47 protein-coding genes (1 of these 47 running past the window's edge) are annotated in these 57,671 nt (G+C 41.8%); 45 read left to right on the top strand and 2 right to left on the bottom strand.

Going from position 1 to position 57,671, the window contains the following annotated elements:
• Positions 1–251: 251 nt before the first annotated feature.
• The 11 genes from VEB00_06475 (at position 252) to VEB00_06525 (ending at position 10,728) form a co-directional block, all read left to right on the top strand.
• The gene (locus tag VEB00_06475) at positions 252–569 is read left to right on the top strand and encodes a hypothetical protein (GenBank protein ID HYF82655.1); all 318 of its coding nucleotides are present in this window, start codon (positions 252–254) and stop codon (positions 567–569) included.
• Between the two features lie 154 nt (positions 570–723).
• Positions 724–2,055: a hypothetical protein gene (locus VEB00_06480; GenBank protein HYF82656.1), complete on the top strand. Its 1,332-nt coding sequence runs from the start codon at positions 724–726 to the stop codon at positions 2,053–2,055.
• Positions 2,056–2,173: 118 nt separating this feature from the next.
• Positions 2,174–2,860, top strand: coding sequence for a cell division ATP-binding protein FtsE (ftsE, locus tag VEB00_06485; GenBank protein ID HYF82657.1), 687 nt, complete (start codon positions 2,174–2,176; stop codon positions 2,858–2,860).
• Positions 2,850–3,746, top strand: a complete 897-nt coding sequence (gene ftsX, locus VEB00_06490) for a permease-like cell division protein FtsX (GenBank protein HYF82658.1) — start codon at positions 2,850–2,852, stop codon at positions 3,744–3,746. The genes ftsE and ftsX overlap by 11 nt, the downstream gene beginning before the upstream one ends.
• Before the next feature lie 97 nt (positions 3,747–3,843).
• Positions 3,844–4,980: a peptidoglycan DD-metalloendopeptidase family protein gene (locus VEB00_06495; protein ID HYF82659.1), complete on the top strand. Its 1,137-nt coding sequence runs from the start codon at positions 3,844–3,846 to the stop codon at positions 4,978–4,980.
• Between the two features lie 150 nt (positions 4,981–5,130).
• Positions 5,131–6,099, top strand: coding sequence for a metal ABC transporter substrate-binding protein (locus tag VEB00_06500; protein ID HYF82660.1), 969 nt, complete (start codon positions 5,131–5,133; stop codon positions 6,097–6,099).
• On the top strand, positions 6,100–6,852 hold the full coding sequence (locus tag VEB00_06505; GenBank protein ID HYF82661.1) for an ABC transporter ATP-binding protein: 753 nt from the start codon (positions 6,100–6,102) through the stop codon (positions 6,850–6,852).
• A gap of 15 nt (positions 6,853–6,867) precedes the next feature.
• Positions 6,868–7,677 carry a metal ABC transporter permease gene (locus VEB00_06510; GenBank protein ID HYF82662.1) on the top strand — a complete coding sequence of 270 codons (810 nt, stop codon included), beginning with the start codon at positions 6,868–6,870 and terminating at the stop codon, positions 7,675–7,677.
• Between the two features lie 23 nt (positions 7,678–7,700).
• Complete coding sequence (locus VEB00_06515) at positions 7,701–8,132, top strand: Fur family transcriptional regulator (GenBank protein HYF82663.1); 432 nt, start codon at positions 7,701–7,703, stop codon at positions 8,130–8,132.
• 84 nt (positions 8,133–8,216) lie between these two features.
• On the top strand, positions 8,217–9,419 hold the full coding sequence (locus VEB00_06520) for a S41 family peptidase (GenBank protein HYF82664.1): 1,203 nt from the start codon (positions 8,217–8,219) through the stop codon (positions 9,417–9,419).
• A 13-nt stretch (positions 9,420–9,432) separates the two neighbouring features.
• Positions 9,433–10,728, top strand: coding sequence for a PDZ domain-containing protein (locus VEB00_06525; protein HYF82665.1), 1,296 nt, complete (start codon positions 9,433–9,435; stop codon positions 10,726–10,728).
• 154 nt (positions 10,729–10,882) lie between these two features.
• Here VEB00_06525 and VEB00_06530 read toward each other — a convergent pair whose 3' ends face one another.
• A complete protein-coding gene (locus VEB00_06530; GenBank protein ID HYF82666.1) occupies positions 10,883–11,065 on the bottom strand; it encodes a hypothetical protein in 183 nt (60 codons plus the stop codon).
• 224 nt (positions 11,066–11,289) lie between these two features.
• Between VEB00_06530 and ugpC the strand changes: the two genes are divergently transcribed.
• From ugpC to uvrA, 4 genes are all read left to right on the top strand, one after another.
• Complete coding sequence (gene ugpC / locus VEB00_06535) at positions 11,290–12,399, top strand: sn-glycerol-3-phosphate ABC transporter ATP-binding protein UgpC (GenBank protein ID HYF82667.1); 1,110 nt, start codon at positions 11,290–11,292, stop codon at positions 12,397–12,399.
• 73 nt (positions 12,400–12,472) lie between these two features.
• The gene (locus VEB00_06540) at positions 12,473–13,474 is read left to right on the top strand and encodes a helix-turn-helix domain-containing protein (GenBank protein ID HYF82668.1); all 1,002 of its coding nucleotides are present in this window, start codon (positions 12,473–12,475) and stop codon (positions 13,472–13,474) included.
• 290 nt (positions 13,475–13,764) lie between these two features.
• On the top strand, positions 13,765–15,747 hold the full coding sequence (gene uvrB / locus VEB00_06545; GenBank protein ID HYF82669.1) for an excinuclease ABC subunit UvrB: 1,983 nt from the start codon (positions 13,765–13,767) through the stop codon (positions 15,745–15,747).
• A 10-nt stretch (positions 15,748–15,757) separates the two neighbouring features.
• Entirely contained in the window at positions 15,758–18,598 is a 2,841-nt protein-coding gene (gene uvrA / locus VEB00_06550; protein ID HYF82670.1) for an excinuclease ABC subunit UvrA, read from the top strand.
• A gap of 34 nt (positions 18,599–18,632) precedes the next feature.
• Here the strand turns inward: uvrA and VEB00_06555 are convergent, their stop codons facing one another.
• Positions 18,633–19,208, bottom strand: a complete 576-nt coding sequence (locus VEB00_06555) for a hypothetical protein (GenBank protein HYF82671.1) — start codon at positions 19,206–19,208, stop codon at positions 18,633–18,635.
• A gap of 347 nt (positions 19,209–19,555) precedes the next feature.
• On the opposite strand from VEB00_06555, the gene uvrC reads away from it, so the two are divergent.
• The 30 genes from uvrC to preA form a co-directional block, all read left to right on the top strand.
• Positions 19,556–21,418, top strand: coding sequence for an excinuclease ABC subunit UvrC (gene uvrC / locus VEB00_06560; GenBank protein ID HYF82672.1), 1,863 nt, complete (start codon positions 19,556–19,558; stop codon positions 21,416–21,418).
• Between the two features lie 159 nt (positions 21,419–21,577).
• On the top strand, positions 21,578–21,835 hold the full coding sequence (locus VEB00_06565; GenBank protein ID HYF82673.1) for a PspC domain-containing protein: 258 nt from the start codon (positions 21,578–21,580) through the stop codon (positions 21,833–21,835).
• Positions 21,836–21,850: 15 nt separating this feature from the next.
• Entirely contained in the window at positions 21,851–22,576 is a 726-nt protein-coding gene (locus VEB00_06570) for a phosphatase (GenBank protein ID HYF82674.1), read from the top strand.
• Positions 22,577–22,715: 139 nt separating this feature from the next.
• Positions 22,716–24,047, top strand: coding sequence for a sugar ABC transporter substrate-binding protein (locus tag VEB00_06575; protein HYF82675.1), 1,332 nt, complete (start codon positions 22,716–22,718; stop codon positions 24,045–24,047).
• Positions 24,048–24,257: 210 nt separating this feature from the next.
• Positions 24,258–24,962, top strand: coding sequence for a coenzyme F420-0:L-glutamate ligase (locus tag VEB00_06580; protein HYF82676.1), 705 nt, complete (start codon positions 24,258–24,260; stop codon positions 24,960–24,962).
• 23 nt (positions 24,963–24,985) lie between these two features.
• Complete coding sequence (murB, locus tag VEB00_06585; GenBank protein ID HYF82677.1) at positions 24,986–25,897, top strand: UDP-N-acetylmuramate dehydrogenase; 912 nt, start codon at positions 24,986–24,988, stop codon at positions 25,895–25,897.
• A gap of 124 nt (positions 25,898–26,021) precedes the next feature.
• On the top strand, positions 26,022–27,095 hold the full coding sequence (locus VEB00_06590) for a metalloregulator ArsR/SmtB family transcription factor (protein HYF82678.1): 1,074 nt from the start codon (positions 26,022–26,024) through the stop codon (positions 27,093–27,095).
• 74 nt (positions 27,096–27,169) lie between these two features.
• A complete protein-coding gene (locus tag VEB00_06595) occupies positions 27,170–28,402 on the top strand; it encodes an MFS transporter (GenBank protein HYF82679.1) in 1,233 nt (410 codons plus the stop codon).
• A gap of 202 nt (positions 28,403–28,604) precedes the next feature.
• The gene (locus VEB00_06600) at positions 28,605–29,336 is read left to right on the top strand and encodes a PHP domain-containing protein (protein HYF82680.1); all 732 of its coding nucleotides are present in this window, start codon (positions 28,605–28,607) and stop codon (positions 29,334–29,336) included.
• Between the two features lie 14 nt (positions 29,337–29,350).
• A complete protein-coding gene (rapZ, locus tag VEB00_06605; GenBank protein ID HYF82681.1) occupies positions 29,351–30,217 on the top strand; it encodes an RNase adapter RapZ in 867 nt (288 codons plus the stop codon).
• Between the two features lie 25 nt (positions 30,218–30,242).
• On the top strand, positions 30,243–31,331 hold the full coding sequence (locus VEB00_06610) for a gluconeogenesis factor YvcK family protein (protein HYF82682.1): 1,089 nt from the start codon (positions 30,243–30,245) through the stop codon (positions 31,329–31,331).
• A gap of 13 nt (positions 31,332–31,344) precedes the next feature.
• Entirely contained in the window at positions 31,345–31,869 is a 525-nt protein-coding gene (gene lepB / locus VEB00_06615; GenBank protein HYF82683.1) for a signal peptidase I, read from the top strand.
• 12 nt (positions 31,870–31,881) lie between these two features.
• Positions 31,882–32,838: a DNA-binding protein WhiA gene (gene whiA, locus VEB00_06620; protein ID HYF82684.1), complete on the top strand. Its 957-nt coding sequence runs from the start codon at positions 31,882–31,884 to the stop codon at positions 32,836–32,838.
• Positions 32,839–33,192: 354 nt separating this feature from the next.
• Positions 33,193–34,260, top strand: a complete 1,068-nt coding sequence (locus VEB00_06625) for an HD-GYP domain-containing protein (GenBank protein ID HYF82685.1) — start codon at positions 33,193–33,195, stop codon at positions 34,258–34,260.
• Between the two features lie 83 nt (positions 34,261–34,343).
• Complete coding sequence (locus VEB00_06630) at positions 34,344–35,294, top strand: ROK family glucokinase (protein ID HYF82686.1); 951 nt, start codon at positions 34,344–34,346, stop codon at positions 35,292–35,294.
• A 157-nt stretch (positions 35,295–35,451) separates the two neighbouring features.
• Positions 35,452–36,795, top strand: coding sequence for a glucose-6-phosphate isomerase (locus tag VEB00_06635; protein HYF82687.1), 1,344 nt, complete (start codon positions 35,452–35,454; stop codon positions 36,793–36,795).
• Positions 36,796–36,891: 96 nt separating this feature from the next.
• On the top strand, positions 36,892–40,380 hold the full coding sequence (locus VEB00_06640; GenBank protein ID HYF82688.1) for a DNA polymerase III subunit alpha: 3,489 nt from the start codon (positions 36,892–36,894) through the stop codon (positions 40,378–40,380).
• Between the two features lie 328 nt (positions 40,381–40,708).
• Complete coding sequence (locus VEB00_06645) at positions 40,709–40,906, top strand: hypothetical protein (protein HYF82689.1); 198 nt, start codon at positions 40,709–40,711, stop codon at positions 40,904–40,906.
• A 93-nt stretch (positions 40,907–40,999) separates the two neighbouring features.
• Positions 41,000–41,968 (top strand): 6-phosphofructokinase, encoded by a 969-nt coding sequence (gene pfkA, locus VEB00_06650; GenBank protein ID HYF82690.1) that lies wholly within the window; start codon positions 41,000–41,002, stop codon positions 41,966–41,968.
• 126 nt (positions 41,969–42,094) lie between these two features.
• Positions 42,095–43,366: a 6-phosphofructokinase gene (locus tag VEB00_06655; protein ID HYF82691.1), complete on the top strand. Its 1,272-nt coding sequence runs from the start codon at positions 42,095–42,097 to the stop codon at positions 43,364–43,366.
• Position 43,367: 1 nt separating this feature from the next.
• Positions 43,368–45,119, top strand: coding sequence for a pyruvate kinase (gene pyk / locus VEB00_06660; protein HYF82692.1), 1,752 nt, complete (start codon positions 43,368–43,370; stop codon positions 45,117–45,119).
• Positions 45,120–45,201: 82 nt separating this feature from the next.
• Positions 45,202–45,663, top strand: a complete 462-nt coding sequence (locus tag VEB00_06665) for a thioesterase family protein (GenBank protein HYF82693.1) — start codon at positions 45,202–45,204, stop codon at positions 45,661–45,663.
• A gap of 146 nt (positions 45,664–45,809) precedes the next feature.
• On the top strand, positions 45,810–47,234 hold the full coding sequence (locus tag VEB00_06670; protein ID HYF82694.1) for a sigma 54-interacting transcriptional regulator: 1,425 nt from the start codon (positions 45,810–45,812) through the stop codon (positions 47,232–47,234).
• Positions 47,235–47,422: 188 nt separating this feature from the next.
• Positions 47,423–48,820 carry an aldehyde dehydrogenase family protein gene (locus tag VEB00_06675; GenBank protein ID HYF82695.1) on the top strand — a complete coding sequence of 466 codons (1,398 nt, stop codon included), beginning with the start codon at positions 47,423–47,425 and terminating at the stop codon, positions 48,818–48,820.
• Positions 48,821–48,884: 64 nt separating this feature from the next.
• On the top strand, positions 48,885–50,228 hold the full coding sequence (locus tag VEB00_06680; protein HYF82696.1) for an aminotransferase class III-fold pyridoxal phosphate-dependent enzyme: 1,344 nt from the start codon (positions 48,885–48,887) through the stop codon (positions 50,226–50,228).
• A 556-nt stretch (positions 50,229–50,784) separates the two neighbouring features.
• The gene (locus VEB00_06685; GenBank protein HYF82697.1) at positions 50,785–52,008 is read left to right on the top strand and encodes a Zn-dependent hydrolase; all 1,224 of its coding nucleotides are present in this window, start codon (positions 50,785–50,787) and stop codon (positions 52,006–52,008) included.
• A gap of 140 nt (positions 52,009–52,148) precedes the next feature.
• Complete coding sequence (locus VEB00_06690; GenBank protein ID HYF82698.1) at positions 52,149–53,654, top strand: NCS1 family nucleobase:cation symporter-1; 1,506 nt, start codon at positions 52,149–52,151, stop codon at positions 53,652–53,654.
• Between the two features lie 122 nt (positions 53,655–53,776).
• The gene (gene hydA, locus VEB00_06695; protein HYF82699.1) at positions 53,777–55,144 is read left to right on the top strand and encodes a dihydropyrimidinase; all 1,368 of its coding nucleotides are present in this window, start codon (positions 53,777–53,779) and stop codon (positions 55,142–55,144) included.
• 24 nt (positions 55,145–55,168) lie between these two features.
• Positions 55,169–56,515, top strand: a complete 1,347-nt coding sequence (locus VEB00_06700) for an FAD-dependent oxidoreductase (protein HYF82700.1) — start codon at positions 55,169–55,171, stop codon at positions 56,513–56,515.
• Position 56,516: 1 nt separating this feature from the next.
• Positions 56,517–57,671: the 5' portion of an NAD-dependent dihydropyrimidine dehydrogenase subunit PreA gene (preA, locus tag VEB00_06705; protein ID HYF82701.1), read on the top strand. 102 nt of this gene lie beyond the right edge of the window; 1,155 of the gene's 1,257 nt are visible here — the first part of the coding sequence; it begins with the start codon at positions 56,517–56,519; its stop codon lies off the right edge, out of view.

The raw sequence follows: 57,671 nt of genomic DNA on the forward strand, positions 1-57,671 counted from the left end.
CAGGAGCTACAGCTGGAGATGCTGGAACACCTGCTGGAACTAATGGATCTTACAGCTTTACAGTAACAATTGATAAAGGATTAGGAACCCAAGCAACATCAGTAGAAAAAACAATGACGATTACAGCAACAGCATTTTAGTTTATTGATAAAACGCACCTCCAGTGGTAAGATATGTGTAACGCATTTTTTATTACAAAGGGTGCGTTTTTTATGGTAAGAAATTAGAACGGAAAGGTGGGTGATTCTCTGATGAACTGTGAAAGAAGCAAATCCTGCTGCACGGGAGAGTGTGCAGGACATTGTCAAAATAACGATATTAGCGTGAATGAGATCAGTTTAAACACGATCGTTGAATTGGAAATACACTATAGCGAATCAAAAGAGAAAGACTATATATTTGAAAGCTTATACTCTATAACAAATATTCAAAGAAAAGAATTAAAGCTAACCGGTTTGGAAGGGAACAGATATGATAGTCTTGAATTAATGAAATTGCAGGTCGTTGATAATTCTTCTTGTGATTTATACGAAAATGTTGATGTTTTATATATTAGAGATGATGTTTAATAGAAATCATATTAAAACCCCTGATGAGAAAAATCGGGGGTTTTGTCATTTTTTGAGTTAATTTGTAATGACTAGAAAGCCTTTTAATATTATAATTAAAATATATCCGTTATTAAGGTGTAATTTGCAAAATGCATAGGGGGTGAGGCAGATAATGAAGCAGGTAGTCGACAATCTCAGGGAGCAGGAATTTGTTAATGCGGGTAACGTTGAGACTTTAAGAAAATATATAAGAGTCAAAAACCCCACCAGCTCGGGAGAAGAGATTTCTGCCGTATTTGCCGATGCGCTGCATAAGATCATTGATACACGGATATATCAGTTCGAAGAAAAGCATAGAAAAAAGATAAAAGATGATGTATTGAGAAAGGCCATAAATAAAAAGGAGTTCTCAATAAATGCAGCGGAGGTATTTAGCTCCTGCCTGTCTCTTAAGCTTCATGAGGACAGCTACATAGACAGCTTTACCCTCTGGATAAATCAGAATCAGACTATTCCTGTCTCTGCCCAAAAGGTGGACAAGCTGGTTTCGAGTGTAGAAAAGTTTGAAGAGGAATACATAGAAAATAACCTGGATGACATAGTTTATGAATTCGAAGCAACCTGGGCGGAGGACGAGACGCTGGCCAGCCTTGGGTTAGGAATAGATGAAGTTTTGGAAGGCGCCCTTGAGTTTGAATACCAAGAAACTGTGCCGGAAAATGAAGTCTTAGAATTTAAGGAACAGGAAGCTTCGAACACCAAAAGGTTTGATTTTGGAGTGCTTCTTGAGTTCACCCGCAACCTAGCTCTCTTGGTTTTGAACAATCTGAAATATGTAAGGCCTTCTGTGAAGCTGGCACTTTCTGCAGCGGTGCCCTTGGTAATCATTACCGCTTTTGTTCTCACAAGCCTGTTTGGTGACAACAGGATACATGCGCTGCAGCATCAGGATCAGGGCAAATATGCAGATATAACCGAAGACCAGGTGGACAGGTATATGTCTTTGGAATCAAGGGTGCTGAAAAAACTCGAGGGATTAAAGGTTCAAAAGGACTTGGTGCTGCTTGACGGTCTTCATCAGGGGTTCAAATATGTGAGGGTTGACGAGAGCAAGCTTAAGAAGTGGCTTGATAAAAAGAACTCGATGCTTACAGAGGAGCCATATTTTACAGCTATACTTGCCACCTCAAAAAAATACGATATAAATCCGCTGCTTATGTTTGCTATTGTAGGACAAGAGCAATCCTTTGTCCCCAAAACAGGAGCAGCTGCAAAAAAAATTGCAAATAATCCCTTCAATGTGTATGGCAGCTGGGAGAGCTATAATACGAATATCTATGATTCTTCCAGCCTTGCAGCCGATACAATAATAAAGTCCAGCAGCAATAGGCCGGTATATATGAACACCATCAGATGGATTAATAGAAAATATGCAGAAGACCCGAATTGGTGGAATGGTGTGTCAAAGCTTTTTGCTCAGATGGAAAAGGATATAGCCAATTAAAAATAAACTAGCATTTTAGAAGGATTTCTGGTTGTTTTTGTAGAAGTACAATATGTTCAGGTCGAATTTGCCCGGTATTTGTATTGCTATTTTTCCAAAAGGTAAGGGGTGTGATAGGTTGATACAGCTAAAAAATGTATTTATGGAATTCCAGGATGGGCATAAGGTATTGAACAATATCAATTTAACTATAAACAATGGCGAATTTGTTTTTCTTGTAGGCTCCAGCGGAGCAGGCAAGTCAACTATTATAAAACTGCTGCTCAAGGAGATCGAGCCTTCATCGGGCAGTATAATTGTAAATGACAAGGATATTACAAAGTACAGAAGAAAAGAGATTCCTTTTCACAGGAGAAATATTGGAGTGGTTTTTCAGGACTTTAAACTGCTGCTGGAAAAGAATGTGTATGAGAATGTGGCTTTTGCTATGGAAGTCATTGAAGCTCCTCCAAAAGAGATAAGACGTCAGGTGCCTATTGTCCTTAGCATGGTTGGCCTGAGCAGGAAGGCCGGGCTTTATCCTCACCAGCTTTCGGGGGGGGAACAGCAGAGAGTATCCTTGGCTAGAGCAATGGTTAATAGTCCATCAATTCTTATTGCAGATGAGCCTACTGGAAACCTGGATCCGGAAATGTCCTGGGATATTATGAAAACACTAAGTGAGATAAACCAACGAGGGACTACCATACTGATGGCTACCCACGCCAGTGATATAGTGAATGGGATGAAGAAACGAGTAGTCGCAGTAGAAAATGGTGCGATTATCAGGGATGAAAAGCGAGGTGGGTACGGCGGTGAAGCTTAGAACAGGTAAGTTTTTTATCAGAGAAGGGCTTTCAAGCCTTAAGAGAAACAGAACGATGAGTGCTGCGGCAATAACCTCAGTAGTAGCAGCGCTCTTAGTTATAGGAATATTCTTGGTTATAGTGCTCAATATAGATTTTGCAGCTACTAAGCTGGAATCACAGATTGAGATGATGGTATATCTGAACGACGGACTGAGTGAGAACATTATAGATACTATGAATACTGAGATTAAATCAATAAACGGAGTAAAATCTGCAGAGTTCATATCCAAAGCTGTAGCACTTAAGAATTTGGAGAAAAAATGGGGCGATAACTCCTATCTGCTGGAGGGCCTGGATGGTGACAATCCGCTTCCGGATGCTTTCCTCATTACCCTGTCAGATCCAAATAAGGCATCCAGCGTAGCAATGTCGGTATCAGCAATTTCAAATATTGAAAAAGTAGTATATGGCAAGGAGGAGCTTGCAAAGCTCTTGAGTACAACCTATGTGTTGAGAATGAGCAGTGTTGTGATAATACTCATACTCCTGTTCATTTCAATATTCATAATAGCGAACACCATAAAGCTCACCCTATATGCCAGAAGGCGTGAGATAGGGATAATGAAATACGTAGGTGCCACAGACTGGTTTGTAAGGATGCCATTTATCATTGAAGGGATAATGGTGGGCATAATTGGAGCCATAGCAGCCACTGCTATACTTGGAGGCGCCTACTTTTACTGTTCCAACCTTGTAAAAAACCAGATGATAGGCTTTATGTCCATATCCCTTATGCCTTTTAATCAGATTATAACAAGCATGATGGTGCTTTTGATAACTGTCGGTATAATAATCGGCGCAGCAGGAAGCCTTATTTCGGTAAGAAAGTTTATTAAAGTTTAGGCCCCTTCCAGGCGCAGCCTGTCAGCATTGAAGCTGCGCTTCAATGAATGGGCAAATTAAGGAATGTCTTAATAAATTAAAACTAGGAGGGGTAGAGTTGAAAAAAAGAATAGTTGCATTCTTACTAGCACTTATGCTTTCAATACCCTTTGCTAATGTTTATGCAAAGAGCCCTACTGAAGTTGACAAGCTTAAGCAGGAGCAGGATAAGCTGAATAGTCAGATACAGCAGACCCAAAAAACCATTAACGAGGTAAAGAAGGAGAAGAAAAATGTATCAAAGGCTATAGAAGACCTGGATCATAAGCTTAATCAAGCTGAGGATGAGCTTTCCAATGTCGAAAGCACGCTTTCCCAACTAGAGAATCAGATTGCAGTTACAACAAGGGAGCTTGAAAGAGCCTCTAGTGATGCCGGTAGTCAGAAGGAACTCTTGAAAAAGAGAGTAAGAGTCATGTATGAAAACGGAAACGTTGGATATATGTCGGTAATATTGAACTCCACGAGCTTCTCGGATTTTATATCCAGACTAGATTTTCTCAAAAAGATTATCAACTTTGATATGAATCTGTTAAGTAAAATGAAAAGTCACCGTGATTCGGTTGCAGATAAAAGAAATCAGCTGGGATCAGAGCTGAAGGAAAAAGAAAGGCTTAAGAATCAGATAGGCGAGAAAAAGGAGCAGGTTGCGACAGCTAAGGAGGATAGAGAGAAGACACTTAAGGACCTTACCAAAGACTTGAAAGAGCTGGAGCGACAAGAGGACAAGCTCTTGGCACAATCCGCCGAGATTGGGAAGAAGATAGTCTCACTGCAGTCCTCCAACAAATATATAGGAGGAAAGATAGGCTGGCCCGCACCGGGCTATTCCAGGATCACATCTCCTTATGGCTACAGGACTCACCCAATACTTAAGAAGAAAAAGCTGCACACGGGAATAGACATTGCAGTTCCAAGCGGCTCAACCATAGTTGCCGCAAACGCAGGAAAGGTCATATACTCAGGATATTATGGAGGCTATGGCAATACTGTAATCATAGACCATGGCGGTAAAATATCTACGCTGTATGCTCATAACAGCAAGCTTCTTGTAAAGGTTGGAGATGAGGTTGAAAAGGGCAAAGCGATAACAAAATCCGGCAGCACAGGCCTTTCAACAGGACCACACCTTCACTTTGAGGTAAGAGAAAACGGGCAGCATGTAGATCCAATGAAGTATTTGACAGGCAAGTAGGGGCGATTCACGAATCGCCCGTCCTATACAGGGTAGAGATTAAAAATACACCAATTTGGTGTATTTTTTTTATCCTTTGAATAATTGACATGACATAAGACAATATTATACAATGTAAATGCAAATTGTTTGCAAAAAGGGGAAGGATGAATGAAAAAGGTAAAAACAGCATTAATCGTTTTACTACTGCTTAGTATGGTGCTGTCGGGCTGTGCAGGAGCTAGTGAAAAGCCTATAGACCGAAGTAATCAGAACGAGACAGATAAAGGCCGGATGAAAATATATGCCAGCTTTTACCCCATGTATTTTCTCGCGAGTGAGATAGCCGGGGATAAGGCAGAGGTAATATCCATGGTGCCTGCGGGAGCGGAACCCCATGATTGGGAGCCTAGCCCCAGGATGGTAATAGAGCTCAGTAAGGCTGACATGCTTATATATAACGGTGTGGGAATGGAGCCTTGGATTGATAAAATACTGCCCAATATCAACAGCGGTAAAACGAAAATAGTTGATGCCAGCGTAGGTATTGAACTCCTTAAATCTGAGAAACACGAGGAAGAGGAAGTACAAAATGGGGAAGACCACGAACATGGTATCTACGACCCTCATATATGGGTGAGTCCAAAAAGAGCGATGCAGCAGGCTCAGACCATTTGTCAGGCAATTGTGGAGATTGACCCTGAAAACTCTGAATATTATAGGAAGAATATGGCTGAACTGGATTCGAAGCTCGCTAAGCTGGATAAAGATATCAGTGATGCCTCCAAGTCTTTTAAGAGTAATGTGATTGTTGTTTCCCATGAAGCCTTCGGATACTTTGCAAAGGACTATAGGCTGGAGCAGATTGCTATCACGGGAATCAATCCTCAGGCAGAGATCAGTTCTTCAAAGATGATAGAGCTCACCAGGGTTTGCAAGGAAAAGAATGTCGAATACATATTCTTTGAAAAGCTTACAAGCCCCAAGCTCTCTGAAACCTTAGCAGGGGAAGTGGGCGCAGGAACGCTGGTGCTCAATGATGCTGCAGGCTTGAACGAAGAAGATATTAAGTCTGGGAAGGACTATATTACAGTTATGTACGAGAATTTAGAAAACTTGAAAAAGGCGTTGGGTGATTAAATGGGAGCAGATATTATAAAAATTGAGAACATAAGCTTCGGGTATGGCAGAATTAATGTGCTGGATGGAGTAAGTACTACCATCAAAGACGGAGATTTTTTGGGAATAGTAGGCCCCAATGGTTCGGGTAAAAGTACGCTGCTTAAGATTTTTCTGGGATTGCTAAAACCTCAGAAAGGGACTATAAAGGTTTTTGATACTGATATCAATAAATTCAACCAATGGGGCAAGATTGGATATATACCACAGAAAGCCACTTCCTTCAACCAAGGCTTTCCGGCAACTGTAGAGGAAGTGGTCTCGGCTAATCTTTATCCTATGGTAGGTTTGGCAGGGCGTACGGGTAAAATCCACCGGGAGAAGGTGGATGAAGCACTTCGGACTGTGGATATGCTGGAGTTTAAGAAAAGGATTATAGGAAGGCTTTCCGGAGGCCAGCAGCAGAGGGTATTCATAGCTAAATCCCTGGTCAGCAATCCACGGGTAATATTTATGGATGAACCTACAGTCGGAATAGACCAGAAATCAGAGGAAAGCTTTTATGAGCTGATGGATTCTCTGAATAAAAACAGAGGAATTACGTTGGTAATTGTTACTCATGATATAGGCGCTATTGATAAGAGAGTCAACAGGGTATTGTGCTTATCCGAGGGAAAACTTCTTGAGCATGACTGTGCAATAAATCAAGGTGCAGATATATTCAAAGAAGCCTATGAAAATCACAACAGGGCTCAAATAACTCACAGACATTAGGCGGGGGTAAGATATATGTTAGAATTGCTTAGTTTTGAATTCATGCAGAGGGCTTTTGCAGCGGGGCTCTTGGTAGCAGTGATATGTCCGCTTATTGGAACCTTTGTTGTTATGAGAAGGTTGTCCATGATAGGCGATACACTTTCCCACGCATCTCTTGCCGGTATTGCCGCAGGTATGCTTGGAGGATTTTATCCTTTGTGGGGGGCACTGATTTTTTCTTTGGCTGCTGCTATAGGTGTTGAGCAATTGAGAAAACGCTTTTCGCAATATGCGGAGCTTTCAATATCCATAGTGCTTTCGGCGAGCATAGGTCTGGCTGTTGTGTTAATCAGTCTTGCCAAATCCTTTAATGCAGATTTGCTAAGCTATCTGTTCGGCAGCATAATTGCGGTCACTATGCTTGATATATACACAATACTAGGTTTAAGTATCATCATACTGGTTTCGGTATGGCTGCTTTATAAGGAATTTTTCTATATGGCCTTTGATGAGGAGGGGGCGGAGCTTGCAGGAATACCTGTATCAACGCTGAATATATATTTTACAGCACTCACAGCCATGACAATTGTGGTTTCCATGAGGGTTGTCGGAATACTTATGGTATCCTCACTTATGGTTGTCCCCGTAGCCTGCAGCTTATTGATATCCAAAAGCTTTAAAAATACGATTTTCTTATCGGTGGTTTTTGCATTAATATCTGTGGTCGTAGGACTTTTTACATCCTACTATTTTGACCTTGCACCTGGAGGCTCTATCGTATTAACCTCTGTATTTATACTGCTTATTGTTTTGACTGTTAAAAAAATATTCAGAATGCAGTGATCATGAAACAAGGAAGTGTAGAAATGAAAGATTTGAGCAGGATTGAAGAGATGCTTAGAGGTAAGGGTTATAAGCTAACTGAGCAGAGAAGGCTTATTATTGAGGTTTTTAATGAAAGTCAGAGACATTATACTGCACAGGAGATATTTGATCTTGTGAGGGAAAAATTGAAGGGGATTAATTTTTCCACCATTTACAGGAACCTTGAATTATTAAGCTCATTGGAGATAATAAGCAAGCTGCACCTGGAAAGCGGTATAAGCCATTATGAGCTTTGTGGACTGGCGCACCACCACCATATAATTTGCAAGGAATGCGGAGCGATGAAGGAAATTGATATTTGCCCTTATGCAAGCCTTGGGGAGGAGCAGCTAACGTCTATAGGCTTCAGAGCTACCGACCATAAATTCGAGATTTATGGCTACTGCAGCAAATGTAGTCTGACAAAGGAGTAAATTCAAATAGTGGTTTTGGATACTATATATAAGGTAATAGTAATATAATATACAGATTTAGATAAATTTTATGAGGTGAAATTGATGATAAGTAAAAGGACAGCATTTTTGTGGGCAATAATATTAGTAATTGTTACAGCTTTCAGCACCTTTATCGCTGCGAATACGGTCGCTATAAGTATGGGGAACAAAGTAGTAATAGCAAAGGAAGATTTTCAAACGGTTAAAAGCATGGATAAGCTTTTGGGGCTTAAGGAATATATCAAGGGCAACTATGTTGAAGGAGCAGATGATGATAAGCTTATAGAGGGCGCAATCAAAGGAATGTTCGAATCCCTGAGCGACCCATATTCTGTGTATATGACCAAAGATGAATTCAAGAATTTCAATGAGTCTACCAAAGGCTCCTATGGTGGCATCGGAGTTATTGTCACCAGAAGTGAGGATGGTTATGTGACGGTTGTTGCTCCGATAGAGGATACTCCCGGAGAAAGAGCCGGACTTAAAACCAATGATAAGATTATAAAGGTTGATGATAAGGATATAATCGGGATTGAGTTGGAGGCAGCAGTTACTCTGATGAAGGGTAAAAAAGGCTCTCCGGTCACTTTGACTGTAATGAGGGATGACATAAAAGAACCTCAGGTGTTTAAGATAACAAGAGAAGAAATCATACTGAAAACAGTAAAAAGCAATATGATGGATAATAATGTCGGTTACATAAGGATAAGCATGTTCGATGAGGATACCGGCGGCGAGTTCAAGAAGGCTTTAACTGCTCTTGAGGAAAAGAAGATGAAGAGCTTGGTAATAGATTTGAGGCAGAATCCGGGAGGCTTCATAAATCAATGCGTTGAGGTAGCTGATGAACTGCTGGATGAGGGTTTAATAGTTTATACAGAGGATAAGAGTAAGAAAAGGGAAGATTACAAGTCCAAGAGCGGTAAGATTGATGTGCCCTTTGTTATTCTAATAGATGAGGGGAGCGCCAGTGCATCTGAAATAGTGTCCGGAGCAGTAAAGGATAGGAAAGCAGGGCTTTTGATAGGTACAAAGAGCTTTGGCAAAGGTTTGGTCCAATCAATTGAACAGCTGAAGGACGGCTCAGGTATGAAGCTCACTACTCAGAAGTATTATACTCCCAACGGCATAAGCATCAATAAGATAGGAATACAGCCTGATATAGAGGTTAAAGCATTAGAGACAAGATCTGGTCAGAAGCCTGAGGAGGTAAAGGACGTACAGCTTGAAAGAGCTATAGAGGAGCTGCTCAAACAGACAAGGTGATTCGAGGTGCTTTATGGTTACAATTCTTAAGATTGCCGGATTGGTATTCGAACAATTCGGCAATCTCTTGTTAGATGAGTTTTTCTGGATAATAATACTGGTTTTGATAGCAATATACAGGAAAAATGCTGGGATTGAGACAAGAATGCTGGGTACCAGCTATCCTATATTTTATAAAGTGTCGAGTTCTGTGCTGGTTGGGTTGGCTGGAGGACTTTTAGGCAGTCTTATTGTGATTCTTCTAGGTATCAGTATAGTGGATTATACAAGTGCAGGAGAAGGTTCACTAACGGATGCTATCACATATATCTGGATAATTGCTATCCTGCTTGCTGTGATAAACCCAAGATATTTGTGCTTTTCCTATGCCGGAGGCTTGGTAGCACTCTCAAACCTGATATTCGGCTTTCCGTCAGTAAATGTTCCAGGGCTGCTGGCACTTATCGGCGTACTCCATCTGGTTGAGAGCTTCTTAATCTGGCTGGACGGTTATACCTATTCTGTGCCTTTGTTCCTGAAAAGGCAGAAAGGGGATACGGTCGGGGGTTATGTCATGAATAAGGTATGGCCGATTCCTCTGGTAGTGTTTGCAGTTATGTTTGGCGGTGAAGGAGGCAGAATAAGCCTTGCCGAAATTATTGACATGCCATCTTGGTGGCCTTTTCTGAAGCATTCTGCAGCAGGAGGAATAAGGGACTTGGTATATATACCCCTTGTGGTGCCTGTTGTGCTGGGATATGGAGATATGGCAATAACAAAAATGCCTGACAGAAAGTGCAGAAGCTCTGCTGTTAGGCTGGCAGGCTACAGTCTGATACTTATTATACTTTCTATAATTGCTTCAAAGGTTAGAATATTTGCTTATGCAGCTGCTGTATTTGCTCCTCTCGCTCATGAAATGCTCATTATATATGGAGCAAAGGAGGAAGAGGAGGGAGAACCTTATTTTGCAAGCAAGGAGAACGGTATAAAAGTACTTTATGTGCAGAAGGACTCTATTGCAGACAAAATGAACATAAGGCCGGGTGATACGATACTTAGAATCAACGGCATATCTGTATACAGCGAAAAGCATCTTACAGAGTTATTGAGCAGCTACCCCACTTTTATATGGCTTGATATTAAGAAGCCAGCAGGAAGTGTGATTACAGCAGAACATATGAATTATAGAACTGGAATCGGAAGCTTAGGGGCTCTTATAGTTCCTGGTAATACTGATTTCTATTATGAGATGAGCACAGGCAGTTCAGTAGCAAAGCGGCTGCTGCGGAGACTGAAAAGAAAACATAAAAGGGATATTGATGTATAATTACTGTTACGCGTTTCGAGTTACGCGTATTAGGACAGGGCTTTGCAGGAAAAAATGGTTACGGATAACACGGGATACACGGATGTTTCACGGAATGACACGGTATGGTTTATATTTTTTGCCGTGTGTTCAGTGGATTTCAGTGTCTTCGGTGTTACACGTGGTTTTTGGGATCTCTTCTGTTTTCAATTGAATAGTCCAGAAGCTCGCAGAAGGCATTTCGGTTTCTAATATTAGCTGTTTCAAAGCATTTGAAGACATCTATATACTCATTCTCTTTTTCACTTTCGCTTTTCTCAAGTGGATTCTTATCACCTTCAATGGGTTTTCCTTCCATAACTATACCTCGCTTTATATTTGTATATTTGGATAGCACATTTCCTGAATAGTGCATGTTAATATTTATCAATTGCTACAAAAATATAAATATACATTCATTATTTCTCCTAATGGAATTAGTATTCCCATTATTCTATACTTATATTAGCAATAACAACGGCAGGTTTTAAATTCTGTATTATTTGATATTATTAATTTTTGTTAGAGGGGAGCGGAATTCTAATGGCAAATCTATCCTTAAGACATGTAAAAAAGGTTTATCCTGGAAATGTGACAGCAGTTAAAGATTTCAGCGTGGAAATCGAGCATAAGGAGTTTATTGTTCTTGTTGGACCATCAGGCTGTGGAAAGACAACAACCTTGAGAATGATAGCGGGACTTGAGGAGATTTCTGAAGGTGAGCTGTATATTGGTGACAAGCTGGTAAATGATGTTGCACCTAAAGACAGGGACATAGCAATGGTTTTCCAGAACTATGCACTTTATCCGCATATGACTGTTTATGAGAACATGGCCTTTGGTCTGAAGCTTAAGAAGGTTCCCAAGGCTGAGATAGACGAGAGAGTTAAAAAGGCTGCAACACTCCTTGAAATAGAGTCTCTGCTTGACAGAAGACCTAAAGCATTGTCAGGCGGGCAGAGGCAAAGGGTTGCCCTTGGAAGAGCAATGGTTAGAGAACCTAAAGTATTTCTCATGGATGAACCTCTTTCAAACCTTGATGCAAAGCTGAGGGTTCAGATGAGAACAGAGATATCAAAGCTTCATAAGAGACTGAATACCACCTTCATATATGTAACCCATGACCAGACTGAAGCCATGACAATGGGAACAAGAATAGTAATAATGAAGGATGGTGACATCCAACAGATAGACAGCCCGCAGAATGCATATGACAAGCCGACCAATCTTTTCGTTGCAGGCTTCATAGGCAGCCCGCAGATGAATATTTTCCGCGGTACTGTTGTCGAAGAAGGCGGTAAAGTTGCAATAAAGCTTACTGATGGCACTGTACTGGGCTTGACTGCTGAAGTGGCAGCAAAGCTTAAGGATAATGGCTATGTAACCAAGGAAGTGTATGCTGGAATCAGACCTGAGCATTTGCATGAAGCAGAGATAGATCCTCTAACAAATGATTACTCTACTATTACTGGTAAGATTGAAGTTGCTGAGCTTATGGGTTCAGAGACATATCTGTATTTCACAAAGTGCGATAAGCAGGTTATTGCCAGAGTTGATGCAAAGACAAAAAAGAGATCCGGGGATACTGTAGAACTGCAGCTGCATTGGGATAAAATACACTTGTTTGATGTGGAGACTGAGAAAGCAATATAAAAAAACATTAAAATATGATAAAATGTAAGCGAATGGCAAAACCATTCGCTTATACTTTAATTGAGGTAAGAATATGGCTGACATGAGGATACTGCTTGAACAGGCGGCAGAAATAACAAATAAGAGAATAGCTGTTATAATGCAGAATGAGAGTATAGTTTATCCAGAGGGTTCTGCCCTGGGCATAACCTATGAAGAGGCATGCAAAGAAGCAGGAAAAAACTATAAAGGCTGCAATATATATAGGTTAGATGTTGGTGGAAACAAACATTTTGTATGTATCAGCTCGGACAAGTACTATGAATCAGAAACCACCAATTTGGTAATGCTGCTTTTGGGTGCAGCAACAGAAAGCGATGGTTCTACTGCGACATTCCTAAAGAAAGCGGTAGAAGGCAAATATGATGAAGCTGAGCTTGCAAAGCTGGAAGAGAATTTGAAGTCCTATTTGCCGGGATATATGCTGCTCGTTGATGATTTTGGGGATTATAAGAATGAGGTTCTTGAAATCCTGATAAACACAATGGATATTAGAGCAAGACTCGAATATGGCAATAGGATAATCGCTGTTGCTAATGAGGAAAATATTATTGAAGCGTGCAGCAGCTTCGTAAAGAACGTATTGAGCGAACTATTGATTGAATGTAAGGTAGTTTTAGGTGGAAGCGCAGTTTGTGCAAAAGAGCTGCAAGGGATGTACGGTAACTGCATAGAGGCATTATGCCTGAAGCAAATATACGGCTTGGGGGACAGCGTCCTGGATTACGAGGGCATGTATGGCTACAGGATAGCACACAATCTGGATCCAAAGCTTAAGGAATTCATAAGCAGGAGAGTATTCACACCTGAATTCAAGGAGATGCTGAACGGGGAGCTGGGAATTACTATAGAAGAGTTTTTTAAGAATAACCTGAATCTTACAGATACAGCTGCAAAGCTATATATTCACAGGAACACTCTGCTTTACAGACTTGACAAGATAAATAAAAGCACAGGCTTTGATATTAAGAAGTTTGAGGACAGCTGGCTTTTCAAGCTGGCATGGATGATACATAAGGAGAAAAGAAAAGAATAATAAGATTCTTCGTAAACTCAGAATGACATAGGTAAAGCATAAACCATGCCGTGTGATTCCGTGGAACATCCGTGTATTCAGTGTTATCCCGAACTCTGTTGTTAAGAGGCTTCACTAGAAGCCTTTTTTATATTCGCTGTTGACAGCAAAAGATATAAATTATAAAATAGTTACGAACAGGTGTTCTAATTATTTTACATAAATTAGTGAAAATATATAAATATTGCATTTATGTATACTAGAAACTAGTGTGGTATAATTCTAATGTATCCTTAAAAGAAGGTGTTAAAATGGATAGGTTTAAGCTTGTATCAGATTACGTGCCTACGGGGGACCAGCCAGAGGCAATTGAAAAGCTGACAAAAGGAATATTGGCAGGAGACAGGTATCAGACGCTGCTCGGGGTAACAGGCTCGGGAAAAACCTTTACTGTTGCCAATGTCATCGAGAAGGTTCAGAAACCCACTCTTGTGCTGGCACACAATAAAACTCTGGCAGCTCAATTATGCGAAGAGTTTAAAGAATTCTTCCCCGATAATTGTGTAGAATACTTTGTCAGCTACTACGATTATTACCAGCCGGAAGCTTATGTTGCTCGTTCTGATACTTATATAGAAAAAGAAGCGGATATAAATGATGAGATTGATAAGCTGAGACACTCAGCGACAGCTGCGTTGTTTGAAAGAAAAGATGTTATAATTGTTGCCAGCGTTTCCTGCATATACGGCCTTGGAGATCCTGAGGATTACAGGTCTCTTGTGCTTTCCTTGAGAAAGGGTATGGTCAAGGATAGGGACGAGGTACTTAGAAAGCTCATTGATATCCAATATGACAGAAACGATATAAATTTTGTGAGGGGTACCTTTAGGGTAAGAGGAGATATAGTAGATATTTTCCCAGCTGCATCCTCAGATAAAGCAATCAGGGTTGAGTATTTCGGAGACGAAATCGAAAGAATCCTTGAGATAGATTCATTAACGGGCAATATCATAGGCGAGAGGCAGCATGCTTACATATACCCAGCTTCCCACTTCGCCACCACCCAAGCCAAGCTGGAGGCTGCAATCAATACAATAGAGATAGAACTGGAGCAGCGGGTAAAGGAATTGAAGGAGCAGGACAAACTGGTGGAAGCCCAGAGACTTTTGCAAAGAACCAATTATGATATTGAGATGATGAAGGAAGTAGGCTACTGCTCCGGAATAGAGAACTATTCAAGACATATCAGCGGCAGACCACCGGGAAGTGCGCCCTTCACGCTATTGGACTTTTTCCCTGAGGATTACCTTCTGGTAGTTGATGAATCACATGTTTCAATACCTCAGGTCAGAGGCATGTACTTTGGAGACAGAGCGAGGAAAGAGTCCCTTGTTGATTATGGCTTCAGACTGCCTTCTGCTTTTGATAACAGGCCATTGAATTTTGAAGAGTTTGAGCAGCGGCTTAATCAAGTGCTCTATATAAGTGCCACACCGGCTAAGTATGAGCTTGAGCGAAGCGCTCGTGTGGCGGAACAGATTATAAGGCCTACCGGACTGGTGGACCCTGAGATAGAAGTGAAGCCTGTAAAGGGACAGATAGATCATCTCATAGGGGAAGTACATGAAAGGGTTCAGAAGAACCAAAGAATTCTTGTTACTACTCTTACGAAAAAGATGGCAGAGGATTTAACCGCATATATGAAGGAATTGGATATCAGAGTACGATACCTGCATTCGGATATTCTTACCATGGAGAGAATGAAGATACTCAGAAGTCTTAGGTTGGGTGAGTTTGATGTACTTGTTGGCATAAACCTCCTAAGGGAGGGATTGGACCTTCCGGAAGTATCGCTGGTTGCTATATTGGATGCAGATAAAGAAGGATTTTTAAGGTCGGAGACCTCTCTAATCCAGACAATCGGCAGAGCAGCGAGGAATGTGGATGGAAAGGTAATGATGTATGCTGATAAAATTACCGAATCCATGAAGAAGGCTATAAGTGAAACCAACAGAAGAAGAAGAATACAGATAGATTATAATGAAGAGCATGGAATCGAGCCTCAGACCATAAGAAAGGCGATACATGATGTCATCGAAGCCACTACTGTTGCAGAAGAGTCTGCAAAGTACGGTGTGAAGGATGATATAGAACATTTGAGGAAAGAGGATATAGTAAGACTTATATCTGCTTTAGAAGAAGAGATGAAGGACTGTGCAAGAGCTATGCAGTATGAACGGGCTGCTGAGCTTAGAGACAAAATAGTTGAGCTGAGACAGAAGGTTAAGAAATAAGGGGTGTATGATGGCTAAGGATAAAATCATTATTAAGGGTGCCAGAGAGCATAACCTTAAAAACATAGATATAGAAATACCAAGGGACAAGTTTGTCGTAGTGACAGGCTTAAGCGGCTCCGGTAAGTCTTCACTTGCTTTTGACACAATATATGCGGAGGGACAGAGGCGCTATGTGGAGTCTCTTTCCGCCTATGCAAGGCAGTTCCTGGGGCAGATGGAGAAGCCCGATGTGGATTATATAGAGGGTCTGTCTCCGGCCATATCCATAGATCAGAAGACTACCAACAGGAATCCTCGTTCCACGGTGGGTACTGTAACAGAAATATATGACTATCTTAGACTTCTTTTTGCAAGGATAGGGACACCTCACTGCCATGTGTGCGGCAAAGAAATAACTCAGCAGACAGTGGATCAGATGGTTGATTATATTAAAACTCTTGAGCCGGGAACGAAGGTACAGCTCATGGCCCCTGTTATCAGAGGGAAGAAGGGGGAGCACCAGAAGCTTCTGGAGGATATAAAAAAGAGCGGATATGTAAGGGCGAGAATTGACGGTGAGACTATGGATCTTAATGAGGAAGTCAAGCTGGAAAAGAATAAAAAGCATACTATTGAAGTAATTGTTGACAGAGTAGTAGTAAAGGAAGGCGCCAGTAAAAGGCTGACCGATTCTTTGGAGACAGTCCTGAAGCTTTCCGGAGGTACAGCACTTATTGATATAGTAGGTAAAGAGGAAAGACTGTTCAGCCAGAACTTCGCATGTGTAGAATGTGGAATAAGCATAGAGGATCCCGCCCCAAGGATGTTCTCCTTCAACAGTCCCTTCGGGAAATGCCCTGTATGTGACGGTTTGGGGGAGCTCCGCAGGATAGACCCCGATCTTGTAATACCTGACAGGACAAAATCAATAGCTGAGGGAGCCATAGAGCCTTGGAGGAATTTTGACGAAGATACCTGGTATTACAATATATTAGATGCAGCGTCCAGACACTATGGTTTTAGCATGGACTCTCCTGTCTGTGAATTGGATGAAAAGATTGTAGACATGTTGTTAAACGGCAACGGCGGAGAAAAGATAAAAGTAAGGTATGAGAGGGAGTACGGCAAGGGAGAAGTGATGGTGTCCATTGAGGGGGTCGTGAACAACCTTGATAGACGCTACAAGGAGACCAAGTCTGATTACATGAGGAATGAAATAGAAAAATACATGTCTTCCATACCTTGTCCCGATTGTAAGGGGACCAGGCTCAGGAAAGAAAGTCTTGCGATTAAGATAGGCGGTCTTTCAATTGCTGAGGTATGTGATATGTCTATTTATAAAATAAAGGACTTTTTTGATCAGGTTCAGCTCTCGGAAAAACACAAGTTAATATCCAAGTTGGTTTTAAAAGAAGTAAGGGATCGTCTGGAGTTCCTTCTAAATGTGGGCTTGGAGTATCTTACACTTTCCCGTACGGCAGGAACCTTGTCAGGGGGAGAGGCTCAGAGAATAAGGCTTGCAACACAAATAGGCTCAAGTCTTGTCGGAGTATTGTATATACTTGACGAACCCAGTATAGGGCTTCATCAGAGGGATAACGACAAGCTTCTGAAAACGCTCCGCAATCTTACGAACCTGGGAAATACTCTGCTGGTAGTAGAGCATGACGAGGATACAATGCATGCAGCAGATTATATTATAGATATGGGGCCGGGGGCTGGAGTCCACGGAGGCGAGGTTGTAGCAGCAGGATCTCTCGACACTATATTAGCCTGTGAAGAATCCATCACAGGACAGTATCTGAGTGGTAAAAAAGTAATCCCTGTACCTGAGAAGCGGAGAAAACCCAATGGCAAATGGCTTGAAATAAAAGGGGCTAATGAGAATAACCTTAAGAACCTGGATGTCAAAATACCCTTGGGAGTTTTTACCTGTGTAACGGGGGTATCCGGTTCTGGAAAAAGCACTCTGGTCAATGAGATACTGTATAAAGAGCTTGCACATAGGCTATACAGATCGAGGCAGAAGGCGGGAGAGCATAAAAGCATAAAAGGATTGGAGCATATTGACAAGGTTATCGACATAGACCAATCACCTATAGGAAGAACACCCAGGTCTAACCCTGCTACCTATACGGGGGTCTTTGATATTATAAGAGAAGTGTTCTCCTCAACTCCTGAGGCAAAAATGAGAGGCTACAAGAACGGCAGGTTCAGCTTCAATGTAAGAGGTGGAAGGTGTGAGGCCTGTAAGGGTGACGGAATCATTAAGATTGAGATGCAGTTCTTACCAGATGTGTATGTTCCATGCGAGGTATGCAAGGGCAAGAGATATAACAGGGAGACACTGGAGGTAAGGTATAAGGGAAAGAATATTTCTGATGTACTGGACATGACAGTGGAGGATGCCCTTGGATTCTTTGAGAATATACCAAGAGTGCAGAAAAAGATTCAGACCTTGTATGATGTAGGCTTAGGATATGTTAAGCTGGGGCAGCCTTCGACAGAGTTGTCCGGTGGAGAAGCTCAGAGGATAAAGCTGGCCTATGAGCTTTCAAAAAGAAGCACGGGTAAGACGGTGTATATTTTGGATGAGCCTACCACAGGCCTTCATATTGCGGATATACACAAGCTGCTTGGAATACTTGACAGACTTGTGGATGCAGGCAACAGCATCATTGTAATAGAACATAACCTGGATGTGATAAAAAGGTCAGATTATATTATAGACCTTGGCCCGGAAGGCGGAGACAGAGGTGGTACAATTATAGGACAAGGTACCCCTGAGGATATATGCAAAATTGATGCTTCATACACCGGACACTTCCTGACGAAGATACTTGACAGGGATAAAGGCAGGTTCGAGTAAAAGCTAAAAAAAGACCCTTATGGGTCTTTTCCTTTTAATATCTTCTTTCGGGTATCTTCTTTGAAACCAATAGTCCTTTTATCTGCTTAACTTCATCTTCACTGCATTCCAATGCAATGACTCCCATATCGTAAGTCTGGTATAAAAGCACCTTGCTGCTTAGGGCCAAGTAGTTCTCTATTCTTTCGAAGGGGTACCAGCCTACTGCATTGGAATAGCTGAAGGGGATGGAAAGCTCCAGCCTGAAGTCTATACCGTTTATTGCAAAGCCTTTATCAGTTACATAGGCTTTGAGAGTTCTGCTGTTAATCAGGAAAAGTACTTCAATAATGAGTGCGAAAACAGCCAAGTAAGCTATAGACCAAAGGTTTTCTGCGGTAACCTCGCGTTTCCTTACCATTGGCATGAAGATTGCGATAATGGGAAGAGCCAATATTATAAGTCTGTCACGCATTTCAAAGGACTTTGCAGGAAGGGCCTTTATAATATTCAAGGCTTTCATGCGGTTTTTTGTATACAAATACTTCATAAATGCCTGGGAATACATTGCTGTAATATAGGCTGCGATATAAAGCAGGGCTGCAAGCAGAGCGGCATTTGGAGAATCCAATATCACCTCCGGGGCGATTATTGTATTAATAAGGATAAAAAATAACAGGAAAGTAAAAAGGGATACTATAAAAATAATTGTTTTCATTGTATTGCTCATATATTTTCCTCACTTCTATATATTTTGCGGAATATTTTGGCTTTGATATGAATTTTATCCATATACAGTATAAATTATATCAAATCTTTATTAAAAAGCAATTTAATGTATAATATAAATAAGTGCTAAAGTACTTACTGGTTACGAGTTGCGTGTTACGAGAACCCGAGTGGGACTTCGAAGAATTTACTCAATTCGCGTAACCCGAAACACGAAACGCGAAACCAGATGTTTGGAGGAATAATCCCATGTTATCTTTGGACGATAAGCTTAAGAATCTCCCGGAGAACCCCGGGGTATATATAATGCTCGATGAATATAATGAAATAATATATGTCGGCAAGGCAATAAACCTGAAGAACAGAGTAAGACAGTACTTCCAATCCTCAAAGAACCAGCATCCCAAGGTTGCCGCCATGGTTGAGAGAATAACGGATCTGGAATACATTATAACCGACTCAGAGCTAGAGGCGCTTATACTGGAGTGTAATCTCATAAAAAAACATCGTCCTAAATACAATATCATGCTTAAAGATGATAAGCACTACCCGTATATAAAAATGACAATAAACGAGGAATACCCCAGATTGCTTATTGTGAGGGAGATTAAGAAGGACGGGGCAAAATATTTTGGGCCTTATACCGATGTCACTGCTGTAAACAGAACCATTGAACTTATGAAAAGCTTATTTCCTATAAGATACTGCAACAAAAACATCAGCAAGATAATGGGCAAGGAGAGACCTTGTCTCAATTACCACATAAAGAAATGCGTTGCTCCATGCCAGGGGAATGTCAGCAAAGAACAATACAGGGAACTGATTGACTCAATGATAATGATGCTGGAAGGTAAGCAGGAGGAGGTTTTGAAGCGGCTGGAAAAGAAAATGCACGAAGCGGCTGAGGACCTGGATTTTGAAAAGGCGGCTGAAATCAGGGATAATATGAACTCTCTGATAAAGATAGCTGAAAAGCAGAAAATCATATCCTCTGCACCGGTTGACCAAGATATTATAGCCTTTGCAGTGGATCAATCAGAGTCCTGCATACAGGTTTTCTTTGTTAGAGGTGGAAAGCTTATCGGAAGAGAGCATTTCATTATTGAGGATACCAAGCTGAGCGATTCCAAGGAGATATTGAGCAGCTTCATAAAACAGTTCTATGAATCGGATACCCTTATACCGAAGGAAATAATTCTCCAGGAAGAGATTGATGAATTAAGCATCATAGAACGTTGGCTGAGCGATAAAAGAGGAGGCCGCGTCAAGCTGATCGTACCGCAGAGGGGAGAAAAGCAGAAGCTTATTGAAATGGTAAGCAAGAATGCGGAGGACACCTTAAGACTCATTGTAGAAAAGCAGAAAAGCGATGAAGAGAGGACAATGGGGGCTTGCAAAGAACTGAAGGATATACTGGGACTCGCAGATATTCCGGTGCGGATTGAAGCTTTTGATATTTCGCACCTTCAGGGAGTCCTGAATGTCGGGTCCATGATAGTTTTTGAAAAGGGCAAACCCAACAACAGGAACTACAGACGATTCAGGATAAAATCCGTGGAAGGTGCAAATGATTATGAGAGCATGCGAGAAATAATGGAGAGAAGATTTATCCACGGCATCAAGGAGAGGGATGAGCTGACTGCAGAAGGCAAGGACTTGGAGCTAGGCAAATTTTCAGTATTCCCGGACCTTATTATGCTGGATGGAGGTTTAGGGCAGATAAATGCTGTATTGCCGGTGATTAAGGAGTATGCGTCCAGCATACCTGTGTGTGGAATGGTTAAGGATGACAAGCACAGAACCAGGGGGCTGATTTATGGTGGCGAAGAAATCGCAATACCCATTAATTCCAAGGCTTTCAGGCTTATAACCAATATTCAGGATGAAGCTCACAGATTTGCAATTAACTATCATAAGAGCTTAAGGAGCAAAACAATTGTAGAATCGGCATTGGATGGCATACCTGGAATAGGGCCTGCCAGAAGAACAGCGCTTCTGAAGCATTTTGGCAGTCTGAAAAATATTAAGAGGGCTGCTTTGGAAGAAATAAGTGAAGTTGAGGGCATGAACAAAAAAACAGCAGAAGTTGTATTTAATTTTTTTAAATCATAAGACTTTTTTAAAAATGTTCCGTATTATATATAGAACGCAACAAAATGAAGATAATATGTCCCTTCCAGGCAAAGTATTGCCTGTCAGCATTGAAGCTGCGCATAAATGAATGGACATATTAAGGAATGTTTTAACAAATTAAAACTAGGAGGTAAAAAGATGTATAAAAAATTATATAAATCCAGAACAGTCAAAACAATAGCAGGTGTATGCGGAGGTTTAGAGGAATATTTCAATATTGATGTTACTATAATAAGACTTGTTTGGGTTGCGCTTACAATTGCTACAGGTATATTTCCCGGGGTATTCGCTTATGTGGCTGCAGCACTTATAATCCCTGATGAGCCTGTCGGATATAGCAAGGACTATAGCTCAAGCCAGAACCCGGAATACAAGATTGATAAAGACGAGCAATAAGAAGAGGGTGTTTTGTTGAAGTTCTTAGTGGATACTCATTGTCATACCATATCAAGTGGTCATGCATACAGCACAATCTCAGAAGTTGCTGAAACGGCGGGAGAAAAAGGTTTGAAGCTTATAGCAATGACCGATCACGGACCTGCCATGCCGGGAGGTCCTTCAATATTACATATAGGCAACTTGAGGATTATACCTGATTATATCAAAGGTGTAAGAGTACTTAAGGGTGTAGAGGCCAATATTATGGATTTTGACGGCGGTCTTGATTTGCCTGAAAAATACTTGAAAAACCTGGAGATAGTCATTGCCTCCTTCCATGATGTGTGTATAGCTCCGGGAAGTGTGGAGGAGAATACAAGGGCACTTATCGGGGCAATGAAAAACCCCAATGTGAATATCATAGCGCATCCGGGTAACCCCTATTATCCCATTGACATAGACAGGCTTATACAGTGTGCTTACGATACTGGAACATTAATAGAAATAAACAACAGTTCCTTTATAGGAAGCCGCTTGGGAAGTGCTGAAAACTGCAGAAGCATAGCAGCCAAAGCTAAGGAAAAGGGTATTAAATTGGTAGCAGGCAGCGATTGTCACATTTGCTACGATGTAGGGAAATTCAATAAGGTTGAAGAGATATTCGAAGATATTGGGATGCCGGAAGAGCTTGTCATAAACACTGACCCTCAGAAGCTTATTGACTATCTGAATAAAAATGGCAGAAAGGTAAGTTTATAGTTTACGGGGTTGCGGGGTTACGAGGTTCCGGGGAGTAGGGAGCGCATTGCATGCGTTCCGCAGTAAGGGCGACCATTGCCGTAATATTCATACACAAACCGAATATACATAGAGTAAAAGCCAGTTTGGAGGGATACAAATGACCTTTAAAAGAGCCTTTACTCTTTTTTTATGCGCTATTTTAGCAGTTTATATATTTGCAGGGCCATCTTTGCTGGAACGGATGAAAAGCGATTATAAGAAAAGTCTGGAGCCAATACATAAAAATACAGAATGGACAGGTGTAATAACCTTATGGGACTACCCCAGGCTTGATATAAGAAATGGAACCCGTTTCAGCTGGATTAAGAGCAAGATCAGGCAGTTTGAGAAGCAGAACCCGGGAGTGTATATTGAATTCCGGGAGTTGGACTGGAAGGACGGTCCTACCTTTCTGAAGGCTGCTGCAAAGACCGGAGCAAATCCTGATATTGCCCCAATAGGCAGTGATTATTTTTTCATGTCCAAGGGGTACTTGGAGGAACTGGACAGTTTCATAAGCCTTGCGGAAAAGGCTGACATCATAGACAGCATACTTGATACCGCAACCTATAATGGTAAAATCTATGGAATACCCTGGATGATGACAGGCTATACGATGCTTCTGAATACAGATAAATTTAATGAGAGAAATATCAGTCTTCCGGAAAACGGGGAATGGACCTATGAGCAGTTCGTAGAAGCTTTAAAACAGCTTACCTATGACAGCAGCGGCAGGGGCAAACCTAATGTATTCGGCTTCAACTCCTTTGTGGAGCCCGGCTATTATAACACCTTCGGGTTGATAATGAGCGACGGTGCGCAAATAATAGATGAAGCAACAGGAAAGTATATCTTCAACACCCCGGAGGCCTTGTCAGGACTCACTAAGCTGTGTGACCTCAAATTCAAATATAAAGTTACCCATCCTGGCTTTGGAACCATGAACGAAAACCAAGCCTGGTCCACGTTTTTGAATGGAGAAGCGGCGGTTTATATAGGAGGTTCCTGGACTGTACCGCTGCTCAGAAATTCTCAGGACAGCAGCGGAATAAGCTTTGCGGTAGCTAAGTATCCTGCCGGGAAGTCAGATGTACCTTTGTCGATAAGCTCGACGACATGCTCATATGCTGTTTTTAAGCAGAAGGAGGCCGGGAAAAGGAAGGTTTGTACTGATTTTATAAAATTCATCACCGCTGCAGAGACACAAAGCGAATTGGCCAATTTCGGGTATTTTCCGGTCAGAAAATCAGGGAAACATCTGTACGAAAATGACAAAGAGTTGTATACTATACAGCAGAGCTTATATTTTGCTGAACAGCTGCCAAAAGTGAATAACTGGAGTGAAATCGACCTTATATTGCAGACTAAGATAAAAGAAGCACTGCAGGGGGATATTAGCCCGGAGCAAGCTCTGAAGGATGCCGAAAGGCTAATTGAACAACGCAGATGACTTGTTCTAGGTATTCTTATAGGGATGGTTACGAGTTACGAGTTACTAGTTGCGCGCATGAAAGAAAGGCTTCGAAGAAATTGCTTGAATCGCGTAACACGAAACGCGTAACAACATACATTGTCTATGTGTTTTAGTATTGAATAAAACATCTAAATATGGACACATTTCAACTAGTGAATAATACAAAAGCAAGCGGAGGAGAGTTGTATGACTGAGGTTAAGAGCACAAAGAAAGAAAAGAAACCGATAATCGAATATAATGGAAAGAAGTACATAAGGATACCGGTAAAGACACACGTGATAACCAGGGAAGACAGCATTGTCGACGTTGTGAAAAAATATGCCCAGGAAACTGTAAAGGAAAAGGATATAGTATTTATCAGCGAAAAGGCGGTTGCAATTACACAGGGCAGGGCTTATCCCATGAGCGAGATTAAACCAAGGCCATTGGCAAAGCTCCTCTCAAAATATGTAACAAAGACTCCCTCGGGTATTGGTCTTGGAATACCGGAGACTATGGAAATGGCACTGAGAGAATGCGGCGTACTGAGAATTATTTTTGCTGCAGTTGTTAGCTTTTTAGGAAAGCTAATCGGGCGCAAAGGGGACTTCTACAGGGTAGCCGGCTACAAAGCTTCTTCAATAGACGGTCCTACGCCTAATACATTGCCGCCGTATAACAAATATGTTGTACTTGGACCGGCAAACCCGGACGAAATAGCAAAAAAGATAAGCGAGGGCATAAAAGCAGAAGTTGCAATAGTGGATATTAACGATTTAGGCGGGAATATTCTAGGAACCTCAAAACCGACCATGGATAGGAAAGCTTTAGTTGGAATACTGAGGGATAACCCTTTGGGGCAGGGCAGTGAGCAGACACCTATGGGGATAATAAGAAGCGCTGCAGAATAGATATGAAAGGGGACAGCAGAGTAATGCAGAATTGCTGTAGAAGCTATGCTTCAGTAAAACTTGATATAGACAACATATTATATAATGAGCCTATGAAGAATCATACCTCTTTCAAACTGGGGGGGCCTGCAGACATATTCATTGAGCCTGATAACATCGAAGAGTTGTCTAAAGCGATAAAAAGCTTGAAAGACCGCTCCATACCATATTATATAATAGGTAATGGAAGCAATCTTCTGGTATCTGACAAAGGTCTCAGATGTGCAATAGTAAAGATAGGCGAGAAGTTTGGAAGTGCAGATATTGATGGAGATAGGGTAATAGCAGAGTGCGGTATTTTGCTTTCTACTTTATCCAAAATGGCAGCTAAGAGCAACCTTACCGGCATGGAGTTTGCCAGCGGCATTCCAGGAGCTCTGGGAGGAGCAGTTACTATGAATGCAGGAGCTTACGGCGGTGAAATGAAGGACATAGTAGAGTGGGTGGAAGTTTTGGATCAGGACCTCCAGTTGAAAAGGCTGAAAAACACTGAAATGGAGTTTGGATACAGGAAAAGCGTAGTAGAACCCAGAAAATATATAGTCATAAGGTGCTGCTTAAGGTTGAAAAAAGGGAATCCCGATGAGATTAACAGCATAATGGCAGACCTTACCGAAAAGAGGAGAACCAAGCAGCCGTTGCACCTGCCAAGCGCAGGGAGCACCTTCAAGAGACCGGAGGGTTACTTTGCCGGCAAGCTCATAGACGATGCAGGCCTAAGAGGTTTTTCCATGGGTGGAGCACAGGTATCGACATTGCACTGCGGCTTTGTGGTGAATAATGGTGGTGCAACAGCACAGGATGTATATAATCTTATAAGGCATGTACAGAAAACTGTAAATGAGAAGTTCAATGTGAAAATTGAACCGGAAGTAAAAATATTAGGCGAGTTTTAATGAAGGCGTATGACTATATCAGTCATACGCCTTTTTATTTTTCCATATTTTCATGAAAATAATTGACATTCGAAAACCATCGAAATATAATAATGTTAGAAGATAACGAAAGGAGGCAGTGGTTATGGGTGTAATGGATAAGATAATAATACATCATTCAACTGCATATGACTTCTTGGCAGGAATGTACAGGCTGAACAACAATGAAAAGCTGATAGCTGCTAAAGAAGAACTTGAATTGGGTGAAAAAGTAAAGTTTAATGAAGACATACTAAACTGGGTGAAAGCAAGTAGAATGAATCTGCCTCAGGAAATCAAGGACGGACTTGATCTATTCTTCAACTACGAGAGTTTTTTTGGAATATGTCTTATGAATGATATAGCAGATAAAGATATTAAGAATGCTGTGGGATTCATTAGCCACATAGAAAAGCTCTCTTATGCTTCTATTCTGAGTAGTTTTTTGGAAACGGGCTACAACAGTGACGAATTAACAATAGAACAGGTGGAGGAGATGCTGGGAAGCCATAAGGAAGCCATTTCCTTCATAGAGAAAACTATTACACTGCCCTCTAAGCAGAAATGGGAGCTGCTGCAGTTCTTTCTTGACCCCGAAGGCATGAGGAATCGTTTTCTAGAGCTTCTTAGATGGTATAATGCAAATATATTCATGCATGCAGAAAAAAATGCTGAAGCTGTTGTGCTTAAACAGGAGAAGGAACTTGAGAAAAAGCTCGGGGTTTACGGTGAAAGCTATCTGAAGCTTTTAGTTGACATTGATTACAGCAAGAGTAAGGAAAGAAGGCTTGTTATTGCGTTATCATACTACTATGAGGTTAGCAATCTGCGTTCCATCAGGGAATGTAAAGGTGTTGACCTGCATTTGCTCGGTTACAGGTATCCGGAGCTTATAGCTGAAGGAAAACATGCCCTTCTGTCTAACGTAAGCATATTCAAAGCACTAGCGGATGAAACCAGGCTCAATATTATTAAGCTTCTGAGTGAACGGCCTTGGTATGGAAATGAACTGGCGCAGAAGCTGAAGCTTTCAAACTCAACAATCTCCTATCACATGTCCATGCTGACAATGAATGGCTTAGTCGAGACTGTGAGGGAGGACAATAAGTATTATTTTAGCCTTAATATGGATAATGTCAAGAAAACACTGTGCGATGCACTGGATAACATGGTGAAGTAATTTTTTTTGATCATATGTTTCGATATATATCGAAATTACACAAATCTTGATTATATGAAGGCGGGGTTGAATGTATGAAGAAATTAGATGAAAAGAGCATATTCAGGAACAGGAATTTTGTACTTTTGTGGTTAGGTCAGCTGGTGTCATTATTGGGGAATAGGTTCCATGAGGTGGCTTCGATGTGGTATATCTATCAGGTGACCGGCTCACCGCTGAAAATGGGCATAACACTTGTGTTTTCCACACTGCCTGCAGTTATACTGGGTCCATTTGCCGGAGCAGTTGCAGACAGGTATGACAGAAAGAAAATTATAGTACTCTCCGACTTTATAAACGGAGGTATTGTAGGCGTCATTACAATACTCATGTATATGGGCAATTTAGAGATCTGGATGCTGTACCTGCTGGCGGGACTCAGGTCTGCGGCGTCTACGTTCTTCGGACCTGCAGTGTCAGCTATTACACCTTCTATAGTACAAAAGGAGCAGCTCTTAAAGGCTAACTCAATGAATCAGCTTTCCAGGGATTTTACAGGCATATTGGGGTATGCGGCTGGAGGTGCAATGATTGCTATTATGGGTATATCGGGGTTGTTTCTTTTTGACAGCATTTCCTTCACACTTTCAGCAATATCTGAAACCTTTATCAACGTGCCAAAGGTCAGGAAGGAGGCTGTGGAGAAGAAATGTATGAGAAGTGAGATTTTGGAAAGCATTTACTTTATTATAAAGAAAAAAGAGTTATTACATTTTGTAATTGTAGGAGGCTTGGTAATTAACTTTTTCCTTGCACCCTTGGAGATTTATATAACACTGTTCGCAGGACATAGGCTTAATATGGACAGTGGGGGATTTGGTATTCTACTTGCGGCAATAACAGTCGGGAGCATTTGCATGACTCTATTGATGCCTGCTATAGGGAGAAGGTTAGGCTACTATACGCTGACATTCATAGGACTTACATTGGAAGGGCTACTTATGATGTTGTTCGGAGTATCTGGAAGCTTTTATACTTCATTGGTCATTCTCGCTTTAATGGGGGCATCCATATGCATATGTAATGTGTCACTGAGTACAATATTCCAGAACCTGATACCCAATGAAATGATGGGAAGGGTAGGCGGCATACTGGGGACAATATGCCAGGCCACTATTCCGTTAGGATATTTCATCGGTGGTATGGTTACTGAAAAATTTGATTTGACTGCTGTTTTGGTAACAAGCGGCTTAATAGTTGCACTTTCGGGGTTATCTACCTTTAGAATAGCCAGGGCTTCTGAGCCGTATTTGAAATCATCGCTTTAGTATGACAAATGGCATTTTGATAATAATAATGATATTATTAAGAAGTAAACCATTTATTGAATTAAGCAGAATACTCTGCCTAATTCAATAAAGCCTCCGGCGGATGCACACGGTTTTGTAACGGAAATTGTCACGCAAACGTGACCAAAACCGGCGCGCAAATTCGTCGAGACGAATTTGAATATATGAGGTGAGACTATTGATAAAGCTCTATGCAGATTACCATACCCATACGGTTTACAGCCATGGTACAGGAGAAATAATGGATAATGTCATGGCGGCAAGAAAGAAGGGACTGACAGAGATTGCAATAACGGACCATGGCATTAGGCACTTTGCTTACGGGGTTAGACGCAAGGATATTGCAAGGATGAGGGATGAAATAGACAGGATAAATGATAATGCAGAGGGTATAAAGGTGCTTTTAGGGATGGAGTGCAATATCATAAGCACTGATGGGGATATTGACATGGATGACGGGATACGCAAATATCTTGACATACTTCTGGTAGGCTTTCATATGATGGTATTACCGAAGTCTGCAAAGGACGTAATCAATATATACGGCAGAAATTATATGTCTAAAATATTCCATCTGGGCACAGAAGGAATTAGGGAGACAAATACCGAATCAATGATTAAAGCTATAAGGAAGCATAAGATTGATATCATAACACATCCAGGCGCCCGTATTCCTCTCGATACTACCCTTATTGCAAGAGAAGCCGCCAAAGCCGGTACAGCTCTTGAGATAAATTCACACAGCAGTTATATGAGGGCAGAGCATGTCATTGCAGGAGCAAGAGAAGGGGCGAAGTTTGTGATTGATAGTGACGCCCATTCCCCTCAAGATGTGGGGAACCTGCAGAATGGGCTTGATATTGCCATAGAAGCCGGTCTAACCAGCGAACAAATAATTAATGCAGTAAAGTAGGGGGAATTATACAAATGAAGTTCTTGATTGTTACAGGCTTATCGGGTGCTGGTAAAAGCCAATCCATTAAATTTCTCGAGGATTTGGGCTATTTTTGCGTAGACAACCTGCCCCCGGCTTTAATCAGCAAATTTGCAGAAATGTGCGCAGATAGCAAGGACGCCATAGACAAGGCAGCCATTGTAATAGACATCAGGGTTGGCAAATTCTTCGATCAGCTTTCTGGAAGTCTTGATGAGCTTAGAGCGACAGGCAATACATATGATGTACTTTTTCTGGAGGCTTCTGACGAAACTCTCATTAAACGCTTCAAATCCAGTAGAAGGATGCATCCTCTTGCAGCAGACGGCAGAATAATAAAAGGGATTAAGGCTGAGAGGAGAAAGCTTCAGGAGATAAAATCCAAAGCCACGAATATCATAGATACAACAAACATGAGCCCATCAGAGCTAAAGGGTGAGATAATCCATCTTTTTGTAGAAGGGGGCAAGTCTGAGGGACTTATAATCAACATACTGTCCTTCGGCTTCAAATACGGCATTCCCTTGGACTCTGACATGGTGTTCGATGTAAGATTTCTTCCCAATCCATACTATGTAGAGAACTTGAAAAAATACAGCGGAACTGATGAAGGCGTAAGGAACTATGTGATGCAATGGCCTGCAGCAGTGGAGTTTATGAATAAGCTTACAGATATGGTGGAGTTCCTGATTCCGCATTTCATTAAGGAAGGCAAATCACAGCTTGTTATTGCCATAGGTTGTACCGGTGGGCGGCATAGATCCGTCACAATGGTCAATATGCTGAGCCAGAAGCTCAAAGAGAACAACCACAGGGTCATAGTAGAACATAGAGATATAGAAGAAGAGAATTATAGGTAACATATCCGTTTTAGGGGGGTTACACTTGAAAAGCAATTCTATAAAGAATATTTTGTATGAGAAGGGGATAATATCAGGAGGTCCAAACATTGTAGCAATAGGAGGAGGTACTGGACTTTCAGTGCTTCTTAGAGGATTGAAGAAGTATACTGCCAATATAACTGCAATTGTAACAGTATCAGATGATGGAGGCGGCTCGGGGCTGCTTAGGGAGGACATGGGCATGCTTCCTCCCGGAGATATCAGAAACTGCATAGTTTCTCTGGCTAATACCGAGCCTATAATGGAGCAGCTTATGCAGTACAGGTTCAAAGAGGGATCCCTGAAGGGACAAAGCTTCGGGAACCTTTTTATTGCTGCAATGAATGACATCTGCGGCAGCTTTGATTCTGCAATTAAGGAAGTAAGCAGCGTATTGGCTGTGACCGGAAAGGTTTTGCCGGTAACTCTTGAAAATGTAGTGCTGTATGCGGAGCTTGAAGATGGTACGGTAATAAAAGGGGAATCTCAGATACCCATCAAACAGCAGGCAGCAAATAAAAGAATAAAGAAAGTATTCCTAAAGCCTGGCAATTGCAAGCCCATACCCGAGGCATTGAAGGAAATAGCTGATGCCGATGTAATTATACTGGGTCCTGGAAGCCTCTACACCAGTATCATACCCAATGTACTTGTGAAAAATATAGCCAAAGCCATTAACAGCTCTGGTGCTTTGAAGATATATGTAAGCAATATAATGACGCAGCAGGGTGAAACTGTAGGATACAGTCTTTCCGAACATATTAAGGCAATAAATGATCATGGAAATAAGCTTCTCATAGATTATGCTATTGCGAATACAGGAAAAGTCCCTCAATCACTGCTGGATAAATACAAAACTGAGGATGCTTCTCCTGTTTTGATAGACTATGATATAATAGCTGATATGGGAATTAAAGTCCTTGATGGAAATTATGTAAGCATCGAAAACGGATATCTGAGGCATGATTTTGACGCGCTGGCGAAGCGGATATTTAAGCTTATAAGTGAAGAGAAGCCTCAAAAGGATAAAAAGAGACTGCTGGATCATTATTTTATGAACGGTATATTAAAGAAGAGCAAAAGAAATAAGTAAAGGGGAGATAAGATTGAATGAAAATGTGAAAACAGAGATAATATCATGGATAAAGCTGATATTATCAGCGTTTGTCATTGCTTTTATACTAAAGACCTATATTTTCCAGGTGGCACTTGTAAATCAGATTTCAATGGAACCAACACTGCACGAAGGCCAAGTGCTGATAATTGCGAAGGTTAACTATCTATTCAAAGACCCCGCGAGAGGCGAAATAGTAGTATTGAAGGATGAGCTGGAGAACAAGTATTTGATAAAGAGGGTAATAGGGCTTCCTGGAGAAGTCATAGATATAAAAAATGATAAGGTTTATATAAATGGGGAGGAGCTAAAGCCTGATTATACTGAGGTACCGACTCAGGACAACGGCTTCCTAGAATCTAAAGTGCCTGAGGGCAAGTACTTTGTGATGGGGGATAACAGGCTGCACAGCAGGGACAGCAGATCGGACACGGTGGGTTTTGTTAGCCGCAGCAATATCGTGGGCAAGGCAGTGTTTAGAGTCTGGCCCTTAAGCAAAATCGGAATCGTAAAATAAAGAGGTGCTCTTATGACTTTCTCATCCGTAACTAAAAATGAAATATCCAAGATTGCCATAACAAATAAGTGCTGTCAGCTGGCTTTGCTGTCAGCACTTATTAAAATGACCGGAACAGTTCAGATACATGGAGTAAACAAGATAGGAGTCAGGCTTTCCACCGAGAATGCTTCTATAGCAAGAATGCTCTTCTCACTGCTTAAGAGCTGTTTTGAAATCAGCACCAGGGTTGTTGTCAGGAAAAACAAACATCTTAAGAAAAACAATAATTACACTTTATATATTGACTCCGATATGGGTTCCCAGGAAATACTCAAGGCGGTAGGTATACTGCAGGAAGGTGACAAAGGCATAAAATTCAACTATAAGCTGCCCCATAACCTGCTAAGAAAAGCTTGCTGCAGGAAAGCCTATCTAAGGGGAGTTTTTCTAGGCGGCGGCTCAATAAGCGACCCCGAGAAGACCTATCATCTTGAATTGGTAACAAACAGTGAGGATTTTGCTGAAGACATAAAGGAGCTCTTGAATCACTATGAGCTTGGAGCAAAGGTGGTAGCGAGGAAGGGAAATTATGTGGTCTATATAAAGGAAGGGGAACACATCGTGAACTTCTTAAATATAATTGGTGGACATAATGCTCTCCTAAGCTTGGAGAACGTTAGAATATACAAGGAAATGCGTAACAATGTCAACAGGATTGTGAATTGTGAGACTGCCAACCTGGATAAGACCTTAAATGCTGCTATGAGACAGATTGAGAATATCAGATATATTAAGAATACAATTGGTGTTGATAAGCTCCCGGCAGGACTTGCTGAAATTGCTGAGCTTAGGCTGGAATATAAAGAAGCAAGCCTTAAGGAACTGGGTGAAATGATGAACCCTGTAGTAGGGAAATCAGGAGTCAACCATAGACTTAGGAAGCTGGACCAAATAGCTGAGAATCTTAAGGACAGACACAAAGAATAGTTTTATAACGAATAGGAAAGTATAAATTTCCTTAGTGTACCACTTTCCGTAAATGAGTTTCATAAAAGGCTTCCTTAGTTGTTAAATATTTCAATAGAAGCCTTTTATACATAAGTATTTCCATTTGTGCTATAATTATGATTAAATAATGTGCCTCTTTAATGTAAGAAATTCTAATTCTGCAGAGGCACAACATCAAGGAAGTGCGTTTTCAACACTTGAATAGATGAAAATATGTTGTGTTGAAAAGCACTTGTGCCTCTTTAATGTAAGAAATTCTAATCCTGCAGAGGCACAACATCAAGGAAGTGCGTTGAAAGCACTGGTACAAGCCTTCATTTGGGGGGATAAAGCATGAGAAAGATTCTGGTTGAAAAATTAAAAGAAGGAATGGTCCTTGCCCGGACCCTGCACACTTATGACGGAAATATACTGTTAAACGCTGGTATCGTGCTTAAAAACTCTTATATCCTGAAGCTCAAGGATTTAGGTATAAGAGAACTGTATATTGAGGATGAAATAAGCCATGACATTGTAGTCAAAGATGTTGTATCTGAAGAAACAAGATTTGAAGCCAGGATAAATATCAAAAATGCTATGGACAGCATAAGGTATGGAAGCTCCCTTGATGTTAAGCCGGTCAGGGACAGTGTGTGCAAAATGATAGATGAGCTTATGAATGTCAAGGACACAATGGTTAACATGCAGGACTTGAAGAGCACTGACTTATATACCTTCAGCCATAGTGTCAATGTATGCGTACTATCTCTTATTACAGGCATATCCATGAACTATGATGAGGAAAAGCTTAGAGAGCTTGGAATTGGGGCAATGCTGCACGATGTAGGCAAGACAAGGGTACCCAATGAAATATTAAATAAGGCCGGAAGTCTGACGTCGGAAGAGTTTGAAATAATCAAGAAGCATACAAACTATGGCTATGAGCTGCTTAAGAAAAGCAAGGTGCTGAGTACCTACGCAAGCTATATAGCCCTAACTCATCATGAGAGATATGACGGAGAAGGGTATCCGCTGGGACTCAGAGGTGAAGAAATACATGAGTTTGCCAGGATAGTATCCATCGCTGATGTATATGATGCAATTACCTCGGATAGGGTATATAAGAGGAGAATCAATGTAAATGAAGCTGTTGAGTATTTAATTGGAATGGGAGACCACCAATTTGACTACAATATAGTAAGGAATTTTATTGAGCATATAACCATATATCCACCGGGAACCTGCGTGCTTTTAAACGATGGGGAGAAAGCAATAGTAGTGGATGTCAATAAGAGATACCCCAACAGGCCGATAATTAGAATACTTATGGACAGTGAGGGACAGATACCCAGAGAACCTAAAGAAATTGACCTTACCAAGAACAACACCCTCTTGATCAATGAAATAGTAGATGATATATAAGTTTGGGTTGCGGGGTTTGGGGTTCGAGGTTCGTGGTTCGTGGATTGAGAAAAGTCTTCGAAGATATATTTGGAGGTGCAGCAATGTTAGTCGGAATTGACTTGGGTGGTACGGCAATTAAAGCAGGCTTGGTAGACCGGGATGGAAGGATACTTATCCAATCCTCAATAGATACCAAGGCAGGAAGAGATTACAGACTCATAATTAAGGATATGGAAAAACAGATAGAAAAGCTTCTAAAAGATTATGGAAGCGGAGTTGAGGATATAGAGTCCATAGGCATTGGTGCCCCGGGACTTATGAATTACAAGAGCGGACATGTTATATACTGTACAAATTTATTCTGGAACAACATTCCTTTGGGTGTAGAGCTGAAGGAGTATTTCAAGAAACCGGTGTATATTGAAAATGATGCTACAGTAGCAGGCTTGGCTGAAAGCTTATTCGGTTCCACAAGAAATGTGGATAATTCGGTATTTATTACAATCGGAACTGGTATAGGCTCGGGCATCATAATCAATCATAAGGTTTATAGCGGAAGCCATTTTGCAGGCTCTGAGATAGGACACATGATAATTGGGGACAACTTTTATAAATGCAACTGCGGCAATAACGGTTGTCTTGAGACTTTTGCATCGGCAACTGCAATGATAAAATATGCAATACACAGGCTTGAAAAAGACAAGTTGAAGTCGACAATTCTGGATAGGGCTGCCGGTAAAACAGAGAATATCAATGCAAAGATGATTTTTGACGCTGCCAAGGAAGGAGATCAGCTTGGCAAGGAAACAGTAGAAAGGATGATCAAATACCTTTCCATTGGAATAATAAACGTATGCAACATATTGGACCCTGAAATAATTGCAATAGGCGGCGGGGTATCCAGGGCTGGGGACTATCTGATTGAACGGTTAAAGGTTGAAGTAGGTAAGATGTTCTTTACGCCCAATATAAAGTATGGGGATATTGTGCTGGCACAGCTGGGAAATGAAGCAGGCATACTGGGAGCGGCCTTCCTTGGAAATAATATGTAGTATATTTCAAGATAGTGATTCGATGTCGCTATCTTTTTTAATTTGTAGACTTTTATAACTAATCGCACAATTTCCAGTAAATTATTATTATGGAAATTGCATATCATATCCAGTATAATGATTCTGATGAGAAAGTATTGGCGGAGGCGAAATTATTATGAAAAAACTTGGTTTTGATTATTCAAACTCTATGGTTAAGGACCATGAGATTGCATATTTAGGAGAATATGTGAAGTCTGCCCATAATATGCTCCATGGGAAGACAGGAGCGGGAAATGACTTTCTAGGCTGGGTGGACTATCCAAAAAATTACGATAAGGATGAACTTGACAGGATATTGAAGGCAGCTCAGAGGATAAGGGATTTCTCAGAGGTGCTGCTTGTAATAGGCATCGGCGGCTCATATCTAGGCGCAAGGGCTGCGGTAGAACTGCTGGGACATTCCTTTCACAACCTGCTGCCTAAAAATAAGAGAAATGCTCCTGAGATATATTTCCTCGGCAACAATATAAGCGGAGCATATTTCAAGCAGCTTATGGAAGCTATAGAAGGGAAAAGCGTCAGTGCATGTGTAGTCTCAAAGTCTGGAACTACTACAGAGCCTGCAATAGCCTTCAGATTTGTGAAGGCATATTTGGAGGAGAAGTATGGAAGGACTGAAGCAGCTAAGAGGATTTATGCTATTACAGATGCTTCCAGGGGTGCGCTTAAAAAGCTTGCAACTGCAGAAGGGTATGAGACCTTTGTAATAGCGGATGATATAGGGGGCAGGTACTCAGTGCTTACTCCAGTGGGACTCCTGCCTGTAGCAGCAGCAGGAATTGATGTGAAGAGCATACTTGAAGGGGCCAGAGATGCTTGGGAAGAGTACTATGAGCCGGAGTTGGAAAAAAACCCATGCTACCAGTATGCGGCTGTAAGAAGCGCACTTGGCAGAAAAGGCAAAGCCATAGAAGTCATGATAAACTATGAGCCTTCTATGCACTTTTTTGCTGAGTGGTGGAAGCAGCTTTACGGAGAAAGCGAAGGGAAGGACGGGAAGGGTATATTCCCTGCTTCGATGGATTTCTCTACTGATTTGCATTCCTTGGGACAGTTCCTGCAGGATGGTACCAGAAATATGTTTGAAACCATCCTCAATGTGGAAAAACCTAAGCTGGAGGTAGAGATAATCAATGATGAGGAAAACCTGGATGGCCTGAATTTTGTAAGTGGAAAGACTATGGACTACGTCAACAAGAAGGCCTATCAGGGCACTATGCTTGCCCACATGGATGGAGGCGTGCCTATAAATATATTGAACATACCAGAAGTCAATGAACACTACTTTGGGAAAATGGTATATTTCTTTGAAAAGGCATGCGGCATAAGCGGCTATTTGCTTGGGGTGAATCCTTTTGATCAGCCGGGAGTTGAGGAATACAAGAAGAATATGTTTGCGCTTCTGGGCAAGTCAGGCTACGAAAAGCTGGGTGAAGAGCTAAACAAAAGATTGAAGTAAAGGGGATTTTGTAATATCATAGTATTATAGTGACTATATAGAGAGAATACAGGCGCATATGTTATCATATGTGCTTTTTTCAAAATAGGAGAAATAATGATGAAAAACTTTGTTCATCTTCATGTGCATACAGAGTACAGTCTGTTAGATGGAGCAGGCAGGGTAGAAGGCCTTGTTGCAAAAGCTAAAGAGCTGGGCATGGAATCGGTAGCGATTACTGACCATGGTGTTATGTATGGCGTGGTGGATTTTTACAAGCAGGCAAAAAAGCAAGGCATAAAGCCTGTGATAGGCTGTGAGGTATATGTTGCTCCAAGAACAATGCGGGATAGGGACCCAAAGCAAGACAGCAGTCAATATCATCTGGTGCTGCTTGTAAAGGATGAAGAAGGCTACAGTAATCTTATCAAGCTTGTATCCATGGCCTTTACTGAGGGCTTTTACTATAAGCCGAGAGTGGACATGGAAGCACTGCGAAAATATTCAGGGGGACTTATTGCATTAAGCGCCTGCCTTGCAGGAGCAATACCCGGTCGTATAATGGATGGAAACTATGAAGCTGCTAAAAGTGCGGCGTTGTCTTATAATGAGATTTTCGGTGAGGGAAACTTCTATCTGGAGCTTCAGGATCATGGGATAAAGGAACAGTCATTAGTAAACCAGGAGGTCATAAAACTCTCCAGGGAAACAGGAATACCTTTGGTTGCTACAAATGATGTCCACTATGTGGAAAAGGAAGATTCTGTGGCACAGGACATATTGCTGTGCATTCAGACAGGAAAGACAGTTGAAGATGAGGGCAGACTCAAATTTCAGGGGCAGGAGTTCTATTTGAAAACTGCTGATGAGATGTACGAGCTTTTCAAATATATTCCGGAGGCTTTGGAAAATACAATAAAAGTTGCAGATAAATGCAGCATGGACTTTGATTTTGGACAAGTGCATCTGCCGTCTTTTGAGGTTCCTGAAAGTTATACCTCCGATACCTATATCAGGAAGCTTTGCTATGACGGCTTGGAGAAGAAATATATAGAGATATCGGATGAACTTAGGGAAAGAGCGGAATACGAGCTATCTGTCATAACGAAGATGGGGTATGCTGATTATTATCTTATTGTCTGGGATTATGTAAAGTTTGCTAAAGACAACGGTATAATGGTAGGGCCAGGCAGGGGCTCGGGAGCTGGGAGTCTCGTGGCATACTGTCTTGGTATAACAAATATTGACCCGATTAAGTACAATCTTATATTTGAGAGGTTCTTAAATCCTGAAAGGGTAAGCATGCCGGACTTCGACGTTGACTTCTGCTATGAGAGGCGCCAGGAAGTTATTGATTATGTTGTAGGAAAGTATGGTAAGGACAGGGTGGCTCAGATAATTACTTTTGGTACAATGGCTGCAAGGGCTGCCATAAGGGATGTGGGCAGAGCTTTAAACATTCCATATGCACAAGTGGATTTGATTGCAAAGAAGATTCCATTTGAGATTGGGATGACGATAGGCAGGGCGCTGGAGATAAGCGCTGAGTTAAAAACGCTGTATGAAGAGGATGAGAGCGCCAGGCATCTGATTGACATGTCAAAGGCAGTGGAGGGAATGCCAAGACACAGCTCCACCCACGCAGCGGGAGTGGTTATTTCCAAGAAAGCAGTGACGGAATATGTGCCGCTGCAAATGAATGATGATGTAATAACAACTCAGTTCACCATGGGAACCTTGGAAGAGCTGGGACTTTTGAAAATGGACTTTCTGGGGCTCAGAACCCTCACGGTAATAAGAGACACCCTTGAGCTTATGAGGGCAAGGGGAATAGAAGTACCAGACATAGATAATATGGACTATGATGATCCTGGCGTATACAAGATGATATCACAGGGTGAAACCTACGGTGTGTTTCAGCTGGAAAGCGGAGGTATGACACAGTGCATGAAGGAGCTGAAGCCTAATTGCCTGGAGGATATAATAGCCGGAATATCTCTGTATAGACCTGGAGCTATGGATCAGATTCCTAAATATATAAGAAACAAGCACAATCCTGACGAGCTTCAGTATATGCACCCGACCTTGGAGCATATACTGGATGTTACCTACGGCTGCATCATATATCAGGAGCAGGTAATGCAGATAGTGAGGGACTTGGGTGGTTATTCCATGGGCAGATCCGACCTTGTGAGAAGGGCTATGGGAAAAAAGAAGGCCGATGTAATGGCAAAGGAAAGGGAGAACTTCATTAATGGTATAGTTGATGAAGATGGAAATATTATAGTGGCAGGCTGTGTCAGAAATGGCATTCCAGCTCAGATCGCGGCAGATATTTTTGACGAGGTGGCTAAGTTCGCCGGTTATGGCTTCAATAAGTCCCATGCGGCTGCATATGCTATAATCGCTTATCAGACAGCATGGCTCAAGTATTATTATCCGGTTGAATTTACTGCAGCGCTGATAACCAGTTTCATGGGCAGCAGTAAAAAGGTAGCTGAGTATATCCAGCACTGTAAATCAATGGGTATAGAAGTGCTTCCCCCTGATGTGAATGAAAGCACCGTAAGCTTTACCGTAAAAGAGAACAAGATAAGATTTGGGTTGGCAGCTGTAAAAAATGTCGGCATCAATGCAATTCTGTCCATAATTAGAGCAAGGCAGGAAAAGGGTCGGTTTGAGGGACTTTATGATTTCCTGCAGAAAGTTGATTACGGTGTAATAAACAAGAGAACAGTAGAGAGCCTTATAAAGTGCGGCGCTTTTGACTGCTTCAATGTATACAGGAGTCGGATGCTGGCAGTATACGAAAAGCTTATGGAGAGCATACAAGGACTGAAGAAAAGCAATGTGGAAGGCCAGATTTCATTTTTTGATACAATGGAAGATAGTGAGGACATAGTTGGAAATATTTATCCTGAAATAAACGAATACCCGCAGAGAAACCTGCTGGCAATGGAAAAAGAGATGTTGGGGCTGTATATCAGCGGGCATCCTCTTGAAGAATATAAGTTAGAGCTAGAAGCATCAGTCACAATGACTACGGCGGAGCTCACAACCGACACTGAGGCTGAAGCACCGGAGACCGGGGACAACTTTGAGTTGGACGGCAAGAGGGTAACAATGGGGGGCATTATAGTATCTGTGAAGCAGAAGACCACAAAAACCAATAATATGATGGCATTTGTGGAACTGGAAGACTTATATGGAACTATTGAAATAATTATTTTCCCCAAAATATATGAAAGGTGCAAGAATCTGCTTATTCAGGATACAATAGTACTGGTTGAAGGCAGAATCAGCCAGAAGGAAGAGGAAGCTGCAAAAATAATATGTGACACTGTAAAACCTATAAAAAAATATGCGGGCAAGAAGCTTTATATAAAGATCAACACTGAGCTTCAGCCTGAGATAATGGATAAATTGAAAAGAGTACTGTGTGAATATAAAGGTATACAGCCGGTGATTTTAGTAAACGAGGCTAGCAAGACAAATGGGAAAAGCTTGGTAATGAAAGCTGACAGCAGTATTTGGGTTGATATAGATGACAAGCTGCTGGTTGATTTGAAAGAGGTTGCAGGTTCTGATTGCGTAGCGGTCAAGTAATGTAATAGTGAAAAATGGGAAGAATAACAGGTGCCCTGTAATAGAATTAATATCTGGCAGCAGGGCACAACATCAATGAAGTGCATTATTAACATTTTGATTGAATAGAAAGCTGATATGTTAATAAGCACTAGTGCCCTGTAATAGAACTCATGTGCTATTTGAAGAATTGTGATTCTTTGAGGCAAATTTACCAATATATTGTATATAATAGGCTTGATATTAAAGGGCATTTCATTTAAAATTATCACTAGAAATAGAATTTACTTGCATATCGATATACGATGGATTGAACGTGCCAGGGGTTTCAATAAAGGAGGCAGCAAGTATGTGGACAGTTGTATACTTGGCAAAGAACAAGAGAATCGCTGATAAGGTCAGCGAGTTAATGACAAACGAAGGTGTTCTTGTAAGACAGCAGCCAGTGAGCAAGAACACTGGTGATGAGGATAGCTATTTTGAAATATTGGTACTTGAATCAGAAGTGGAGGAAGCACACAATATACTTTACGAGCTAGGTTATTAATAACTTGGTTGGCTATGAATATTATAGCGGAGAATTTTTTTATACAATATTGGGACGCATTATGGCCATGCAGGACAAAAAGGGGGAATGAGTATGAAGAATATTGCAGTATTGACAAGCGGAGGGGACGCACCGGGAATGAATGCCGCTGTACGTGCGGTTGTAAGAATGGGCATACATAAGGGGTTCGATGTCTTTGGGGTGAGAAAAGGTTATAGGGGACTTATTAACGGCGATTTCGTTAAAATGGACGAGTCTTCTGTTTCAGATATAGTACATAGAGGCGGTACCATACTGCAGACAGCAAGAAGCGAGGAGTTCAAGACGGAAGAGGGACAGTGCAGGGCGGCTAATATGGCGAAGATATTTAATATTGAGGGTCTTGTAGTAATAGGAGGGGATGGCTCCTTTGCAGGTGCCAAAAGGCTTTCAGAAAAAGGTATTGCATGTATAGGGGTGCCCGGTACAATTGACAACGATTTAGCCTATACAGACTATACAATTGGCTTTGATACAGCTGTAAACAATGTGCTGGATGCTATAAATAAAATCAGAGACACCTCTACCTCCCACGAAAGGGTCAGTATCATAGAAGTTATGGGTAGGAATTCAGGTGATATAGCCTTGTACGCAGGCTTGGCCGGAGGGGCTGAAGGCATAATTGTACCTGAAGTGAAATTCAAGCTTGAAAATATATGCAAGCTGCTGGTGGAGAGAAAGAACAAGGGCAAACTGCACAGCATCATAATTCTGGCTGAAGGGGTAGGAGACGCAAAACAGCTAGAGAAGCAGATAATGGATAATATTGATATAGAGGTAAGGGCAACTATACTTGGATATATACAAAGAGGCGGAAACACAACTGCCTTTGACAGAGTGCTGGCAAGCAGGCTTGGAGCAAGAGCTGTCGAGCTGTTAGCAGAAGAAAAGTCAAGCAGGGTAGTGGGATTAAAGAATAATAAAATTATAGACATGGAAATCGGAGAAGCCTTAAGTCTGAAAAAGGAGTTTCAGAGTGAGCTTTATGAGCTTGCGGCGGACTTGTCCAGCAGCTCGGTATAAATATTACTGTAGGGCTCTGTGGAAATGGTTACGCGTTACGGGTTTCGAGTTGCGCGCGGGTAGGGGCGAACAGTGTTCGCCCGTACAATAATATAACATATATATTTGAAGAAGGAGAGATTTTTTATGACTACATTAAAGGGAAATTGCTTGGTTGCACAGTCTGGGGGACCAACCTCTGTAATAAATGCAAGCGCTTGCGGGGTTATACAGGAGGCCTTCAAATCGGGGGAGATTGATAAGGTTTATGGTGCGCTCCATGGCGTATTCGGAATACTTAATGAGGACCTTTTTCTATTCAATGACGAATCGCCGGAGGAGATAGAGCTGATGAAGGTTACACCTGCATCTGCCCTTGGATCCTGCAGATATAAGCTGAAATCAATAGAGGCAAGTGAAAAGGATTATAGAAGGATTATAGATGTATTTGAAGCACATGATATAAAATATTTCTTCTATATAGGCGGTAACGACTCGATGGATACGGCGAACAAGGTCAGCCAATACGCCAGGAGAGTTGGATATGAGCTTAGAGCTGTAGGGGTACCCAAGACTATAGATAATGATTTGCCTATTACAGACCATACTCCTGGATTCGGAAGTGCTGCAAAGTTTATTGCAACATCAATAAAAGAGGTTGGCCTCGATGCTAGAGTATATGATTATCCTACAGTTACAATATGCGAGCTGATGGGAAGAAATGCAGGCTGGATTACTGCATCCTCCGCGTTGGCAAAGGAATTTGAAGATGATGCTCCTCATTTCATATATTTGCCGGAAGTACCTTTTTCATTGGAGAAATTCGGCGAAGACGTTAAGTCGGCAATACAGAAATATGACTATGCAGTGGTTGCTGTATCTGAAGGCATCAGGACAAAGGAAGGGAAATATATTTCCGAAATGGGAACTCCAAATGCAATTAAAGACGCCTTCGGACATGTTCAGCTTGGAGGAGCTAGTGAAGTGCTTCAGCAGTACATAACAGAGAATGTATGCAAGAAAGTCAGAATAGTAAATTACAGCAGTATACAGAGATGCGCTGCTCACTGGGCATCCCTCACAGACAATGAGGAAAGCTTCTTGTGCGGTCAAATGGCTGTTAGATACGCTATAGAAGGCCATACTGGCAAGATGGTCGGGATGGCAAGGGGCAAGGGCAAGGAGTACACCTGCGAAACACAGCTTATTGACCTTAATGATGTTGCCAATATAGAGAAGAAGATTCCTGCTGAATGGATGAATGAAGAGGGAAATTTTGTTAAGCAACCGCTAATAGACTATATGAGGCCTTTAATAATGGGGGAAGTCAAGATTCGTATGGAAAATGGACTCCCGAGATATGCAAGACTTCAAAAAAAGCTCATAGAAAAGAAGCTTGAGAAATGGAATGTAAAATAGTATGAGGAAAACTAAGATTGTATGTACTATAGGTCCGGTGACCGAAAGCGAAGAAATGATTGAGCAGCTCATCACAGCAGGGATGAATGTTGCAAGACTCAATTTTTCTCATGGAGATCACGCTGAGCATAAGAAAAGGATTGATGCGATTAAGAAGGTCAGAGAGAGGCTTGAAATACCCATTGCAATCATGCTGGATACAAAAGGGCCTGAAGTAAGGCTTGGATGTTTCAAGGATGGAAAAGCAGAGTTGGAGAAGGGCCAGAAATTTACTCTGACAATAAAAGATGTGCAGGGTGACAACGCACAGTGCAGCATAACCTATAAAGAGCTGCCCAGAGAAGTGTCAATCGGCTCAAGAATACTCATAGCAGACGGAGTTATAGAGCTTAAGGTACTGGAGAAAAATGACACTGATGTAATTTGCGAGGTAGTAAACGGTGGCACATTGGGGGACAGGAAAAATGTAAACATACCAGGTGCCACATCAAAACTGCCGGCAATTACAGAGAAGGACATTGCAGACCTTATTTTTGGAATAGAAAATGATGTGGACTTTATCGCTGCGTCTTTCATAAGAAAGGCCACTGATGTGCTGGAGATTAGAAAAGTGCTTGAGCAGAACGGTGCAAAGCATATAAAGATAATTGCAAAGATAGAAAACCAAGAGGGCGTAGACAACCTGGAGGATATTCTCAGAGTATGTGATGGGCTTATGGTTGCAAGAGGAGACCTTGGGGTTGAGATACCTACTGAGGAAATGCCCATGATTCAGAAGCTCCTGATTAGGAGAACCAATGAAATGGGGAAGCCGGTTATAACAGCAACTCAGATGCTGGATTCTATGATAAGAAACCCGCGACCGACACGAGCTGAAGTGACTGACGTAGCGAACTCAATAATTGATGGAACTGATGCGATAATGCTTTCTGGGGAGACTGCAGCCGGCAAATATCCTATAGAAACGGTGCGGACTATGTCGTCAATAGCTGAGAGAACTGAGAGAGAGCTGGACTACGATAAAAGCCTGCATAGTTTTTCTGGAAGAAAAATCACAGTGGCAACTGCCATCAGCCATAGCTCCTGTACGACAGCCTTTGAGCTTCAGGCAGCAGCAATAATAACTCCCACCGATTCGGGCTCTACACCAAGGATGGTATCAAAATTCAGGCCTAAGGCGCCGATAATTGCTGCAACCTCTAACAAAGATGTAATGCGCAAGCTCTGTCTGAGCTTCGGGGTGTATCCCGTAAGTGTGCCCCAATCAGACGTAACAGATGAAATAATTGAGCTCTCGGTAAATGCAGCTGTCACAGCTGAGCTTATAAAGAGCGGAGATCTCGTTGTAATAACTGCAGGGATACCTTCCGGGGTAGCTGGAACTACCAATCTGATAAAGGTTCATATCGTCGGAGAGATATTGGCAAAAGGAATAGGAATAGGCGATAAGTCGGTTACTGGAAAGATAACAGTGGTAGATGATATCGAGAAGGATTGCCATAAGCTCCAGGAAGGCGACATACTGGTTACGAGGTCAACAGACAAGGATATGGTACCGCTGATGGAAAAGGCTTCTGCGTTCATTGTGGAAGAAGGCGGAATAACGTCTCATGCAGCTATTGTAGGTATTGTCCTTGGGAAACCGGTAATTGTCGGTGTAGAAGATGCGATGAAACTCTTGAAAGACGGACAGCTGGTAACCATGGATACGGCACGGGGTATTATATACAGCGGTGTTACAAAGGTTTTATAATCAATAGTATTTAGATAAGCTCTATGGATAACATAGGGCTTTTTTGTTTGCTTTAGCTGTGTAAAGGGGTATAATAAATGTTATGAAAAAGGCGCAGAATCAAAAGGATGGTGAGGATATGCATACGCATGATACAATACTTAGGACCAGATATGGTGAGACTGATCAGATGGGGATAATATATCACCCCAATTACTATATATATTTTGAAATGGGCAGGACTGAATTCCTGCGTGAGGCAACCGGCATGTCGTACAAGGAAATGGAGGAGGCTGGAGTAATGCTTCCATTGTCCGAGACTCATTGCAAATACCGTAGTCCTGCAGTATATGACGATGAGCTTGTTGTAAGGACTTCTATAAAGGGAATAACTGTTGCACGAATAACTTTCACATATAAACTATTGAGGAATGCAGATGGGGTTATACTTGCAGAAGGAGAAACAATGCACGCCTTTACTAACCTGCAGGGAAGACCGATAAACTTGAAAAAGACAAATATAGTGCTTTATGAAATGTTCAACAGTATGGTTGACGCTGATTGATATTTTGTGAGTTAGGTATGAGGCTTAATTTAACGTGCATATGAGATTTGATTATTGTATAATTATTCCATAAATATTTATTGAAATAGAAAAGGATAATAGCTGTAAACCGGATGCATTCATCAAATAGTATGGAGTAGACTTGATTGCTGGGAGGGATTTATACGGGGTATGCTAATAGAAGTGTTCCGGATATTAGTGTGACGGAGTGGGAATCTGTATTGGATTCTACACAAGATGCCATTTTTATCGACGACATGAATGGGAATACTCAGTGGATCAATAGAGCCTGTGAAATTCTTTATGAAGTTAAAAGAGAAGATGTTATAGGCAAAAGTATTGATGCTTTGGAAAAGAGCGGTATTTTTTCCCCTTCTGTAGCAAAGTTGGTTTTTAGGAGTAAGGAGCAGGCTACTATATTGCATAGCAATAAGTCGGGGAAAAAAATACTTACTACTGGAACTCCTATATTTGGTGAAAGCGGAAACATATATAAAGTAATAAGTACCTCCCGGGATATCACTGAATTAGTATATTTGAGAAACCAACTGGAGGATTTTCAGAACAAGCTGGGTGAGCTTCGGGAGGAGCAGCTTGAGAACATAGGCAATTTCATAGTCAAAAGTGAGAAGATGAAGGAAGTCGCATATCTTGCCAAGCGGCTGGCTCAAATAGATTCAACCGTTTTGATTACGGGGGAATCCGGTGTAGGTAAAGGGGAAATAGCAAAGTACATACATATGTCTGGTGACAGGAGTGATATGCCATTCGTTAAGGTTAACTGCGGGGCTATACCTGAAGCACTTTTGGAATCAGAGCTTTTCGGGTATGAGTATGGTGCATTCACAGGCTCCAGAAAACAAGGAAAGCTAGGCTTGTTTCAACTGGCTCAGCACGGAACGATATTTCTGGATGAAATTGGGGAGCTTCCTTTGAATCTGCAGGTAAAGATACTGCATGTCATACAAGACAAAGAAATCAAAATGGTTGGAGGATTGAAAGACATCACTGTTGATGTACGAATAATAGCTGCAACCAATCGTGATCTAATGAGCATGGTAAAGGAAAAAAAGTTCAGGGAGGATTTATTCTACAGGCTGAATGTAGTACCTATACATATACAGGCTCTTAGGGAACGGACTGAAGATATTATACCTTTGACAAGGTATTTCCTCGAAAAGTATAATAAAAAATTCAATGTAGAAAAAAGAATTGATCCGAATACCATGGCAACCCTTATGAAATATTCCTGGCCTGGAAATGTGAGAGAGCTGGAGAATATAATCGAAAGGCTGATAATCATCACTCATGATGATACAATTCTGCCGCAGAACCTTCCAAACTATATACTGAACAAAATAGACAATTCCCTGGATATTGCAATCCCCTCAGTTATGAGCCTGAAGGATGCAACCGAGGAAGTGGAAAGACAGATTATTCTAAATGCAGTTAAGAAATATAAGACTACAAGGGAGGTGGCAAAGGCGTTGAAAGTCAGCCAGCCTACCATTGTAAGGAAGATGAGCAAATATCATGTACATAATACAGATATGAATCTAGTAGATCAATAAATACTATTTGAATTCAAGCCCCGCAAAAATTTTGCGGGGCTTTTTCTATCCCTTCGAGGGCTTTGGCACGGGAATTGCAAATATATTAGAGCGAAACTATTGAGTATGTCTAATAGGAAGATCAGGTTTCTTAATTAAACAGTATTCTTAATATTATATATTCAACTAATATTTAAGGAGGAAGTAAAATGAGCAATGTAGTAAACCTGAATGCAGCAGAATATGTTGCGGGGCTCGTCAATAGGGCCAGAGCGGCACAGGATGCGATTGACAACTACACACAGGAGCAGGTAGACAGGTTGGTCAAAGCGGTAGTGTGGAATATTGTAAAGGATGGACCTGCGCAGGAAATTTCCAGGCTGGCGGTAGAAGAATCGGGCATGGGCAATTATGAAGGAAAATACAACAAGCTTATGGCTAAAGGAAAAGGCTGTGTCCGAGATATGCTCGGTAAGAAATCTGTGGGTGTTATAGAAATTGATGAAGAAAAACAGATAATGAAAATAGCAAAGGCAGTAGGCGTTATAGGTGCACTTTGTCCATGTACGAATCCGGAAGTTACACCTACAGTCAAGGTTGCCAGCGCATTGAAGGGAAGAAATGCAATAATCCTTGCGCCGCATCCGCGTACTAAAAAGACAAATACATTTATCGTAAATTTAATGAGAGAAACCTTAAAAAAATACGGAGCGCCTGAGGATCTGGTAATAGGGATAGAAGAGCCGACAATGGATATAAGCGGAGAGCTCATGAAGCAATGTGACCTAATAATGGCAACAGGGGGAGCGCCGATGGTAAAGGCTGCATATTCATCTGGAACACCGGCATATGGCGTAGGTGCGGGTAATGCTGTAGTGGTGGTAGATGAGACAGCAGACCTCAAGGACGCTGCAAACAAAATAAAGAGCAGTAAGACTTTTGACTTTGCAACCAGCTGTTCGGCAGAAAACTCACTGATTATACAGCAGAGCATATACGAAGATTTCGTCGAAGCCCTTAAAGCTGAAGGCGGCTATATGGCAAATGCTGAAGAGACGGAAAAGCTGCAGAGCGCAGTATGGGTGGATGGACATTTGAATCCTAAGATAATCGCACAGTCAGCCCAAGTCATAGCAAAGGTTGCGGGTATAAGCATTCCTGGTGGCACGACCTTTATAATGGTAGAGGAAACAGGCGTAGGCGCAGAGCATCCTTTCTCGGGTGAAAAGCTATCAGTAGTCCTGGCGCTGTATAAATACAACAAGTTCGAAGAAGCAGTAAAAATGGTGAATGATATAACCAAATATCAGGGTATGGGCCATTCCTGCGGAATCCACTCCTTCAATGAGGAGCATATAATGGAGCTTGCGCTTAAAACAAAAGTAAGCCGTATGAATGTACGTCAGGGTCATGCCCTTGCAAATACAGGCAACTGGTTCAACGGGCTCCCGTTTACAACAAGTCTCGGCTGTGGATCCTGGGGAGGGAATATTGTATCTGAGAATATCACCTGGAAGCATCTAATTAATACTACCTGGGTTTCAAGACCCTTCCCGCCGGTCAAACCTACTGATGAAGAATTGTTCGGAGATGTAATGAACGACTAAATGAAGTCATTAGGAAAATAAATATAAAAGACTCGGATTGGATTATCTTTAAGGAGGAGAAAAAATGGATCAGAATGTTATTGATTACGGCAATAAGGTAAAGCTCGATGATTTGGCATACAACCTGCACTCATGGAGTGCGCAGGGTTCATTAAATCCATTGGTTGTAACAAAAGCAGAGGGGGTATACTTCTGGGATGCGGACGGGAAAAGATATACTGATATGTCCTCCCAGCTGGTGAACCTGAATATAGGCCATGGAAACAGGAAAGTCATAGAAGCTATAAAGGAACAGGCGGATAAAATGGCTTTCATGGGGCCATCCTTCGCATTTGATTGCAAGTCTGAAGCAGCGAGGAAGATAATCGAAGTAGCTCCGGACAATATGGGCAAAGTATTTTTCACCAATGCAGGAGCAGAAGCAAATGAGAATGCAATAAAAATAGCCAAGATGTACACGGGCAAGTACAAGATATTCTCAAGATATCGCTCCTACCATGGTGCTTCGTATGGGGCGGCTAACCTTACGGGTGAGCAGAGAAGGTTTCCCAGTGAACCCGGAATCCCCGGCTTTGTAAAATTCTTTGATCCATATTTGTATAGGGCTCCATTCCCATTCAAGTATGACAAGGAAGCAACAAAGTACTATATAGGGCAGCTTAGGGAGCAGATACTGTACGAAGGACCAGAGCAAGTGGCAGCAATATTCATGGAGACTGTAACGGGCAGCAACGGCATTATAATCCCGCCGGACGGATACCTGCAGGGAGTGAGAGACCTGTGTGATGAGTTTGAGATTGTTATGGTATGTGATGAGGTTATGGCAGGCTGGGGAAGAACTGGAGAATGGTTTGCTGTCAACAATTGGAACGTAAAACCGGACCTTATTACCTTTGCGAAGGGCTCGACCTGCGGATATGTACCGCTGGGCGGAGTAATAGTAAGCAAGAAAATTTCAAAGCACTTCGACCAGAACACACTGTGGTGCGGATTGACCTACAGCGGACATCCTCTGGCATGTGCAGCAGCGTGTGCAACCCTTGATGTATACAAGGAAGATAAGCTTATAGAAAACAGTAAGAATATGGGCAAGGTGCTTGGGGAGATACTCGAGAATCTGAAAGCAAAGCACTCCTCTGTCGGAGATGTAAGATATATAGGCCTTTTCTCCGGCATAGAGCTTGTCAGGGACAAGGCAACAAAGGCGCCTCTGGTAGAGTATGGCAAAGACCCGGAGAAAATAATGAAGAAGATACTGGGAATGCTTATAAGCGAAGGGTTCTGGACATATACCCATGAGAACATCATTGTTGTAGCTCCTCCGCTGATAATAAACGAAAAGCAGCTTCGTGACGCGATGGTGATTATGGATAAAGTGTTGGATTTTGTTGATAACGTAATTAAATAGTTAATAGTAATTTATATAAAAAAGCCTCACTTTGGTTTGGTTGATCTTTAAGAGAAATCATTCCACGGGGAGGCCTTTTTAATTTGCAGCCGGGGCACAAAGATTCTCTGGATATTATTATAATTCGACCCAAAATACCTTTTACTATGAACGCTAGATGGAATATTCTGAAAGTTGATAATTCCTTAAATCAATTGATGCGGTAATGAATCTAAAAAACAAGATGCATGAATGCTTATATAATATGAATATAGCGGTAATTGATAAATTTTTGGCATACTTATTTGATTCAACTCCAAATCGCGATTTTTATCATAATTTGCATTGTACATATGTTAGTTCCTGCAAATCACGCAGGAGAGCATATTTCATTATTCTGTGGAATGGCACGATAGTTGCATATACAAAATAGTTAGACTCTTTAAATTATTTAAACAATTGGTTGAAATTTTGACAGTACTGCAAACTTAATCTTATATATATATTAATTAAGGGAGTGATGCTTAATACCAAAGCTTTGGAACTAAAACTATTTATAAAAGGGAGTGTTGGGAAAATGCTAACTTGCAGCAAAGACAGAGCACAAAACAAATTAGAAACTTTTGCTAAATTTGGCGATGCCGGACATGGCGGTATCACAAGATTTTCTTTGTCAGAAGAAGCGCTTCAGGCAAGAGCAGAATTCGTTAAGCGAATGAAGGCGGCTGGTGCTGAAATCGTAACCGATGATATGGCGAATATGTATGCAACTCTACCCGGAACAGAAGCAGGTCTTCAAAGGATCGTAATGGCATCACATGTTGATTCTGTTAGAAATGGCGGCAACTACGATGGTATTCTTGGAGTTATAACAGCAATGGAAGTAGTTGAAACAATTGCTTTAGAAAAGGTTCCTCATAGGCATCCGATCACAGCTATGATTTGGACCAACGAAGAAGGATCACTTTATCCACCGGCAATGATGTCCTCAGGTGTTATTTGCGGTAAGTTTGACAAGGCTAAGATGCTGGCTTCAAAAAGTGCTGAAGGAAAAACCTTCGGCGAGGCTTTGAAACAGAGCGGATATGCAGGCGACGAAGCGAACAGACTCAATTCTAAAGACTACATGGCCATGTTAGAGCTGCATATTGAGCAGGGTCCTGTACTTGAAGCTGAAAAGAAGCAAATTGGTGTTGTAGAGGGCGTTGTAGGAATGGTTAACTACAGAATCAGGACTTATGGACAGACTGACCACGCAGGAACTACGCCAATGCCATACAGAAGAGATGCCCTTTTGGCTGCCGCCTCTGCCCTAAAGTATTTACATGCAGAGCTTGACAAGCTTGATAGTAATCTCGTTTACACAACAGGCGAAATCCTTTGCCATCCATGTATACACACTTGTATTCCCGACTTGGTTGACTTCTCATTGGATGCAAGACATAAGGATCCCGAAGTCATTAAACAGGTTGTGGAAATTATCAAGAATATGCCTAAGGAATTTGACAAGTGTGAAGTGAAGTATCAGGAAGCGTGGGCACGTAAAACAATTGAATTCAACGAAGAATTAGTTGGTTTCGTTCAGAAGAGTGCAGATGCATATGGCTATACAAGTAAAAAAATGTACAGTGGAGCAGGACATGATGCACAGTATGTTGCTGACATGATGCCTACTACTATGATTTTCGTTCCAAGTAAGGATGGACACAGCCACTGCGAACCGGAATTCACATCTGTTGAGGAGTGCTGGAGAGGTATAAACGTAGCTCTGCAGACAGTTTTGGAGATTGATAAGAAATAAAGCCAGGGGACAATTTCACTTAATTTTGATAGCGGGTAAAACTATATGATAAAGGGGTGAGGTCAAGGCAAGCAGACCAGAGGCACTTGGGAATGGGCTTTCCGGAATTGTTCTATAAAAGTAATGGAGGTGTTTTCTTAATGGCAGGTAAAGTAAAGACTCAGAGAGAGGTTAACGGACTTTTTGAATTAACTGATAACGCACGTAAAAACCTTAAAAACAATCCATATTACAATGACGACTTGGCACCAACCAAGCTAAGTGAAAGAACATGGGGTACATATCACATAGCTGCACTTTGGATAGGGATGTCGGTTTGCATACCTACTTATATGATGGCATCCAGCCTTATGGCAGCGGGGCTTTCCTGGCTTCAGGCGATTATAAATATAGCATTGGGAAATCTGATAATCCTTATTCCTATGCAGTTGAATTCCCACGCCGGAACAAAATATGGTATTCCATATCCTGTATTTGCACGTTTATCCTTCGGAGTAAAGGGTGCGCACATTGCTTCAATAGCCCGTGCGATAATTGCTGCAGGCTGGTTTGGCATACAGTGCTGGATAGGCGGCGGAGCAATAAATGCGGTCATAGGCGTATTGAGTCCTGATTGGGCAGTTTGGGCCGGCGGGATATGGGTTTCCTTCTTCCTGTTCTGGGCTTGTAATGTATGGATTGCATACAAGGGTTCAGAAGCTATAAAGTTTATGGAATCATGGGGAGCTCCTATATTAGGTATTCTTTCTCTCGGATTGATGATTTGGGCTGTGGCAGGAGTTAATGCCATGGGGAAAGGTATACCCGACATATTAAGCGCAAAGGCAACTTATGCGCCTGGCAAGTTCTGGTCAATATTCCTTCCTGGCTTGACAGCAAATATAGCATTCTGGGCAACGCTCGCTCTTAATATCCCTGATTTCAGCCGCTATGCAAAAACTCAGAAGGACCAGTTCATGGGTCAGCTTCTCGGCTTGCCTACAACAATGGCAGCATTTGCCTTCGTTGGGGTATTTGTAACTGGCGCTACTGGTATAATGTACGGCGAATTCATTTGGGACCCGGTAGTTGTTATTTCTAAGATAGGCAGCCCGATTGCAGCTATTCTTGGCGCAATTGGCATCATAGTTGCGACTTTGACTACTAATATTGCCGCTAACGTAGTTGCCCCGGCAAACGGAATCTCCAACCTGAGCCCAAAGAAAATCAGCTATAAAATGGGCACACTGATTACTGGTGTTGCAGGCGTAGTAATAATGCCTTGGAAGCTTCTGGAGACTGCCGGCGCATACCTTTTCGGCTGGTTGGGGACATATGGATTGTTCCTTGGACCTCTTGCAGGTATATATGTAGCTGACTATTATATTTATAGAAAGAAATCACTCGATCTGGATGACCTTTTCAGAGGCTCGGAAGGACGCTATTGGTACGGAAACGGCTACAATATGAAAGCGGTGTGGACTTGGATAATATCCGGTATTCTTCCATTACTCGGCAAATTTATTCCATCCCTTGGTTTCTTCACAGAAAACGGCTGGATGATTGGATTCCTCATCTCTTTAATTGTTTACCCGATACTTATGAAGAGCGAAAACACTTCCTTGGTATTAGGAACTGAAAGCAAAGAAATTACAATGGGAGCTTAACAATAAAAGAAAAGCTGGGAGAAGGGGTCGGCAGATGCCTATCCCTTTTCCCCCTTTATTGGATGCATAACATAAACACCTGATTATTTGCATGGAAAAAATATTCTTAGGGGGTTTATATAATGGATATCATCATTAAGAATGGCACAGTTATAACGGCAAGGGATACATATGCCGCAGATATTGCAGTTAAAGACGGCAAGGTTGTAATGATAGGTCAGCACATTGATGCCGAAGGAGCAGAAGTGATTGACGCTGCGGGAAAGTATATACTGCCTGGAGCTATTGATGCGCATACTCATTTACAGATGCCTTTCGGAGGGACTACATCTGCCGACAGTTATGAAGGCGGAACACGTGCTGCTGCTTGTGGCGGTGTTACAACAGTGTTTGATTTCGTAATTCAGAGGAAAGGTCAGGGTTTGATTGAAGCTGTTGAAGGAAGGAAATCATTATGTGCACCACAAGCATGTGTAGACTATGCCTTCCATACGGCTATAACTGATCTTACACCGGCGGTGCTGGAGGAGTTCGGAGCTTCTGCCGAATATGGGGTACCAAGCTTCAAGCTTTTTATGGTCTATAAAAAAGAAGGAATGATGGTAGATGACGGAGTATTAGCTGCAGCATTGGAAAAGTCCAAAGAGACTGGAACTCTGGTTCAGGTGCATGCAGAAAATCCGGATCTCATTGATATGAGAATTGCAAAATTTCTTGCAGAAGGAAAAACCTCTGCTTGGTATCACTATGAGAGCCGTCCTGAATTTGTAGAAGCTGAGGCTGATAAGCGTGCCATTCATTGGGCAAAAGCTTTCAATGCACCTCTTTATATAGTTCACCTTGCTAATGCGGATGGCATGAACGAAGTCACAAAGGCCAGGGATGAAGGCTATGAGATATATGCAGAAACCTGCCCGCAGTATCTGCACTTCACAAACGAAGTTTACAAGCGTGAAGATGGCAGAAATTGGGTATGTTCGCCTCCAATAAAAGGGAAAGAAAGTCAGGATGCATTGTGGGATGGCATAAAGCGTGGAGATATCGATACAGTCGCAACTGACCACTGCCCCTTCCAATCCTATGAGAAGGATTGGGGGAAAGAGAATTTCACTAAAATTCCAAACGGCTGCATGGGTATAGAAAACCTTTATCCGTATATGCTTAGCGAAGCAAACAAAGGCCGTATAACCTTCAACAAAGTAGTTGAATTATGCTCTGCAAATGTTGCCAGAATCTTCGGGTGTGCTCCTGAAAAGGGTACAGTTGCAGTCGGCACAGATGCTGACCTGGTAATATACGATCCGAATAAGGAGTTTGTTGTTTCAAAGAATAACATGCACTCTGACGTTGACCATACAATTTGGGAAGGGGTAGAGCTAAAAGGATATCCGGTAATGACATTCTCACGCGGCAAGCTTGTCTTCAATGACGGTGAGTTTGTAGGTGAGCCAGGTTGGGGCAAGTTTGTAAAATGCCGACCCCGCAAATAAATGCTTTTTAAGGAGGAATGTAGATTGAAGGAGAAGGAGTATTTAATCGAGTCAGGAAAAGCATATTCACCCTTGAACGCAATCGAAGAGGCTTCAAGATGCCTGCTTTGCCATGATGCACCCTGCAGTAAAGCCTGTCCTGCAGGAACGAATCCGGAAAAATTTATAAGGTCAATTCGTTTCAGGAATGTAAAGGGTGCAATAGAGACAATAAGAGAAGCGAATATTCTCGGTGGAACCTGCTCAAGAGTTTGTCCCTATGAGAAGCTTTGCGAAGAAGCTTGCTCAAGAACAGGCATCGACAGGACAATAGATATTGGCGGATTGCAGAGATATGCAATGGACTTTGAAAAAGCTTGCGGAATGAAGGTGCTTGTTGCTCCTCCGGCAACTCTCGGAGAGATTGCAATTATAGGAGCCGGTCCTGCAGGGCTTGCAGCAGCAGCTGGGTTGGCTATGAAGGGCTGTAAGGCGACGATATTTGAAGCGAAAGAAAAGGCCGGAGGTTGGCTGACCTATGGTATCGTTCCTTCAAGATTACCTCAGGACATAGTGGATTATGAGGTAGATTATGTGAAGAGTCTTGGTGTTGAATTCAAATTCAATATCAAAGTCGGCAAGGATATAACAATTGACCAGCTAAAAGCCCAGGGCTTTGATGCAATATGTGTTGCGGTGGGTCTTCAAGGCGCAGCAGCTTTGGATATTCCAGGGGCTGACCTTAAAGGTGTGAAAACAGCAGCTGAGTTCTTGTCAGCTGCAAAGCCTGCAAATGGAAATGTTGAAATACCAATAAATGTAGTAGTAATAGGCGGCGGAGATGTTGCAATGGACTGTGCTACCACTGCCAAGCAGCTGGGAGCAAGGAATGTGACTATAGTATATCGCAGAACTATAGCAGAAATGCCCGCCAGCAAGACTGAACTCGAATTTGTGCAGAAGCTGGGTGTGAGCATAATTCCAAGCTTCAAACCTGCAGAGGTCATCGGAGAGAACGGCAAGGTAAAGGCCCTTAGGGCAATCGGTCTTGATTGGAAGGATAGGAATACTTCAGAGGAGGTGACCGATTCTGTTATACAGCTCAAAGCAGAGCTTGTCATTCAAGCAATCGGACAGACGCCTGAGGACATCTCCTTTACAGGACTCAAGGCGGTCGGTAAAGGACTTGTTATTGCAGACAACGAAACAGGCAAGACGGATATAGAAGGAATATTTGCATTCGGCGATATAGTAAACGGAGGCAAGACAGTTGTAGAGGCTGTTGCCAGAGGTAAAGCAGCAGCAGAAGCCGTTGAAGGTTATCTTAGGAGCAAGGGAATTGGAAGCAGTACCCAAAAAGAGGCAGCTGCAGTGAAAGAAGGTGAAAGATAGTATGGCAAAACGTAAAGATTTATCTTTGGATTTTTGTGGTATAAAATGTGAGAACCCGTTTTTCCTATCTTCTTCACCGGTAGGCAGTAACTATGACATGTGTAAAAAGGCATTGGAAAGCGGTTGGGGCGGAATATTCTACAAAACAGTAGGCTACTGGATTCCTCAGGAATGCTCGCCTCGTTTTGATGCTACCCGTAAAGAGGGAACTCCTTTCATAGGCTTTAAGAACATGGAAATGATATCGGATAAGCCAACCGAGAAAAACCTTGAAATGATAGCAAAGCTAAAAAAAGACTTCCCTGATAAGGTAATAGCGGTATCTATCATGGGTGAAAACGAAGAAGAATGGTCTAAATTGTCCAAGGTCGTTACAGAAGCAGGGGCAGATATTCTTGAATGCAACTTTTCCTGTCCGCAGATGACCACAAGTGCAATGGGCTCAGATGTCGGAACAAATACAGAATTGGTTGAGAAGTACTCTGCAGCTGTTAAAAATGCGACAAATCTTCCGGTATTGGCAAAAATGACACCGAACATCACTACAATGGAAGTCGCTGCTCATGCTGCAATGAGAGGCGGTGCAACGGGTATTGCAGCTATAAATACAATTAAGAGCATTACTGAAGTAGATTTAGACAATTTCACATGCCTTCCAATAGTAAACGGAAAGTCATCTATATCAGGTTATTCAGGAAAGGCTATAAAGCCCATCGCACTTAGATTTATAGCACAGATGGCCAAGGATTCTGCGCTTAAGGGTGTGCCGCTAAGCGGTATAGGCGGGATTGAAACCTGGGAAGATGCCCTTGAATTCTTACTTGTAGGAGCATCCAATATTCAGGTAACAACTGCGATAATGCAGTATGGCTATAGGATTGTTGAAGACATGATCATCGGATTATCCTATTGGATGGAGGAAAAGGACATTAGCAATCTCTCGGAAATTGTTGGTGCAGCGTTGCCGAATATTATTCCGGCAGAAGAGATAGAACGTGACTTTAAGGTTTTTCCGAAATACAGCAATGAAAAATGTATCGGCTGCGGGCGCTGCTATATTTCCTGCTATGATGGCGGACATCAGGCCATAGACTGGGATGGTGACAACAGGAAGCCTCTGCTTAACGAGGAGAAGTGCGTAGGCTGCGGTCTTTGC

It is taken from the genome of Clostridia bacterium (assembly GCA_035628995.1).
GTDB lineage: Bacteria > Bacillota > Clostridia > Lutisporales > Lutisporaceae > BRH-c25.

Excerpts from the sequence above, each read along its gene's own strand:
- VEB00_06595 (HYF82679.1), top strand. The coding sequence starts at position 27,170 with ATGAAGAAATTAGATGAAAAGAGCATATTCAGGAACAGGAATTTTGTA.
- uvrA (HYF82670.1), top strand. The coding sequence starts at position 15,758 with ATGGCTAAGGATAAAATCATTATTAAGGGTGCCAGAGAGCATAACCTT.
- VEB00_06505 (HYF82661.1), top strand. The coding sequence starts at position 6,100 with ATGGGAGCAGATATTATAAAAATTGAGAACATAAGCTTCGGGTATGGC.
- VEB00_06475 (HYF82655.1), top strand. The coding sequence starts at position 252 with ATGAACTGTGAAAGAAGCAAATCCTGCTGCACGGGAGAGTGTGCAGGA.
- VEB00_06635 (HYF82687.1), top strand. The coding sequence starts at position 35,452 with ATGAAAAAACTTGGTTTTGATTATTCAAACTCTATGGTTAAGGACCAT.
- pyk (HYF82692.1), top strand. The coding sequence starts at position 43,368 with ATGAGGAAAACTAAGATTGTATGTACTATAGGTCCGGTGACCGAAAGC.
- uvrC (HYF82672.1), top strand. The coding sequence starts at position 19,556 with ATGTTATCTTTGGACGATAAGCTTAAGAATCTCCCGGAGAACCCCGGG.
- VEB00_06655 (HYF82691.1), top strand. The coding sequence starts at position 42,095 with ATGACTACATTAAAGGGAAATTGCTTGGTTGCACAGTCTGGGGGACCA.
- VEB00_06645 (HYF82689.1), top strand. The coding sequence starts at position 40,709 with ATGTGGACAGTTGTATACTTGGCAAAGAACAAGAGAATCGCTGATAAG.
- pfkA (HYF82690.1), top strand. The coding sequence starts at position 41,000 with ATGAAGAATATTGCAGTATTGACAAGCGGAGGGGACGCACCGGGAATG.
- VEB00_06640 (HYF82688.1), top strand. The coding sequence starts at position 36,892 with ATGATGAAAAACTTTGTTCATCTTCATGTGCATACAGAGTACAGTCTG.
- VEB00_06575 (HYF82675.1), top strand. The coding sequence starts at position 22,716 with ATGACCTTTAAAAGAGCCTTTACTCTTTTTTTATGCGCTATTTTAGCA.
- VEB00_06480 (HYF82656.1), top strand. The coding sequence starts at position 724 with ATGAAGCAGGTAGTCGACAATCTCAGGGAGCAGGAATTTGTTAATGCG.
- VEB00_06530 (HYF82666.1), bottom strand. The coding sequence starts at position 11,065 with ATGGAAGGAAAACCCATTGAAGGTGATAAGAATCCACTTGAGAAAAGC.
- VEB00_06680 (HYF82696.1), top strand. The coding sequence starts at position 48,885 with ATGGATCAGAATGTTATTGATTACGGCAATAAGGTAAAGCTCGATGAT.
- VEB00_06665 (HYF82693.1), top strand. The coding sequence starts at position 45,202 with ATGAAAAAGGCGCAGAATCAAAAGGATGGTGAGGATATGCATACGCAT.
- VEB00_06590 (HYF82678.1), top strand. The coding sequence starts at position 26,022 with ATGGGTGTAATGGATAAGATAATAATACATCATTCAACTGCATATGAC.
- VEB00_06630 (HYF82686.1), top strand. The coding sequence starts at position 34,344 with ATGTTAGTCGGAATTGACTTGGGTGGTACGGCAATTAAAGCAGGCTTG.
- VEB00_06515 (HYF82663.1), top strand. The coding sequence starts at position 7,701 with ATGAAAGATTTGAGCAGGATTGAAGAGATGCTTAGAGGTAAGGGTTAT.
- murB (HYF82677.1), top strand. The coding sequence starts at position 24,986 with ATGCAGAATTGCTGTAGAAGCTATGCTTCAGTAAAACTTGATATAGAC.
- ugpC (HYF82667.1), top strand. The coding sequence starts at position 11,290 with ATGGCAAATCTATCCTTAAGACATGTAAAAAAGGTTTATCCTGGAAAT.
- hydA (HYF82699.1), top strand. The coding sequence starts at position 53,777 with ATGGATATCATCATTAAGAATGGCACAGTTATAACGGCAAGGGATACA.
- VEB00_06675 (HYF82695.1), top strand. The coding sequence starts at position 47,423 with ATGAGCAATGTAGTAAACCTGAATGCAGCAGAATATGTTGCGGGGCTC.
- VEB00_06690 (HYF82698.1), top strand. The coding sequence starts at position 52,149 with ATGGCAGGTAAAGTAAAGACTCAGAGAGAGGTTAACGGACTTTTTGAA.
- VEB00_06520 (HYF82664.1), top strand. The coding sequence starts at position 8,217 with ATGATAAGTAAAAGGACAGCATTTTTGTGGGCAATAATATTAGTAATT.
- VEB00_06510 (HYF82662.1), top strand. The coding sequence starts at position 6,868 with ATGTTAGAATTGCTTAGTTTTGAATTCATGCAGAGGGCTTTTGCAGCG.
- VEB00_06625 (HYF82685.1), top strand. The coding sequence starts at position 33,193 with ATGAGAAAGATTCTGGTTGAAAAATTAAAAGAAGGAATGGTCCTTGCC.
- VEB00_06540 (HYF82668.1), top strand. The coding sequence starts at position 12,473 with ATGGCTGACATGAGGATACTGCTTGAACAGGCGGCAGAAATAACAAAT.
- VEB00_06500 (HYF82660.1), top strand. The coding sequence starts at position 5,131 with ATGAAAAAGGTAAAAACAGCATTAATCGTTTTACTACTGCTTAGTATG.
- VEB00_06565 (HYF82673.1), top strand. The coding sequence starts at position 21,578 with ATGTATAAAAAATTATATAAATCCAGAACAGTCAAAACAATAGCAGGT.
- uvrB (HYF82669.1), top strand. The coding sequence starts at position 13,765 with ATGGATAGGTTTAAGCTTGTATCAGATTACGTGCCTACGGGGGACCAG.
- VEB00_06580 (HYF82676.1), top strand. The coding sequence starts at position 24,258 with ATGACTGAGGTTAAGAGCACAAAGAAAGAAAAGAAACCGATAATCGAA.
- rapZ (HYF82681.1), top strand. The coding sequence starts at position 29,351 with ATGAAGTTCTTGATTGTTACAGGCTTATCGGGTGCTGGTAAAAGCCAA.
- VEB00_06525 (HYF82665.1), top strand. The coding sequence starts at position 9,433 with ATGGTTACAATTCTTAAGATTGCCGGATTGGTATTCGAACAATTCGGC.
- VEB00_06685 (HYF82697.1), top strand. The coding sequence starts at position 50,785 with ATGCTAACTTGCAGCAAAGACAGAGCACAAAACAAATTAGAAACTTTT.
- whiA (HYF82684.1), top strand. The coding sequence starts at position 31,882 with ATGACTTTCTCATCCGTAACTAAAAATGAAATATCCAAGATTGCCATA.